Origin of the sequence: Streptomyces sp. NPDC101165, assembly GCF_044768135.1 — a bacterium.
Lineage (GTDB): Bacteria > Actinomycetota > Actinomycetes > Streptomycetales > Streptomycetaceae > Streptomyces.
Window position 1 is genome coordinate 55,456 of the sequence record NZ_JBIWPG010000012.1, and the last position, 55,828, is coordinate 111,283.

General features: G+C 70.7%; 48 protein-coding genes and 3 pseudogenes (2 of these 51 running past the window's edge). 23 read left to right on the forward strand and 28 right to left on the reverse strand.

Features of this window, described 5'->3' with window-relative positions; all coding sequences use genetic code 11:
• From ACIRVH_RS25890 to ACIRVH_RS25900, 3 genes are all read right to left on the reverse strand, one after another.
• Positions 1-326, reverse strand: the 5' portion of a protein-coding gene (locus ACIRVH_RS25890) for a hypothetical protein (protein ID WP_403957316.1). It extends 193 nt beyond the left edge of the window; the window shows 326 of its 519 coding nt (coding positions 1-326); the start codon lies at positions 324-326; its stop codon lies off the left edge, out of view.
• Between the two features lie 224 nt (positions 327-550).
• Complete coding sequence (locus ACIRVH_RS25895) at positions 551-1,735, reverse strand: hypothetical protein (protein WP_403957319.1); 1,185 nt, start codon at positions 1,733-1,735, stop codon at positions 551-553.
• A 263-nt stretch (positions 1,736-1,998) separates the two neighbouring features.
• Entirely contained in the window at positions 1,999-2,922 is a 924-nt protein-coding gene (locus ACIRVH_RS25900) for an NADP-dependent oxidoreductase (RefSeq protein WP_403957322.1), read from the reverse strand.
• Positions 2,923-3,076: 154 nt separating this feature from the next.
• Between ACIRVH_RS25900 and ACIRVH_RS25905 the strand changes: the two genes are divergently transcribed.
• The gene (locus tag ACIRVH_RS25905; RefSeq protein WP_403957984.1) at positions 3,077-4,120 is read left to right on the forward strand and encodes a GlxA family transcriptional regulator; all 1,044 of its coding nucleotides are present in this window, start codon (positions 3,077-3,079) and stop codon (positions 4,118-4,120) included.
• Positions 4,121-4,167: 47 nt separating this feature from the next.
• Here ACIRVH_RS25905 and ACIRVH_RS25910 read toward each other — a convergent pair whose 3' ends face one another.
• Together ACIRVH_RS25910 and ACIRVH_RS25915 are read right to left on the reverse strand one after the other, a co-directional pair.
• Positions 4,168-4,461: a hypothetical protein gene (locus tag ACIRVH_RS25910; protein ID WP_403957325.1), complete on the reverse strand. Its 294-nt coding sequence runs from the start codon at positions 4,459-4,461 to the stop codon at positions 4,168-4,170.
• Positions 4,462-4,559: 98 nt separating this feature from the next.
• Complete coding sequence (locus tag ACIRVH_RS25915; RefSeq protein ID WP_403957327.1) at positions 4,560-5,054, reverse strand: HPP family protein; 495 nt, start codon at positions 5,052-5,054, stop codon at positions 4,560-4,562.
• Positions 5,055-5,417: 363 nt separating this feature from the next.
• Between ACIRVH_RS25915 and ACIRVH_RS25920 the strand changes: the two genes are divergently transcribed.
• The 6 genes from ACIRVH_RS25920 to ACIRVH_RS25945 all read left to right on the forward strand — a co-directional run bounded on the left by ACIRVH_RS25920 (position 5,418) and on the right by ACIRVH_RS25945 (position 13,133).
• A complete protein-coding gene (locus tag ACIRVH_RS25920) occupies positions 5,418-7,748 on the forward strand; it encodes a heavy metal translocating P-type ATPase (protein WP_403957330.1) in 2,331 nt (776 codons plus the stop codon).
• 81 nt (positions 7,749-7,829) lie between these two features.
• Positions 7,830-8,342, forward strand: a complete 513-nt coding sequence (locus ACIRVH_RS25925) for a DUF2231 domain-containing protein (RefSeq protein WP_403957333.1) — start codon at positions 7,830-7,832, stop codon at positions 8,340-8,342.
• A 311-nt stretch (positions 8,343-8,653) separates the two neighbouring features.
• Entirely contained in the window at positions 8,654-9,112 is a 459-nt protein-coding gene (locus ACIRVH_RS25930) for a cyclic nucleotide-binding domain-containing protein (RefSeq protein ID WP_403957336.1), read from the forward strand.
• A gap of 26 nt (positions 9,113-9,138) precedes the next feature.
• Positions 9,139-9,789 (forward strand): CBS domain-containing protein, encoded by a 651-nt coding sequence (locus ACIRVH_RS25935; protein WP_403957339.1) that lies wholly within the window; start codon positions 9,139-9,141, stop codon positions 9,787-9,789.
• Positions 9,790-9,939: 150 nt separating this feature from the next.
• Positions 9,940-12,678: a pyruvate, phosphate dikinase gene (ppdK, locus tag ACIRVH_RS25940; protein ID WP_403957342.1), complete on the forward strand. Its 2,739-nt coding sequence runs from the start codon at positions 9,940-9,942 to the stop codon at positions 12,676-12,678.
• Positions 12,675-13,133 (forward strand): pyridoxamine 5'-phosphate oxidase family protein, encoded by a 459-nt coding sequence (locus ACIRVH_RS25945; protein WP_403957344.1) that lies wholly within the window; start codon positions 12,675-12,677, stop codon positions 13,131-13,133. Before ppdK ends, ACIRVH_RS25945 begins: the two co-directional genes overlap by 4 nt.
• Positions 13,134-13,164: 31 nt before the next feature.
• Here the strand turns inward: ACIRVH_RS25945 and ACIRVH_RS25950 are convergent, their stop codons facing one another.
• From ACIRVH_RS25950 to ACIRVH_RS25965, 4 genes are all read right to left on the reverse strand, one after another.
• Complete coding sequence (locus ACIRVH_RS25950) at positions 13,165-13,863, reverse strand: helix-turn-helix domain-containing protein (RefSeq protein WP_403957347.1); 699 nt, start codon at positions 13,861-13,863, stop codon at positions 13,165-13,167.
• Between the two features lie 20 nt (positions 13,864-13,883).
• The gene (locus ACIRVH_RS25955) at positions 13,884-14,954 is read right to left on the reverse strand and encodes a zinc-dependent alcohol dehydrogenase family protein (RefSeq protein ID WP_403957350.1); all 1,071 of its coding nucleotides are present in this window, start codon (positions 14,952-14,954) and stop codon (positions 13,884-13,886) included.
• A 278-nt stretch (positions 14,955-15,232) separates the two neighbouring features.
• On the reverse strand, positions 15,233-16,105 hold the full coding sequence (locus ACIRVH_RS25960) for a universal stress protein (protein WP_403957353.1): 873 nt from the start codon (positions 16,103-16,105) through the stop codon (positions 15,233-15,235).
• 69 nt (positions 16,106-16,174) lie between these two features.
• Positions 16,175-17,080: a universal stress protein gene (locus ACIRVH_RS25965; RefSeq protein WP_403957356.1), complete on the reverse strand. Its 906-nt coding sequence runs from the start codon at positions 17,078-17,080 to the stop codon at positions 16,175-16,177.
• Between the two features lie 309 nt (positions 17,081-17,389).
• On the opposite strand from ACIRVH_RS25965, the gene ACIRVH_RS25970 reads away from it, so the two are divergent.
• Positions 17,390-18,046 carry a CBS domain-containing protein gene (locus ACIRVH_RS25970; protein ID WP_403957359.1) on the forward strand — a complete coding sequence of 219 codons (657 nt, stop codon included), beginning with the start codon at positions 17,390-17,392 and terminating at the stop codon, positions 18,044-18,046.
• 384 nt (positions 18,047-18,430) lie between these two features.
• Here the strand turns inward: ACIRVH_RS25970 and ACIRVH_RS25975 are convergent, their stop codons facing one another.
• A complete protein-coding gene (locus ACIRVH_RS25975) occupies positions 18,431-18,835 on the reverse strand; it encodes an Hsp20/alpha crystallin family protein (RefSeq protein WP_403957361.1) in 405 nt (134 codons plus the stop codon).
• A 311-nt stretch (positions 18,836-19,146) separates the two neighbouring features.
• Between ACIRVH_RS25975 and ACIRVH_RS25980 the strand changes: the two genes are divergently transcribed.
• Genes ACIRVH_RS25980 through ACIRVH_RS25990 form a run of 3 tightly spaced genes read left to right on the forward strand, consistent with a single transcriptional unit; the run spans position 19,147 to position 21,391 of the window.
• Positions 19,147-19,497 carry a DUF1918 domain-containing protein gene (locus ACIRVH_RS25980; RefSeq protein ID WP_403957364.1) on the forward strand — a complete coding sequence of 117 codons (351 nt, stop codon included), beginning with the start codon at positions 19,147-19,149 and terminating at the stop codon, positions 19,495-19,497.
• Positions 19,481-20,362: a universal stress protein gene (locus tag ACIRVH_RS25985; RefSeq protein WP_403957367.1), complete on the forward strand. Its 882-nt coding sequence runs from the start codon at positions 19,481-19,483 to the stop codon at positions 20,360-20,362. The genes ACIRVH_RS25980 and ACIRVH_RS25985 overlap by 17 nt, the downstream gene beginning before the upstream one ends.
• A gap of 39 nt (positions 20,363-20,401) precedes the next feature.
• Positions 20,402-21,391 carry an Acg family FMN-binding oxidoreductase gene (locus ACIRVH_RS25990; protein WP_403957370.1) on the forward strand — a complete coding sequence of 330 codons (990 nt, stop codon included), beginning with the start codon at positions 20,402-20,404 and terminating at the stop codon, positions 21,389-21,391.
• A 304-nt stretch (positions 21,392-21,695) separates the two neighbouring features.
• Here the strand turns inward: ACIRVH_RS25990 and ACIRVH_RS25995 are convergent, their stop codons facing one another.
• Entirely contained in the window at positions 21,696-22,559 is an 864-nt protein-coding gene (locus ACIRVH_RS25995; RefSeq protein ID WP_403957373.1) for a universal stress protein, read from the reverse strand.
• A gap of 254 nt (positions 22,560-22,813) precedes the next feature.
• On the opposite strand from ACIRVH_RS25995, the gene ACIRVH_RS26000 reads away from it, so the two are divergent.
• On the forward strand, positions 22,814-24,181 hold the full coding sequence (locus tag ACIRVH_RS26000; protein WP_403957987.1) for a cellulase family glycosylhydrolase: 1,368 nt from the start codon (positions 22,814-22,816) through the stop codon (positions 24,179-24,181).
• 250 nt (positions 24,182-24,431) lie between these two features.
• The gene (locus ACIRVH_RS26005; RefSeq protein ID WP_403957375.1) at positions 24,432-25,223 is read left to right on the forward strand and encodes a DUF4239 domain-containing protein; all 792 of its coding nucleotides are present in this window, start codon (positions 24,432-24,434) and stop codon (positions 25,221-25,223) included.
• Between the two features lie 50 nt (positions 25,224-25,273).
• On the opposite strand, the gene ACIRVH_RS26010 is transcribed toward ACIRVH_RS26005, so the two are convergent.
• From ACIRVH_RS26010 to ACIRVH_RS26025, 4 genes are all read right to left on the reverse strand, one after another.
• Positions 25,274-26,437 carry a serine hydrolase domain-containing protein gene (locus ACIRVH_RS26010; protein WP_403957378.1) on the reverse strand — a complete coding sequence of 388 codons (1,164 nt, stop codon included), beginning with the start codon at positions 26,435-26,437 and terminating at the stop codon, positions 25,274-25,276.
• A 181-nt stretch (positions 26,438-26,618) separates the two neighbouring features.
• Complete coding sequence (locus tag ACIRVH_RS26015; RefSeq protein WP_403957381.1) at positions 26,619-27,785, reverse strand: ArgE/DapE family deacylase; 1,167 nt, start codon at positions 27,783-27,785, stop codon at positions 26,619-26,621.
• Between the two features lie 130 nt (positions 27,786-27,915).
• The gene (locus tag ACIRVH_RS26020) at positions 27,916-29,190 is read right to left on the reverse strand and encodes a Zn-dependent hydrolase (RefSeq protein WP_403957384.1); all 1,275 of its coding nucleotides are present in this window, start codon (positions 29,188-29,190) and stop codon (positions 27,916-27,918) included.
• Positions 29,191-29,435: 245 nt separating this feature from the next.
• Positions 29,436-30,557 (reverse strand): diaminopropionate ammonia-lyase, encoded by a 1,122-nt coding sequence (locus ACIRVH_RS26025; RefSeq protein WP_403957386.1) that lies wholly within the window; start codon positions 30,555-30,557, stop codon positions 29,436-29,438.
• A 117-nt stretch (positions 30,558-30,674) separates the two neighbouring features.
• On the opposite strand from ACIRVH_RS26025, the gene ACIRVH_RS26030 reads away from it, so the two are divergent.
• Positions 30,675-31,595 carry a LysR substrate-binding domain-containing protein gene (locus ACIRVH_RS26030; RefSeq protein WP_403957389.1) on the forward strand — a complete coding sequence of 307 codons (921 nt, stop codon included), beginning with the start codon at positions 30,675-30,677 and terminating at the stop codon, positions 31,593-31,595.
• Between the two features lie 22 nt (positions 31,596-31,617).
• Here ACIRVH_RS26030 and ACIRVH_RS26035 read toward each other — a convergent pair whose 3' ends face one another.
• Positions 31,618-32,880, reverse strand: a complete 1,263-nt coding sequence (locus ACIRVH_RS26035) for a DUF418 domain-containing protein (RefSeq protein ID WP_403957391.1) — start codon at positions 32,878-32,880, stop codon at positions 31,618-31,620.
• Positions 32,881-33,097: 217 nt separating this feature from the next.
• Between ACIRVH_RS26035 and ACIRVH_RS26040 the strand changes: the two genes are divergently transcribed.
• The 3 genes from ACIRVH_RS26040 (at position 33,098) to ACIRVH_RS26050 (ending at position 36,054) form a co-directional block, all read left to right on the forward strand.
• Complete coding sequence (locus ACIRVH_RS26040) at positions 33,098-33,766, forward strand: response regulator (protein ID WP_403957394.1); 669 nt, start codon at positions 33,098-33,100, stop codon at positions 33,764-33,766.
• Entirely contained in the window at positions 33,763-34,875 is a 1,113-nt protein-coding gene (locus ACIRVH_RS26045) for a sensor histidine kinase (protein ID WP_403957396.1), read from the forward strand. The genes ACIRVH_RS26040 and ACIRVH_RS26045 overlap by 4 nt, the downstream gene beginning before the upstream one ends.
• 489 nt (positions 34,876-35,364) lie before the next feature.
• Positions 35,365-36,054 (forward strand): histidine phosphatase family protein, encoded by a 690-nt coding sequence (locus ACIRVH_RS26050; RefSeq protein WP_403957399.1) that lies wholly within the window; start codon positions 35,365-35,367, stop codon positions 36,052-36,054.
• A gap of 434 nt (positions 36,055-36,488) precedes the next feature.
• Here the strand turns inward: ACIRVH_RS26050 and ACIRVH_RS26055 are convergent, their stop codons facing one another.
• Positions 36,489-36,794 (reverse strand): thioredoxin family protein, encoded by a 306-nt coding sequence (locus ACIRVH_RS26055; protein WP_403957401.1) that lies wholly within the window; start codon positions 36,792-36,794, stop codon positions 36,489-36,491.
• Between the two features lie 53 nt (positions 36,795-36,847).
• On the reverse strand, positions 36,848-38,074 hold the full coding sequence (locus ACIRVH_RS26060) for an RNA-guided endonuclease InsQ/TnpB family protein (RefSeq protein ID WP_403957990.1): 1,227 nt from the start codon (positions 38,072-38,074) through the stop codon (positions 36,848-36,850).
• Here ACIRVH_RS26060 and tnpA point away from each other — a divergent pair.
• A pseudogene (tnpA, locus tag ACIRVH_RS26065) lies at positions 38,073-38,477 on the forward strand (IS200/IS605 family transposase); the annotation flags it as partial. The gene ACIRVH_RS26060 and the pseudogene tnpA overlap by 2 nt on opposite strands.
• A 485-nt stretch (positions 38,478-38,962) precedes the next feature.
• Here the strand turns inward: tnpA and ACIRVH_RS26070 are convergent.
• The gene (locus ACIRVH_RS26070; RefSeq protein WP_403957404.1) at positions 38,963-40,249 is read right to left on the reverse strand and encodes an MFS transporter; all 1,287 of its coding nucleotides are present in this window, start codon (positions 40,247-40,249) and stop codon (positions 38,963-38,965) included.
• A gap of 80 nt (positions 40,250-40,329) precedes the next feature.
• Complete coding sequence (locus tag ACIRVH_RS26075) at positions 40,330-41,391, reverse strand: hypothetical protein (RefSeq protein ID WP_403957407.1); 1,062 nt, start codon at positions 41,389-41,391, stop codon at positions 40,330-40,332.
• Between the two features lie 155 nt (positions 41,392-41,546).
• Between ACIRVH_RS26075 and ACIRVH_RS26080 the strand changes: the two genes are divergently transcribed.
• Entirely contained in the window at positions 41,547-42,200 is a 654-nt protein-coding gene (locus ACIRVH_RS26080; protein WP_403957410.1) for a class I SAM-dependent methyltransferase, read from the forward strand.
• A 213-nt stretch (positions 42,201-42,413) separates the two neighbouring features.
• Here the strand turns inward: ACIRVH_RS26080 and ACIRVH_RS26085 are convergent, their stop codons facing one another.
• From ACIRVH_RS26085 to ACIRVH_RS26100, 4 genes and pseudogenes are all read right to left on the reverse strand, one after another.
• Positions 42,414-43,082, reverse strand: a complete 669-nt coding sequence (locus tag ACIRVH_RS26085) for an HAD family hydrolase (RefSeq protein WP_403957413.1) — start codon at positions 43,080-43,082, stop codon at positions 42,414-42,416.
• Between the two features lie 176 nt (positions 43,083-43,258).
• A complete protein-coding gene (locus ACIRVH_RS26090; RefSeq protein ID WP_403957416.1) occupies positions 43,259-44,281 on the reverse strand; it encodes a sulfotransferase in 1,023 nt (340 codons plus the stop codon).
• Positions 44,282-44,525: 244 nt separating this feature from the next.
• Positions 44,526-45,809, reverse strand: a complete 1,284-nt coding sequence (locus tag ACIRVH_RS26095; protein ID WP_403957418.1) for an NAD(P)/FAD-dependent oxidoreductase — start codon at positions 45,807-45,809, stop codon at positions 44,526-44,528.
• Positions 45,810-45,910: 101 nt separating this feature from the next.
• Positions 45,911-46,063: pseudogene (locus ACIRVH_RS26100) on the reverse strand (aldo/keto reductase); the annotation flags it as partial.
• Positions 46,064-46,175: 112 nt separating this feature from the next.
• Between ACIRVH_RS26100 and ACIRVH_RS26105 the strand changes: the two are divergent.
• The 3 genes and pseudogenes from ACIRVH_RS26105 to ACIRVH_RS26115 form a co-directional block, all read left to right on the forward strand.
• The gene (locus ACIRVH_RS26105) at positions 46,176-46,724 is read left to right on the forward strand and encodes a YciI family protein (RefSeq protein WP_403957421.1); all 549 of its coding nucleotides are present in this window, start codon (positions 46,176-46,178) and stop codon (positions 46,722-46,724) included.
• Positions 46,725-47,502: 778 nt separating this feature from the next.
• Positions 47,503-48,072 (forward strand): DUF6529 family protein, encoded by a 570-nt coding sequence (locus ACIRVH_RS26110; RefSeq protein WP_403957424.1) that lies wholly within the window; start codon positions 47,503-47,505, stop codon positions 48,070-48,072.
• 370 nt (positions 48,073-48,442) lie between these two features.
• Positions 48,443-48,981: pseudogene (locus tag ACIRVH_RS26115) on the forward strand (transposase); the annotation flags it as partial.
• Positions 48,982-49,028: 47 nt separating this feature from the next.
• Here the strand turns inward: ACIRVH_RS26115 and ACIRVH_RS26120 are convergent.
• The 4 genes from ACIRVH_RS26120 to ACIRVH_RS26135 all read right to left on the reverse strand — a co-directional run bounded on the left by ACIRVH_RS26120 (position 49,029) and on the right by ACIRVH_RS26135 (position 55,286).
• Entirely contained in the window at positions 49,029-49,571 is a 543-nt protein-coding gene (locus ACIRVH_RS26120) for a DUF6368 family protein (protein WP_403957426.1), read from the reverse strand.
• A 223-nt stretch (positions 49,572-49,794) separates the two neighbouring features.
• Positions 49,795-50,934, reverse strand: coding sequence for an RNA polymerase sigma factor (locus tag ACIRVH_RS26125; protein WP_403957993.1), 1,140 nt, complete (start codon positions 50,932-50,934; stop codon positions 49,795-49,797).
• A gap of 8 nt (positions 50,935-50,942) precedes the next feature.
• Positions 50,943-51,350, reverse strand: coding sequence for a YciI family protein (locus ACIRVH_RS26130; protein WP_403957428.1), 408 nt, complete (start codon positions 51,348-51,350; stop codon positions 50,943-50,945).
• Between the two features lie 168 nt (positions 51,351-51,518).
• The gene (locus ACIRVH_RS26135; RefSeq protein WP_403957431.1) at positions 51,519-55,286 is read right to left on the reverse strand and encodes a CHAT domain-containing protein; all 3,768 of its coding nucleotides are present in this window, start codon (positions 55,284-55,286) and stop codon (positions 51,519-51,521) included.
• A gap of 168 nt (positions 55,287-55,454) precedes the next feature.
• On the opposite strand from ACIRVH_RS26135, the gene ACIRVH_RS26140 reads away from it, so the two are divergent.
• A protein-coding gene (locus tag ACIRVH_RS26140; protein ID WP_403957434.1) for a hypothetical protein crosses the window boundary here: on the forward strand, positions 55,455-55,828 show its 5' portion. 229 nt of this gene lie beyond the right edge of the window; only the first 374 of its 603 coding nucleotides appear in the window; its start codon is at positions 55,455-55,457; its stop codon lies off the right edge, out of view.

The following is a 55,828-nucleotide window of genomic DNA, read 5'->3' on the forward strand; positions in this document are numbered from 1 at the left end:
TGGACTTCGGTGCCGTCGTCACCGACGGCCTGGGGGCCGAGGGCTGCCTCCGTGTCGCCTCCGGCTTCGGTGGGGGCGGCGGGGCAGCTGTCGTTGTTCCCAGCGTCGGCTGGGGCCGGCTGGGCGACGGCGCCGACTGCTGGGGCCGGGGGGTCGCCGTCGCTGTCGGCGTGGGCGTATGCGTAGGCGTGTGTGTCGGCGTCGGCGTACCTGTCGGCGTCGGCTGGGCCGACGGCGGCGGCCGGTGTGTCCCATGGTCCGGCGTCACCAACGCCCAGACGCCGATGCCGCCGAGGATGAGCACGGCGGCACCGCCCGCGATCCACGGGGCCCGACGGTGTGGGCGTCGGTGACGGTTCATGGTTCCTACTGTCCGAAAGCGGCCGCAGTACCGCCACTCGGGCTCCGCCCTTCGGCCTTCCGGGTGATGCCGGAGAACGAGCCCCGAGCCGGTGCCGGCTGGGACCGGTGCCGGCCAGGTAACCGCTGCTCAGAGCCGGATCCCCGCAGATCCGCGACTGTCCGGGCGGATTGCGGGTGAGGGCCCGGATTATGCAGGGGGCACGGCGGTACTCCGACCAGGAAGCGTGTTGATGTCGATGACGGCACGCTGGAGGTCGCCCTGCGGCCGGTGGCCCAGGTCGTCGATCGACACGATGTTCATGTTGCGGGCCAGTTCGGGCGCACGCCAATCAGTCCTCAGCTTGGTGACCAGCTGGGGGTTCAGACCATTGGCGAGGTACATGAGGTAGTTGTCCCGGACGGTCGCCGGAAAGAACGGCGAGAGCAACCGGATCAGGAACAGCTGGGGTATCTGCAGATCGGGCTGGACGATGCTCGACAGCACGAAGAACCGTCCGGCGTCCGTCCCGGGGTCGCGGGCGAGGGCCGCCTGGTTGAGGGACAGCGTCTGGTCGTAGATCTGCTGTGGCGGGCTTCCGCTGAAGAAGGCCTTGAGGATCTCCCACCAGGACGGGTCGCCTGCCGGGTAGCTGCCGCGGTCGGAGACGTTGTCCGGGTGCCAGGCCCAGGGCTGGTCGACCGCCGCCGAGGAGTCGACGAGCACGACGTTCTTCTTGGCCTTCACGAAGTCACCGTAGGTGGAGGCCGGGGACAGCTCGGTCCGCAGGGCGGCACGGGAGCCGAACAGGTCCCGCAGCCTGGTCACCGGCTCCGCGGCGTCGGTGCCGGTCGGAGCGGCAGCCGACACGCTGATGACGACGACTTCCGAAGGGTGATCGTCGATCCAGCGCTTGAGGGAGGCCGCCTCACCCGAGGCATCGTCGAAGAACAGTCCTCCCATCGGAGCGCCGTGGAAGGTCCTCCACTGCCCGCCCTCGAAACACAGCCGCAGGTCGAGGTAGCGGGCGCCCTCGTCGAGCTGGTCGGTGAGGCTGTCGCTCTGGGACCGCGAGATGCTGGCGGCCAGCCGCGTATCGAGCTTGGCCACGTTGTAGGACCAGCCGCTGGTGCACAGGGCGGGGTCGGCCGGGATGCTCCAGCTGCCGGAGTCGTGGCTGCCGGGCATCGCGATCCGGTTGAGCGGCTGGTCGTCGAGATATCCGTGCATGTCGCCCATCCATCGCGACAGGTCCACCGTCGCGGCCGAGGCCCGGCCGGCCGGGGCCGCCTGAGCAGGGCCGCTGCCGGTCACCATCGCCGCGACAGCGAGGATCAGCGCGACCAGACCGGCCGCCGAACGCCGTAAGCCCGTGCCGTCCGTTCCACGTCTCATCTTCGTACGCCCTCCTTGGGGGAAGAGGCCGAGGTCGGGCACAGAGGGTAGAGGGCGGCCGATGCAATGCCCAGACAGCCGTTGTCACAAATGGCCGTGCGAGGCGGCGTCGCGGATGTGGAAGCGGAGTGTCGTGGGAGCGCGGTCGCTTGTGTCCCGCGCCCCCACTCCCCCGTGGGACGGGTCCGGGCCAGCCCGGCTTGCCCCTGATCTGCTCACGCCTGTACGTCCTCCAAGCGGCCGCCCGACGGCTGCGGATCGGATCAGGCGACCGTCAGGACGATCTTGCCGGTCGTGCGGCCCTGCTCGCCGATCTCGTGGGCCTTGGCGGCCTCCTCCAGCGGCAGGACCGTCTCGACCACCGGCCTCAGCACACCCTGCTCCACCAGAGCGGCGATCTCGCGCAGGCCCAGGTGGTCCGGCTCGACCAGGACCCATGCCGCCCGCACCCCGTCCTGGGCGGCGGGCACGTCGTCCGGGCCGGGCAGGGTGATCAGCCGGCCGCCGGACCTGAGCACCTTCAGGGAGCGCTCGGCCGTCTCGCCGCCGAGCCCGTCCAGCACGACGTCGACGTCGCTCACGACGTCCTCGAACCGGACCGACCGGTAGTCGACCACCTCGTCCGCGCCCAGCTGTCGCACCAGGTCGTGCTTGCCGGCGCTGGCCGTGCCGATCACGTACGCGCCGCTGGCCTTGGCGATCTGCACCGCCAGGTGGCCCACCCCGCCGGCCGCGGCGTGCACCAGCACCCGCTCGCCGGGACGCACGTGGGCCGCGTCCACCAGGGCCTGCCAGGCAGTGAGCGCGGCGAGTGGCAGGGCCGCCGCCTCCACGTGCGACAGGCCCGCCGGCTTGGGGGCGAGATGCCGGGCCGGCGCCACCACGTACTCGGCGTAGCCGCCCGCCTGGCGCGGGAACAGCGGCATCCCGAAAACCTCGTCACCGACCTGGAACACCCCCACGCCGGGCCCGACGGCCTCGACCGTGCCGGACACGTCCCAGCCCACCACCGGCACGGCACCCCACTCGATCAGGGCCCCGCTGGCACGGGTCTTCCAGTCCACCGGGTTCACCCCGGCCGCGTGCACCCGCACCAGGACCTCACCCAGTCCCGGCTCGGGGCGCTCGACCTCGCGCTCGACCAGGTTCTCGGGTCCGCCCCACTGCTCCACGACCACCGCACGCATGCTGTCCGCCTCGCTCTTTCGTCTCGATCGGCTCGTCGCCGGGACGTCCCCGGCGCGACGCAGTCCACGATCCGGCAGCCCGGCCCGCCATGGTGTTGGCCGTTTGGCCACTGTGTGACAGGATCTGGCCATGAGCGATGTGCAGGGGCCGATCATGGAGGACGAGCGGAGCCGGGCGAAGGAGACTCCCCGGCGGCACCGGATCGCCGTCCTGGCCCTGCCCGGCGTCCCGCCCTTCGAGCTCGGCATCCCCTCCCGCGTCTTCGGCAGCGTGGCGGACGCCGAGGGCCGCCCGCTCTACGACGTCACCGTCTGCACCGCGGACGGCGCCCCCGTGCTCAGCGACGCCGGTTTCACCGTGCAGCCGACCGCCGGACCCGAGGCACTGGCCGCCGCGGACACCGTGATCCTCCCGCCCACCCACGCCATGCCCGAACTGGGTCGGGGTGGCCCCCTGCCCCCCGACGTCACCGCTGCCATCGCCGGCATCCGCCCCGGCACCCGACTCGTGTCCATCTGCACCGGGTCCTACGTGCTCGCAGCAGCCGGACTGCTAGACGGCCGGCCTGCCACCACCCACTGGAACCTGGCCCCCGAGTTCCGCCGCGCCTACCCCAACGTCAAAGTCGACGAGGACGTCCTCTTCGTCGACGACGGCGACGTACTCACCTCCGCCGGAGTCGCCGCCGGAGTCGACCTGTGCCTGCACATGATCCGCCGCGACCACGGTGCTGCCGCCGCCAACCGGGCGGCCCGCATGTGCGTAGTGCCACCCTGGCGAGACGGCGGACAGGCCCAGTACATCGACCGCCCCGTCCCCGAACCCACCACCGCCAGCACCACCACCGCACGTGCCTGGGCCCTCGAACACCTCGACGAACCGCTGACCCTCACCCAGCTCGCCGAGCACGCCCGGATGAGCCTGCGCACCTTCACGCGCCGGTTCCGCGACGAGGTCGGCATGACCCCGGTGCAATGGCTCACCGCACAGCGCCTGGAACTCGCCAAACAGCTGCTGGAAACCACCGACCTGCCGATCGACCTGGTCGCGCACCGGGCCGGCTTCGGCACCGCCAACTCCCTGCGCGCGCACATGAGAACGGCCTTCGGGGTCTCACCCGCCACCTATCGCCGAACCTTCAATGCCAACGACCCGGACCCGGCACCCGTGCTCGACAACACGTCGGCCTCCGGCTGACACCGCACGTCACGCAGCACGATCCACACCAGGGACGACCGTCGCAATCAGGTGGTCTCTCTGACGCGCCCTTGTTCGATGGTGACTCCGCCACCGGCTCTGACCGCCGCCACCACCGCCTGGTGCAGATTCCGGCTCTCCTGCTCCGAATGGCAGGACACAGGGCTTCCCGTCAGGGTGAACCATTCGGAGGTGCCGGTGTACTGGACGGTCACGTCGGCTTCGTTGCCGTCCCAGGTGGTGTGGACGGTCAGGTCGCCGTTCACGACCCCCGCCTCGTCGGTACATGCGCCGCCCCGGCCGCTGAAGACCCCGGGGGTGGTCCACGATGCCCAGACCATGACGTCAGCCTTCCTTCCTGGATACGCGGCTCACACGTGAGCCCAACCGCTCTGTGCCACGGCCTGGCGCAGTCCAGGGTCCGGGCCACTCGCTCCCACTACGGAATCACGATCCCGTGCTCCCTCGCTTCGCGGCGAGGTGGCAGCCCCGGCAGGGTGACCCGTGCGGGGACCTGGCCGACCGGCCCGGCGCGGCTGTGCAGACCTGCGGCAGAGGCCACGTAGTCCCTCGCCGTGAGCAGGCCGGTCAGTCGTCCGTGCGGGTCGGTGACGGGCAGCGCATCCATGTCCTCCTCCACCATCACGGCTGCCGCGTGTCGCGTCGATTCCTCCGGATGGACCGTGACCGTGCGGCGCCCGCGCACGAGGTCGCGCACCTTCCTGCGGGACAGTGTCGCCGCGGGTTCCGCACACGCGACGGCGAGCTCGGCACGGTCCAGCACCCCGGCGCAGCAGCCGTCCTGGCGAACCACCGGCAGGTGCCGCTGCCCGGACCGCTCCACCACCTCCCAGGCCAACAGGAGGGTCTCGTCCTCGCTGATCGAGTACGGCACGTCGCCCATCAGGGCGCCCACGGAAAGCCCCTCGTCCACGGCTGCCTCCTCCCGGTCAGCGCCGACCTGGCCGCGCAACGTCACGGGTGGTTTCCGCCAGCACCACGGTGACTCACCTCCTCGCAGGCGCCGGGAGTACGGGCCCGGTGCCTGCGGCTCTCGAAGTGTCTGCTCCTCACGCTCTCCCGGACCGCGGAGCACGTCATGAGCCGGTGAGGCCAACGCGAGGGGCCGATGGGCCCTCATCGAGCAACGGGCGACGACAGGGCCGTACGGGGGCGAACAACACCCGTACGGCCCTGGTGGAAGAGCCGTTCGTCCCCTGCCACGGGCCCGGCCCGCCGGGGTCCGATGGACGGGGACCGGACCGCGGGCAACGACGCCGAACGGACAGAGGTGGCCATGAACCGCTCCGCCTTCGCCAAACGGCTGCGCTCGCTGACCGCGGCCGTCGCCTCGCCACGGCTGGAGCCGACCCTCCTGGTCGTCACAGCGGCGGCCCTGACCGCAGGGGGCGCCGCCTGGCTCGCCGGTGCCGAGGCTCTCGCCGACCTCCTGTGGGGCCTGGGCACCCTGTCCGCGGTGATACCGGCGGTGGGCTGGGTGGTAGCCGCTCTCCGCCACGGCCGTGCGGGCGTCGACCTGATCGCGGTTCTCGCTCTCGGTGGCACCCTTGCGGTCCACGAGTACCTGGCCGGTGCGCTCATCGCGTTGATGCTCGCGACCGGCCGCACGCTGGAGGCGGCAGCCCAGCGGCGGGCCTCGCACGATCTGCATGCGCTGCTGGAGCGTGCGCCCCGCTCGGCGCGTCGCCGTACGGCCGACGGAGTCGCGACGGTTCCGCTGGCCGCAGTCGCCGTAGGTGACCTGCTCGTCGTGGGTCCGGGCGAGGTCGTCCCGGTGGACGGGCGGGTGGAGGGTGCCCTGGCCAACCTCGACGAGTCCGTACTCACCGGTGAGTCCCTGACCGTCGAACGGGCGGCGGGCGACACCGTCCGCAGCGGGGTGGTCAACGCCGGCGGCGCCTTCGAGGTGCGAGCCACGGCGACCGAGCAGGACAGCACGTACGCCGCAATCGTGCGACTGGCCAGGCAGGCCGGAGCCGAGTCCGCACCCCTGGTGCGGCTGGCCGACCGCTACGCGGCCTGGTTCCTGCCGCTCACCCTGGCGGTGGCGGGGCTGGCCTGGCTGCTCAGTGGTTCGGCGGTACGAGCGGTCGCGGTGCTGGTGGTCGCCACCCCCTGTCCGCTGCTGCTGGCCGCGCCGGTCGCCATCGTCTCCGGGATCTCCCGTGCCTCACGCCTGGGCGTCGTCATGCGTGACGGTGGCGCCCTGGAGAACCTGGGCCGGGCCCGCACCCTGCTGCTCGACAAGACCGGCACCCTCACCCGGGGCCGCCCGCACGTGCTCGACGTGGTCGCCGCACCGGGGTGGCAGTCGGCGGAGGTGCTGAGGCTGGCCGCGTCACTGGACCAGTACTCGCCCCATGTCCTGGCCGAGGCGATCGTCGACACCGCGCACGACCGGAAGCTGGTCCTGTCGGTCCCGTCCGACGTCGCCGAGGAGGCCGGCCGGGGTGCCGCGGGCATCGTGGACGGGCACCGGGTGTCCGTCGGCCGCATCGACGCGACCGGCGCCCGGCCGTCCTGGGCGAGGGCGGTGGACAACCGGGCGCTTCTCGACGGTGCTGCCGTGGCCTGGCTGACCGTCGACGGGTGTCCGGCGGGTGCGGTGCTCCTGCGGGATCCCCTGCGCCCTGACGCCCCGCGCACCTTGCGCCACTTGCGGGCAGCGGGCATCGAGCGGCTGCTGATGCTGACGGGCGACCGCGCGGAGCCGGCCCGTGAGGTGGGCGCCGTCCTCGGTCTGGACGACGTCCGTGCCGGGCTCGACCCGGCCGGCAAGGTCGCCGTCGTACGGACCGAGCGGGAACGCGCGATCACCGTCATGGTGGGCGACGGCGTGAACGACGCCCCCGCCCTGGCCGCCGCGGACGTCGGCGTGGCGATGGGCGCCCGCGGCTCCACCGCCTCCTCGGAGGCCGCCGACATCGTGCTGACCACCGATCGTGTCGACCGGCTCGCCGACGCCGTCTTCATCGCCGTACGGGCGCGGCGGATCGCCGTGCAGAGTGCTCTGGGCGGGATGGCGATGTCCCTGGCCGCGATGGCCGCGGCCGCGTTCGGCCTGCTGCCGCCCGCCGCCGGTGCCCTGCTCCAGGAGGCCATCGACGTCGCCGTCATCCTGAACGCCCTGCGGGCCCTGCGCGTCGGCCAGGCCATGCGACCGGCGCTGACGCCCGCTGCCGAGGCGCTCATCCACCGCTTCGCGTCGGAACACGACGACCTCCAGGACGTGCTCGAAGCGGTGCGCGGTGCCGCCGATCACCTCTCCGACGGTGCCGGGCCGCAGTCTCTGGCGGCCGTCGAGGAGGCACACCGACTGCTCACCGAACGACTGCTGCCCCACGAGTACGCGGAGGAGCACGAGCTCTACCCCGCCCTCGCCCCCGCTCTGGGCGGCCCGGAGGCAACGGTCACCATGAGCCGGGCGCACACCGAGATCGAACGCCTCTCCCGCCGCATCGCCACCCACCTGCGGCTGGCCCGCGCCGAGGGTGGTCTGTCCCCCGGCCAGCTCGACGACCTGCGCTCCTGCCTGTACGGACTGCACACGGTCCTCCGCCTGCACTTCACGCAGGAGGAGGAGAGCTACTTCTCACTGGCGCAGTGAGATCCATTGGCTCCCTGTCTGAGAGGTAACTGAGAGGTTGCTGTGCCAGCGTGACGGGCCCCATCCCTCAGGAGCGCTTAGATGAATCTGGTCAACGGTCTGCCCACCCACGTCCTGCTGGTCCATGTGGTCGTCGTGTTGATACCCCTGACCGCGCTGGCCCTGGTCGTGGCCGCGCTGTGGCCGCGCGCCGCCCGGCGGTTGGGTCCGCTGCTGCCGCTGCTGGCTCTGATCGCTCTGGTCAGTGTGCCGCTGACCACCCACGCCGGCGAGTGGCTCGAGCGGCACGTGGACGACGACGCGCTGGTACGCCGGCACACCGAGCTGGGCGACGGGCTGCTGCCCTGGGCCTTGGGCCTGTTCGCGCTGGCGGCGGTCGTCTGGTGGGCGGGGCGGCGCGTTCCCGCGGAGCCGGGGCAGAGCGGCGGCAAGGGCTGGTCCGCCCTCCCTGTACGCATCGTTGTGGGCGTGCTCTCGCTCGCCGTTGCAGCGGGGGCGGTCGTGGACGTCTACCGGATCGGCGACTCCGGCGCGAAGGCCGCCTGGCACGACGCCTACTCGAAGACGGCGACAGGAGCCAGGGACGGCTCCTGATCCTGCGCGAGCCGCTCGTCCCGGGCCCGCCCCGCCTTCGTGAGGACCGTCGAGGCCGAGGCAACAGGCAGACCACGGCACGGTCCTCGTTCCGCGAGGACCGTGCCGGGCGGGCAGGGGCGGCTCTGCAATGTCCGGACGCGCAGGCGGGACGGCACCGCCCTGCCTCCACGGCGGGTGCTTCCAGCCTGCGGGGTGACGGATAGCGGGTCCCATGGGCCGAAGGGCCCTCGTCGGACCCGAGCGGCCCGTGGCGGACGGGCACGGACGCGCCCACGCTGGAAGCACAAAGCATGAAGGGAGCCGGTGCGATGACCTCCGCCACCACCATGACCGCGGCTCTGGAGCCCGAGCACAGCGAACGGCTGATGCGCCTCGCCCGCGAGGTCTCCTTCGAGGCCGGGACCCACCTGTTCGAGGAGGGCCGGCACGCCGACCGCTTCTGGATCGTCCGTACCGGGACCGTCGCCCTCGACCTGCGTGTGCCCGGCCGTCGTCCTGCCGTCATCGAGTCGCTCGGGCACGGCGAACTGGTCGGCTGGTCCTGGCACTTCCCGCCATACGTATGGCACTTGGGCGCGGCGGCGACGAGCCCGGTGCGGGCCTGGGAGTTCGACGCCGAGGCGGTCCGGACAATGTGCGCCGCCGATCCCGAGTTCGGGCGGGCGATCGCGGTCTGGATCGGGCGCGTGGTGGCCCAGCGGCTGCACGCCTCCCGGGTCCGGCTGCTCGACCTCTACGCCCCCTACGGCAGCGGTGGCCTGATCTGACCACCCGGTCCCGCGAGGAGGACAGCATGCACAGCAGCCCGCATCGAGTGAGTGACGTGATGACGCATGCCGTCGTCGCCGTGGGCCGAGAGGCTCTGTTCAAGGAGATCGTCGAGCGCATGGATCAGTGGAAGGTCAGTGCTCTTCCCGTACTGGAGGGCGACGGCCGGGTGATCGGGGTCGTGTCCGAGGCCGACCTGCTGCCCAAGGAGGAGTTCCGGGACAGCGATCCGGATCGCTTCACCCAGCTGCGTCGGCTGTCCGACATGGCCAAGGCCGGCGGGGTCCGGGCCGAGGAGCTGATGAGCGCCCCGGCCGTCACCGTCCACGCCGACGCCACGCTCGCCGAGGCAGCCCGCATCATGGCCCTGCGCAAGGTCAAGCGGCTTCCGGTGGTGAACGCCGAGGGCCTGCTCGAAGGCGTTGTCAGCCGCGGCGACCTGCTCAAGGTGTTCCTGCGCCCGGACAAGGACCTCGCCGACGACATTCGGCGCGACGTGGTCGACATCCTCTTCCCCGCTCCGGTCGAGCCCGTGCACATCACCGTCACCGAGGGCGTCGCCACGCTGACCGGACGAGTGCAGGACGCCGGCCGGATTCCTCTCGCCGTCCGTCTCGTGCGGGGCATCGAGGGCGTGGTGGGCGTGGACTGCCGACTCACCGCGGCCGATGAGTAGCGGCCCGCGTGGCCTGGGGGCCACGCCGAGCGGGCCTGCGTGTGACGGGGCCGATCGGCCCACCCCAGGGGTCTGAGAGCACCTCCCTCAGCTGCCCTGTCCCGGCCGACCCTGGAGACGGAGGAGACCGCAGAGCCGAGGAGAGGCGTCATGGTCCGCTACGTCTACGACTTCCAGGACGGCGGCCGCGACCTGGCCGGCCTGCTCGGCGGGAAGGGCGCGAACCTGGCCGAGATGGCCCGGCTGGGTCTGCCGGTACCGCCGGGGTTCATCGTCACCACGGAGGCCTGCCGCGCCTTCCTGGCCACCGGCGAGGAGCCGGAGGGCATGTCGGCGGAGGTCTCCCGACACCTTTCGGCACTGGAGACGGCCACCGGGCGGCTGCTCGGGCAGGCGGACGACCCGCTTCTGGTGTCCGTCCGGTCCGGGGCGCGTTACTCCATGCCCGGCATGATGGAGACGGTCCTCGACATCGGCCTGAACGACGCCTCTGTGCTCGGCCTGGCCGAGGTGTCCGGCAACGAGCGCTTCGCCTGGGACTCCTACCGTCGGCTCGTCCAGATGTACGGCAGCACGGTGATGGGGGTCGACCCGGCCCTCTTCGACGAGGCCATGACCCTGCTGAAGGAGGCCCGTGAGGCCCCCGACGACCTGCGTCTCGACGCGAGCGACCTCGCCTGGCTGGTGGAGGCGTACAAGCGCCTGATCCGGGACGAGACGGGCCGCGACTTCCCACAGTCCCCCGCGCAGCAGCTGCAGCAGGCGATCCTCGCCGTGTTCCGGTCCTGGACCGGCGGGCGCGCCCGCCTGTACCGGCGGCGCGAGCACATCCCGGACGACCTGGGCACGGCGGTCACCGTACAGCGCATGGTGTTCGGCAACCTCGGCCCGGACTCCGGCAGCGGCGTCGCCTTCACCCGCGATCCGGCGACCGGTCGCCCCGGCCTGTACGGCGACTACCTGCCGAACGCGCAGGGCGAGGACGTCGTGTCGGGCGTGCGGGACGCCGTACCGCTCGCCGCGCTGGAACGGCTGGACCCACGCTCGTACCGGCAACTGCGTGATCACGCCCAGACCCTGGAGCGCCACTACCGGGACCTGTGCGACATCGAGTTCACCATCGAGCGCGGCGCCCTGTGGATGTTGCAGACCAGGGTGGGCAAGCGCACTGCTGAGGCCGCCTTCGCCATCGCCGCCGAGCTGGCCGAGGAGGGGTTGATCACCGCCGACGAGGCCCTGGTCCGGGTCGGCGGCGACGGGCTGGCCAAGCTGATGTTCCCCCGCTTCGACACCGGCGCGACCGGTGACCCGCTCGCCCATGGCGTGCCGGCCTCGCCGGGTGCCGCGGTGGGGGCGGCCGTGTTCGACTCCGCGGAGGCCGTGCGCAGGGCCGCGGCCGGAGAACAGGTTGTGCTCGTCCGTGAGGAGACCACCCCCGACGACCTGCCCGGCATGGTCGCCGCGCAGGCGGTGCTGACCGGGCGGGGCGGCAAGACCAGCCATGCGGCGGTGGTCGCCCGTGGGATGGGCAAGGTCTGTGTGTGTGGTGCGCAGGACATCACCGTCACCACCGAGGCACGCCGCTTCACCACCCAGGCCGGCGCCGTCGTGGAGGAGGGCACTGTCATCTCGGTCGACGGCTCGACGGGTGACGTGTACGAGGGTGCGGTTCCGCTGGTCGCCTCCGCGACGATGCGCTATCTGGAGACGGGCGAGCAGCAGGACAGCACAGTGGCCGCCGTGGCCCGCGCCCTGGACCATGCGGACTCGGTGCGGCGGTTGGAGGTGCGGGCCAACGCCGACACCCCCGAAGACGCGGCCCGCGCCCTGCGGTTCGGGGCGCAGGGCATCGGTCTGTGCCGCACCGAGCACATGTTCCTCGGTGAGCGGCGCAAGTTGGTCGAACAGATGATCCTGGCCCGCACGGACGCCGAGCGCGACCAGGCCCTGGCGGCTCTTCTCCCGCTCCAGCGGCAGGACTTCGTGGTCATCCTGGAGGCGATGGACGGCCTGCCGGTCACCATCCGGCTCCTGGATCCGCCGCTGCACGAGTTCCTGCCCGACCGCACCGAACTCGCCGTGCGCATCGCCGCAACCAGGGCCGCTGGCAGACAACCGGACGCGCACGACGTGGAGTTGCTCGACGCGGTGAACCGGATGCACGAGGAGAACCCGATGCTCGGCCTGCGGGGTGTGCGACTCGGCCTGGTGGTACCGGGACTGGTGACGACGCAGGTGCGGGCGATCGCCGAGGCGGTGGTCGAGCGCACCCGCGCCGGCGGATCCCCGCAGGCGGAGATCATGGTGCCGCTCGTCGGCGCCGTGGAGGAACTCCGGCTCACCCGCGAGGACGTGCGGCAGGTACTGGCCGAGGTCACCGAGGAGACCGGCATCCCCGTCCACTGCCCCGTCGGCACCATGATCGAGCTGCCCCGGGCCGCGCTCACGGCCGGCCGGATCGCCGAGGAGGCCGAGTTCTTCTCCTTCGGCACCAACGACCTCACCCAGACCACCTGGGGCTTCTCCCGCGACGATGTGGAGGCCGCGTTCTTCTCGGCCTACCTCGACAAAGGCGTGTTCACCGCCTCGCCGTTCGAGACACTCGACCGTGAGGGTGTGGGCCGGCTGGTCCAGATCGCCGTCGAGGAGGGCCGTGCCGCCCGCCCGGACCTGCAGGCCGGCGTCTGCGGAGAACACGGCGGCGACCCAGAGTCCATCCACTTCTTCCACGCAGCCGGGCTGGACTACGTCTCCTGCTCGCCGTTCCGGGTCCCGGTGGCCCGTCTGGAGGCGGGCCGGGCTGCCCTGCAGTCCCACTCCACCGGAGCCGACAGGTCGCCGGTACCGGCGGGCAGGAGTGCGACACACCCGCGAAGAAGCCGGCCATGATCCGTCATGACCGCCCGGCGCACCGGCGCATCGACCTCGATCGCGCCGAGGCACTGCGGCTGCTCGGCAGCGTGTCCATGGGCAGGATCGTCTTCACCCGGCAGGCCCTGCCCACGGCTCGTCCGGTCAACCACGTCCTCGACGGCGGCGACATCGTCATCCGCACCCACGAGGGATCGGCCCTCACCTCCCAGGCCCAACCGGCTGACGACAACGGCGTCGTCGTCGCCTATGAGGCCGACGCCATCGACCCCGACACACATCTCGGCTGGAGTGTGGTGGTCACGGGTTATGCCCGCCTGGTGACAGACCCTCACGAACTGGCGCGTATTCGGGCGCTGTTGGAGCCCTGGGCAGCCGAGCCGGGCATGGACCATGCGGTACGCATCCATCCCGACCTGATCACGGGCATCCTTCTCATCGCGTGGAGCGAGGCGGCGCCGGAGCACGGCTGATTCCACCTCCGTGCGGAAGCACGACACCTCCTCACACGGTGATCCGGCGCCCGGTGACGGAGAACGGATCGATGCGCACCCACAGGCTGCGGGAACCTCCGGCCCAGGGAGTGCTGTAGGCACGTTCCGTGAGCCGACGCTGCTCCTGCGGGTCCGTGACCGCGCGTGCGGGGCCGCGGACCAGGACGCTCCAGCCCTGGCTGAACGCATCGTCGATGCGGTCGACCTCGAAGGCCACCTGACAGCCGTCGGCCAGGGAGGGCGTGGCGCCGCGCGCGGTCCGGAAGACGATCGCACCGTCCACGACGCTGTAGTTGACGGGCACGATCACCGGACCGGAGGCCGTGGGTACCGCGAGCCGCCCCACCCCGTGCAGCGCCAGCAGGGTCCGGCACTCGCCGGGACGCAGCCGGGTGAACTCCGGTGCGGGCCCGGCCCGTCCGGTTCCGGGTGGCAGGTCCACCGCGCCGCCGGTGAGTTCGGAGACGGTGGTCTCCAGTGCCGCGGCCAGCTTCGTCAGCGCACTGGTGCCGGGCACGGCGCCAGGATGCTCCTCCACGTACCCGACGTAGGTGACCGCCATCCCGGCCCGCGCCGCCACCTGTCGCCGTGTCAGGCCGAGTTGTACCCGCCGGGCGGCGAGCCTGCGGCCCAGGTCGCCCAGCGGTGCCTCCGTGACAGCCTCCACAGGGGCGTCCGCCGTCACGCTCGCCTTCGTCCGTTCGGCCATGGTCTCTCGCCCTCTTCTCGTCAGGCCGCGGGCACGGCTACTTCTGCGTGCTGCTCCCCGCCGAGCACCACCTTGAGCGCGCCGGTCTCGCCGGCCCTGGAGAAGACCTCGTACGCCTCCTCCATCTGCCCCAGCGGGAAGGTGTGGGTGACCAGCTGCCCGGTGGGAAGGCGCCCGGCGGCGGCCATCCGCAGCAGCGTGGGGGTGGAGTAGGTGTCCACCAACCCGGTCGTGATCGTCACGTTCTTGATCCACAGGTCTTCGAGGTGCAGCGTGGCCGGCCTGCCGTGCACACCCACGTTGGCCACGTGCCCGCCGGAGCGGACCATGCGGGTGCACAGCTCGAAGCTCTCCGGGACACCGACCGCCTCGATGACCACGTCCGCGCCGAGCCCGTCGGTCAGGTCGGCGACCAGCTGGGCGGGAGCCTCGTGGACGTCCGCCACCGCGTCCGCGCCGAGCCGGTGGGCCGCCTCCAGCCGGGCCGGGGTCAGGTCCACAGCGATGATCCGCTCGGGCGAGAACAGCCGGGCCGTGGCGATCGCGGCGAGCCCGATGGGCCCTGCTCCGACGATGGCGACGGTGTCGCCGGGGCGTACGTGCCCGTTGAGGACGCCCACCTCGTAGGAGGTCGGGAAGATGTCAGCGAGCAGCACGGCGTCCTCGCTGCGCAGGGCGCCGGGCAGCGGATGGACGGACAGGTCGGCGAAGGGCACACGGACGTACTCGGCCTGGGTGCCGTCGATCAGATGGCCGAGGATCCAGCCCCCACCGCCCCGGCACTGGCCGTAGCTGCCGTCACGGCAGAAACGGCACCGGCCGCAGGAGGTGATGCAGGACATCAGCACCCGGTCTCCGGGCCGGACGGTGCGTACGTCGCTGCCGACCTCGACGATCTCACCGACGGCTTCGTGCCCGAGCACCGTTCCGGGACGCACTTCGGGCACATCACCCTTGAGGATGTGCAGGTCCGTCCCGCAGATGGTCACGACACCGACCTTCACGATCGCGTCGGTGGGTTCCTTGACGGCCGGGTCGGGGACGTCCTGCCAGGAAGCCTGACCGGGACCGTGGAAGACGAAGCCTTTCATGACGCTCCTCACCCTCGTCGGTCTGCCGCGGGACCCGGGTTCCGGCGCCTATGGCCAAGGGCACGGGCCGGGCTCCGGCGCGACGCCGGGGTTGCCCCGCACCTTCAGTTTGGGCAGCGCGCGAGGGACGCGCATGGGCCGTCCGGCCCTCGCCGTCGACCGAACGGTGCCCGTCCCGGCCGAAGGCGAGCAGCGGCAGCGCCCCGCCCTGTCGTCCTGCCACGAGGAAAAGTGCAGCGGAGCCGCTCCCACCAGGGACGAAGTGGTGCATGCCGTGGTCAGTCACGTTCTGGCACTACGGCCACCGGGCAGGCGGCGTGATGCAGCACCCCGTGGGCGACGCGGCCGAGCTGGAGGCCGAAGTGGCCGTGGCGGCGCCGGGCACCGACAACAAGCAGGTCGGCCTCGCGGGAGGCGGCCAGCAGGGCGTCGCGGGCGTGGCCCTCGACCGTACGGCGTTGTACCTGCAGGCCGGCCGGCACCTCGCGCAGCGCCTCTGCCAGCGCTTCCACGGCCTCCTGCTCTTGTCGGTGTGCCGGTTCGCCGACGATCAGCGGATGGCCCGGGGTCGCGTGCGCGGGCCGGCGCCAGGCCCGTACCGCCTCCAGCGGCACGCGGTGCAGCAGGGCCTCTTTTGCGGCGAACCGCACAGCCGCCGAGCCCGCCGGTTTCTCACCGACGCCCAGGACGATGCGGCCGTGCGCCCCCGAGCGGGCCTGGTTGTCGTGGCTGCCGCGCAACACGATCACCGGGCAGTGTGCGTGGCCCGTGACCATGACGCCGACGGAGCCCAGGAGTGCTTCCGTCATGCTGCTGCGGCCACGGCAGCCCATGACCACCGCAAGGGCTGTTCGGCTCTCCCGCACAAGCACGTACTCCGGCTCCTCGGCGAGCACGTCGGTGGTCACCTTGACACCCGGCTGCCGGTGGTGGGCCCGCCGCTCGGCGGTGTCCACGATGTCTTCCGCCAGCACCTCCCCCGACGGTTTGCCGAGGTCGTGCGCGAGAGAGGCCCCTTCATTGCGCTCCCACAGCGATGCGTAGACCAGCCTGAGCGCCGCGCCGCGCAGGGCGGCTTCGTCCGCCGCCCAGTCCACGGCCCGCAGGCTCGGCCCGGAACCATCGACGCCGACGACGATCGGAAGGTCCATCCTGTTCACCGGCCTCCTGCCTTCATGGGTTCTCGTCCCTTCATGGGTGCTCCTCCGCGATATGCCGGATCAGCCGTGCGCCACGACGGCGACGGGGGCGGTGACGTGGTGCAGGGCGGCATGGGTGACGTGGCCGATGTGCGCACCGAGGTGGCTGGTGCGGATGCGTCGGCCGACGACAGCCAATGAGGCGTCGCGCGAGGCGTTGACGAGGATCTGCGCGGCGCTGCCGCACCGGCTCGCCTCGACCACCTCGACGCCCGGGAACTTCTGCCGCCAGGGACGCAGGACCTCGGTGAGGGCCGCGGCCTGCCGGCGTTCGAGAGAGTCGTAGAGCTCGGCGTCACCGGGAAAGCGGTAGAAGGAGGTGGGCGGCTCGGGCCAGCCGTGCACGACTCGCAGGGACGCTTCCCGGCGCGCGGCGGCGTCGAAGGCGAACTCCAGCAGCGTGTCGTCCGGATCGTCGGTGTCGAGGGCGAGCACCACGGGTCGGAAGGGTGCTGCGACGGCGGGCACGCCCGCCTGGTCCGTCCTGTGCTCGTCCGCGGCCTGCTCCCCCGCCCGCACCAGGACAACCGGCCGTTCGGCGCGTGCGACGACGGACAGACTCACCGAGCCGACCACGAACCCGCCGATCGCGCCGAAGCCCCGAGAGCCGAGCACCAGCAGTTCGGCGGAGCCCGCCGCCTCGCACAGGATCTCGACCACGTTCCCCGTCAGCTGCTCGCTGTTCACCTCGAGACCGGGGTGGACCAGCCGGATGCCCTCGGCGGCCTCGCGCGGGATCCGCTCGATCCAGTGCTGGTCGCTCTCAGGTCCGAGCAACGGCGCCTGAGCCACATGCGCGGGCATCTCCGCCCAGACGTGAACGATCTTCAACGGCACGCCGCGCAGCGTCGCTTCACGTGCCGCCCACTCGGCGGCGGCCCGGCTCTCGGGCGATCCGTCGAGGCCTACGGTGACGGTTCGGGACATGGTCTCCACCTCCCGGGTGAGGGCTCGATTCCAGCGTGGTGAGACGGCCGGGCCGAGGTCAGGGGCCGGAGGTCCCTCGGCGGGGCCGACCGACCCACCGGAGCGACGGTGGCGGGTCGTGGTGCCCGCGGCCGACGCACGGACCGAGCCGGTTCGCCGGCTCGTATGCAGCTGCCGGTGATGTATCGCACAGGACCGACGGGAGGCCCAACGGCCCGTCCGGGGGCCGAGGGACCCCTTCCCCACCCGTCCTTACCGGCACACCCTGGAAGCAGCAGGACCACCCGCCGAGAACCTCAGGGGGTCACCATGTACGGCACCCCGCACATCGTCAGCGATGTCATGACCCGCACGGTCGCCTCCGTCGACCGGTGGGCCTCGTTCAAAGTGATCGTGGGGATGATGCAGGACCGGGGGGTCAGCGCCCTGCCCGTGCTCGGCGGCGACGGCCGGGTCGTCGGCGTGGTCTCGGAGGCCGACCTGCTGCCCACGGAGGAACTCCGGGACAGCCCCGAGGAGGGCTACGCCCTGCTGCGCAGGCCCGCCGACATGGCGAAGGCCGGTGCGGTCACCGCGGGGGACCTGATGTCCTCGCCCGCGATCACCGTCAGCGCGAACGCGACCCTGGCCGAGGCCGCGCGGACCATGGCTCGCGAGAAGGTCAAGCGGCTGCCCGTGGTCGACGAGGCCGGTCTGCTGGCGGGCATAGTCAGCCGCGCCGACCTGCTCAAGGTCTTCCTGCGCGACGACCACGACATCGCCGAGGAAATCCGGCACGAGATCGTGTCGTACCTCTTCCCGCTGACGTCCTCGGCCATTCAGGTCGATGTACACGACGGGGTCGCCACACTGACGGGCCAGGTCCGCGACACCTCTCTGGTCCCTGTGGCCGCGCGTCTGGTGCGCGCCGTCGAGGGAGTGGTGGACGTGGAATTCGAACTCACCCGGGGGATGAGTGTGCACTAGGCGCCGCTCGCCGACCGAGCGCACTTCGACGTCAAGTGCGCCGCGCTGAGGGGCGTACGCCATCCCGCGGCCGTGCCCGGACGGCCCCCGCCCGTTCCCCCAGGAGGAGGCGACATCACCCAACACCGTGCTCGCGCAAGGCGAGACGACCTACCGGGCCGCGGTGCGCGCAGCGGCAGAACGCGCAGGCCACCGGACAGCCGCCCAACTGCGCGCCCTACGCCAGCGCTGGATACCGGTACTGCGGCGCGAACCGGCTTTCCTGGACCCCGCGTTGGAGCCTTCTCCCACAGCGTCCGGCCACGGCGCCCGGTGAGTCCGACGCGAGAAGGGCACACCGGTGACGGGCCCACGCCGGAGCCCGCCACATGCCGCCGGCCGTCGTCAGTTGCCGTGCTTGATCTCGACGTGCTTGGCCTCCGCCTTCTCGGCGCCCAGGCCGACGCTGACGGTGAGCATCCCGTCGGTGTAGTCGGCCGTGACGTCGTCCTCGTCGGCGCCCGGTGGGAGCGTCACACTGCGGCTCATCGCGCCGTACCGGATCTCGCTGTGGTTCTTGTCCACGTCCCGTTCGGTACGTTCGGCCTGGACCGTGAGGATCCCGTCGCCGATGACGACGTCGATCTCCTCGGGGGCGATGCCCGGAAGCTCGGCGCGCATGACATAGCGGTCGTCCTCCGTGTAGTCCTCGATGCGGAGCGTGGGCATCGTCCACTTGCTGGGAATGGTCTCGAACCAGTCCGGCATCTCCGGGAACGGGAACTTCTGCCTGCGTGTCAGGGTGGCCATCGCGGTACCTCCTCGCTGTGGTCGCGGCTGCCGACACCTCCAGTCCAGCGCTCCCGGTCCCATGCCGCTGAGGCCGGAGAGCCCATACCCTTAACCCTATAGGTCCCTTTCTTCCTTTCTGTTCGCGACAAGACTGGTCGCGAAGGGAGGACCACGCCCGGCGGCGATCGGACGGGACCGCCGGATCGCGCCGGCAGGACGGCCGACAGGGACGAAGCGAGGACCAATGGCCCCTGTGTCCCGGACCGCCCCGGGTCTTCCATGAGATCGGCGGCGCCGCTCCGCGCCACCGCCGGGAGGAGGCGAGCGAGATGTCCGCTCCCGCACCGACAAGGACGAGTGACCGGGCCGTGCCCACTGCCGGCCCCGAGGCGACCGGCTCCTCGATGCGCGCCCGCGTGGGCGACGAGATCGTCGTACGCGGCACCACAGCCGGGGTCGTGGCCCGCGACGGCGAGGTCGTGGCGCTCCGCCATCCGGACGGCAGCCCGCCGTACGACGTGCGCTGGGCCGAGGACGGCCGGGTGACCCTGTACTTCCCCGGGCCCGACGCCTGCATCAGGCATCTGACGCCTGCCCCGCACCCTGCGAGCACGTCTGCGCACGCGCCGTCGGCGAGCGGCGAGCCGAAGGCTGGAGGCCGTCATGGCACGGCCCGGTGAGCGCCGCCCGATCGTGGTGGGCGTCGATCCCGATCTCAGCCGGCAGAGGGCGCTGGCCTGGGCGGCGGACGAGGCCGCCCGCCGTCGGCTGCCGTTGCGTCCGGTCCATGCCGAGGGCGTGCCGACCAGGGGCTACCGGGGGCGGGAGGTTCCGCCGTCCTGGGAGGGATGGAACGAGTCGCTGCACGAGGCCGGAAAGCAGGTGCTCGAAGAAGCCGCGAACTTCGTCGGGGCGCGACACCCTCAGGTCGAGGTGGACGCCTTGCTCGCGGAGGGCGACCCCGTGTGGGTGCTGCGTGAGCAGAGCCGTGACGCCACGGCCGTCGTGCTGGGCTCGCGGCATCTGAGCCGGGCCCAGGAGGTGTTCGGCTCCGCTTCGATCGCCGTTCCGGTCATCGCCCACGCGAGCTGCCCCGTGGTGGTCGTCCCAGAGCCGGAGCACACCCCGCAGGAGCCCGGATACTACGTCGTCGGCGTCGACGGCAGCGAACACTCGGCCGCCGCGGTCGACGTGGCTTTCGAGGAGGCGGCTCTGCACGGCGCCCAGCTGCGGGCCCTGTACGCCTGGCAGCCGGGGCCGCTGAGGATCTTCGACGAGTACGCCCCGCAGCAGGAGGCCCGCCAGTTGCTCTCCGAGACCGTGGCCGGCCGCCACGACCGCTACCCGGAGGTGGAGCTGCAGCACGAACTGGTCCTCGGGCATCCCGTGCAGGTGCTCAGCGACGCCTCCGCCCATGCACTGGGCCTGGTGGTCGGGACCCGGGGTCACGGAGGTTTCACCGGCATGCTGCTGGGCTCGGTCAGCCAGGGAGTGCTGCACCACGCCCGCTGCCCCGTCATCGCCGTTCCGTCGAGGCCGGCCTGAGGCCGAGGTCCGCGCCCCCTGCAGAGAAGGGAAGCCACCGTGACTGCACAACCTTTGGATGTGAACGTCGTCTCCGAGCTCGTTGCGGAGGCCGCGGCGGCACCCTCGCTGCACAACGCGCAGCCCTGGAGGTTCCGCTTTCTGCGGGACAGCGCCGTCCTGCGCGTGTACGCCGACCTGGAGCGAGCCCTGCCGCGCACCGATCCGGACAGGCGGGGCCTGCACCTGGGCTGCGGCGCGGCGCTCCTCAACCTGCGCGTGGCCGGCGCGGCGAAGGGGCTGGCGCCGGTCGTACGGTTGCTCCCCGCCCCGGACGATGCGGAGTTGCTCGCCGAGGTGGATCTGCGCGGCTCCGCGTCACCCGACGAGACGCTCGCCCGGCTGTACCCGGCGATCTCCCGCCGTCATTCCAGCCGTTTCCCCTTCCGCGACGAGCACATCCCGGCCGCCGTGGTGGAGCGGCTGTGCGACGCGGCTCAGGCCGAGGGCGCCCAGCTGGCGTTCCCCGGTGACTGGCACGTGCGGTCGATTCTGGAGCTGGTGCAGGACGCTGAAGGCCGGCAGGCCCTGGACCCGGGCATCCGCGGTGAAACAGCGCAGTGGACGCGTACGGAGCCGTCGGACACCGTAGAGGCACCCGACGGCATCCCCGCGGAGGCGTTCGGCCCCCGTCAGCACGGCACCACAGCCCCCGTGCGTGACTTCGCCGTCGGCCGTCCGATGCCAGGGCGTGGCTGGGCGTCCTTCGAGAAGAACCCGAACATCGCTCTGCTGGGCACGGCCCATGACGGACCCGCCGACTGGCTGCTCGCGGGCCAGGCACTGGAGCGTGTCCTGCTCCAGGCCACCATGGAAGGGCTGGTCGGCTCGATGACCTCCCAGCCCCTGGAATGGCCGGAACTCCGGTGGGTGGTCCGCGACCCCATCTCGGCCATGGCCCACGTGCAGATGGTGCTCCGGCTCGGCTACGGCCCCGAAGGCCCCGCGAGCCCACGGCGACCGGTGGCCGACCTGCTCGACATCGCCTGAGGCAGGCCCGGTCGGCCGAGGCAGGCCCGGTCGGCCGAGGCAGGCCCGGTCGGCCGAGGCAGGTCCGGTCGTCGAGGGCGGAGTGCTGCGCGGCATCGTCACCGCCCACGACCTCGCCGTACGCGACCTGGGCGGTGGCTCGGGCCGGGAGGCACCGGTGGACACGATGATGTCGACAGGGTCTTCCCGCGGCTGGCCCACCTGTTCGGGCCGGTCGCCGGGAGCCTGCGTGAGCAGCCGCCGGGGCCGCTTTCGCCCCGGCCAACCCCCGCTCGCCTCTCTCCCCCAGGGATCCTCGCCACCGTCACGGCTTCCGCGGCACGACCGCGACCGGGCACTGGGCGTGGTGCAGAAGTGCGTGGCTGACGCTGCCGAGCTGGAGCCCGACATGGCCCGTCCTGGACCGGGACCCGACGACCACGAGGTCGGCGGCCGCCGACCGGTTCACGAGGACGTGGCCGGCCGCCCCCTCGAGCGTCGTACGGTGCACACGTACCTGCGGATGCTCGGCGACCGCTTCCGCGAGCAGCCCGTCCAGCAGTGCGGATGCCTCCTCCTCAGGAGAGTTCGCCACTTCCCCGGCGTGGCGGCTCAGGTGGGAGGGGCTGCGCCAGGCCCGGACCACGTCCAGGACGCAACCGCGCACCTCGGCCTCACGGAAGGCGAACCGCACGGCATCGGCGGCCGTGTCGGCGCCCCCCAGCCCCAGCAGAATCCGGTCATGCGTGCCGGCGATTCCCGCCTGGTCGCCCCGGACGACGATCACCGGGCAACGGGCCCGGCCCGCCACGGCCAACCCGATCGAACCAAGCAGCAGTCCTCTGAGCTCACCGCGACCGCGCGACCCCGTCACCAGCGCGGACGCACCATCGCCCGCGCGCACGAGGGCGACTGCGGCGTCGTCCGGGATGACGTCGGTGGTGACCTTCACATCGGGGTTGCGCCGCCCGGCGCGCTCCGCTCCGGAAGCCACGATGTGCTCCGCGAGCACCTGCTCGGAGGGGCGCTCCAGGCCTGTGGACGGCACGGCACCCTCGTATCGCTCCCAGCGAGAGGCGTAGACCAGCCTGAGGGGAACACCATGGCGGGCCGCCTCGTCCACCGCCCAGTCGAGGGCAAGCAGACTCGCGTCCGATCCGTCGATGCCTGTTACCAGAGGAAGTCTCATCGTCCCCACCGCCTTTCATGGGGCTTGCAACGCATGGGACCCACTTCACCGTCGCACCCGCTGCCACCGGGGCACGAGGGCCCTTCGGCCCCCTTCCGGGGGCCATGCGCCCATCGCTCGTCCGCGCATACCAAGTCGCTGTCCCGCATGGGCATACGAAGGCAAGAAACGGCTTGTACGACCACTTGAAACAGCACACGCCTCCTGATGGGATGCGCGGCACCTCGAACCCGACGGCCCGGAGGTCTCCCGTGGTGCTGCGAACGACCCTGACGGCGAGCGCAGTTGTCGCCGCACTGCTCGCCCCCACCAGCGCCCACCCCCGGCAGACCACGGACGGCATACCTCCACTCACCGACCGGCACGGACGTGTGCTCAGCCTGCGCGGCTGGAACGTCGAGGACAAGACGAACCGGGGCGACAGAGCCCTGTCGGCCATCACCGAAAACCACTTCCGCGACATGCGGGCCAAGGGCTTCGCCTTCGCGCGACTGCTGATCTTCTGGGACGACCTGGAACCGCGGCGCGGCCACTACAGCGAAACGTACCTGCGGAAGATCGGACGCATCCTGGACTGGGCCGGACGACATGACATGAAGGTCGTGATCGACGCCCACCAGGACGTCTTCGGACCCGCTTTCGGCCACCGCGGCATCCCCGAGTGGGCGACCAGGACCGATGGACTTCCCTTCACCGCCCACCCGGACGACTGGTTCGCCGAGTACTTCGAGCCCGCCGTTCAGCGCGCCTTCACCCACCTCTACCAGGACCAGGACCTCCAACGCGCCCAGGCTCGGGCGTGGCGGGTCCTCGCGGACCGCTTCGCGCACCACCCGGCGCTCCTCGGCTACGACCTCATCAACGAACCCATGGGCGAGCTGCGTCAGGGCGAAGACGTGCCGACGGCCGCCCGCCGGATCGAGCACGATCAGCTCACCCCCATGTACAACCGCCTGGCAGACTCGGTGCGTTCGGCCGACAAGGACTCCTGGGTCTTCGTGGAACCCACCCCGATCGTGGGCGAGGGCATACCGACCGGCCTCGGACGCATCGACGATCCCAAGGTGGTGTACGCGCCGCACTTCTACAACGCCGCCATGGAGGCGGGCGCCGACTACGATCCCGGCGCCGGCTGGATCGAGGCCTACGAGCAGGCCGTCACCGAGTACCCCAAGCAGTACAAGGTCCCGATCGTGGTCGGGGAATGGGGTCCGCTCAACAGCTCCCTGCCGAACATGAAGCGCTTCTACCACGACGCGATGGACTCGCTCCGCCGCTACAGCTCCGGCTGGGCGGGCTATGTCTGGTGCTACGGCGGCGGGTACTGCGCCGTCGACGACTCCGGCACCTTCCGCACCAACAAGGAGCTGACCGCCGAACCGTACGCGGAGGCGGTGGCAGGCACGATCCGCTCCGCCTCGTACAGCTCCACCGATGCGACCTACCGGCTGACCTACACCGCGGCACGCCACGGCTCTCGGCTGACAGAAATATCTCTGCCTCCGGGCCCTTGGCGCATCACCACCGACGGCAATGCGGTCACGCTACGCAGGACCACTGGCAAGGCATGGATCCTGGCCGCCCCGGGCGGGGAAGTGACGATCACCGTCGAACACGACTGACGGGGCTGTTCAGAGTGTCCACTGAACAACACGGCGTGCAGTTGCCCGGGTCTGGATACCCGGTGCGTTGACAGGACGATCTCCCCTACGCTCGATCGTGTGGACTCCAAGGGACGTTGGACACGCACCGCGAAACGGACCGTGGGCTTCGTACAGCGCAGAGGTGGGGTTCTCGGGCCCTGTTCGCGCCCGTGGGTCAGAGCGCACAGGAGCGCCGACGGGGAGCCTCATGTCCCTACACTCCGCGCACATGTTGCTCTGGCTGCTCAATCATTTCAGCACCTTCACCCTGGCCGTGATCACCGTCGGCGGGACCGTAGTTCTGGCCGTGGCCGGCAGCGTGCTGCTCCGCCGCAGACACCCGTCGCTGGCCAAGGGCGAGCACAACGACATGGTCGGGGTGACGCTGGGGATGTTCGGCGCGATCTACGGGATCATCCTGGCCTTCGTCATCGTCACCCTCTGGACGCAGTTGGAGAGCACAGAGACCGTCGTCGCCACCGAGGCCACCGATGTCTCGCTCATCGCCCGCGATGCCGCCGCCTTCCCGCCCCCGGTCCGCACCCGCCTCGACGCCGCGCTCGGCGACTACGTTCACGCGGTCGTGGAGCAGCAGTGGCCTCGGATGCGCGCGGGGCACCCGAGTTACGCGGCCACCGCCGGCAAGCTCCAGTCCGTGTACGACGTGCTCCAGACGTACGAACCGAAAGCCACTCGCGAAGAGGTCTTCTACGAGCAGGCCGTGGACCACGTCAACGACGTCGCCTCCCAGCGCCGGGCCCGGCTGACCATGGCTCAGCAGCAACTGCCCCCGCTGCTGCAGGTCCTGGCCTTCGGCGGCGCCGTCGTCCTGATCCCGCTCACCTTCTTGTACGGCATGCGCAAGCTGCGGATCCAGATCCTCTTCGTCGCCTCCGTCGCCGCTCTCATCGGGTTCAGTCTGCTCCTGGTCTTCGTCCTCGACCGCCCCTTCGCCGGTGAACTCAGCGTGAGCCCGGCGCCGTTCCGACAGGGAGCGCTCGCGCCGTTCTGGACCAAGTGAGTAGCGCCTTCGGCTGATGCGCGGGCGCGGCGATGTGGCGGCCGGCGGACCTAGTGCCCGCCGGCCGCCCGTATCGCAGCCTCGACCAGTCGATAGTTCTCCAGGCCCGCACCGAACCCTGAGGGCATGCCGAAGCGGCGGCGCGTGTACGCGTAGGCCACGCCGCTGTCCGGGTCGGCGAGAGCGAGTGAGCCTGTCGCCCCGCTGTGGCCGAACGCGTCGGGGCCCAGGACGCGATAGCGGTTGCTCAGCTCCTCGAAGCCCAGACCGAAGACGTCCTCGTTCCCGGTGACCAGATCGGTTCCGCGATAGCGGACCCGGGCGAACTCGGTGACGGTCTCCGGCTTCAGCAGCGGCACCCGGCCGTCCACCTCGCTGATCGCCGCGGCGTACATCCCCGCCACACCACGTGCGGTGCCGACCCCGCCGGACGAGGTGGGCCCGAGCGCCCGCACGGCCCGACTGTTCGCGAAGGCCATCAGGTCGGTCGGCGGGGTTGCGTTCTGGTTGAACGCGATGCCCCTGACGCTGCCGGGGGCCGCGGCGTTGGCCGCGAGTTGCTCGGCCTGTTCCGGCGTCGGCAGCAGCGGCAGCACCTCGGCATGGCGCGATTCGAGCGCCTCCGGCAGGCCCAGGTGGAAGTCGAGCCCGTACGGCGCCCGGATCCGCTTCTCGTAGATCTCCTGAATCGAGCGACCGGTCACCCGCCGCACCACCTCGCCGGTCAGGGCGCCGATCACGAAACCGTGGTAGCCGTACGCCGTTCCGGGCTCCCAGAACGGCCGTTGACCGGCGAGTCGCGCGGCCATCAGCCGATCGTCGGCCAACTCGGCGGCCGTGAAACCGCCGTCGACGCCGACGACGCCGGAACGGTGTGCGAGCAGCTCCCGCAAGGTGAGCCGTTCCTTGCCCTCCGCCCCGAACTCCGGCCAGTAGGCGGCCACTTCGCGGTCCAGGTAGAGGACGCCTTCCTGGACCAGGAGCGCGACCACGAGGTGGGCGGCACCCTTGGTGATGGAGTAGAGACCGGTCAGCGTGTCCGCCGTCGTACCGGGGCCGGCCCACAGGTCGGCCACCCGGTGGCCGTCGACGTGAACCACGAGCTGCGCCTCGGGCGCGTCACGCATCTCGCCGAGCACCGCGGCGAACTCCTCCCGTACGGCCTCGAACCCCGCCGCCACGGTCCCGTGCACCCTGCCGTCGTCGTGCGCCATGATCTGCCCCCGTCGTTGATCATCTACCGTCGGCAGACCACAACAGCCGTACGTGGGAGGTCATTCCCGCGGTGCCAGGAGCTTGACGCCAGGACCTACGGCGCTCTCGATCTCCTGCTCGGCGTCGACGTCGGCGTCGGCGTCGGGGAGGTACAACTCCTGCGAGGTCCGGCCGAGAGCCTCAGGAGCAGAAGTCGGCGATGGTGGCGGTGAGGATGTCAGTGAGGCGGTCCAACGAGGCCAGGTCGACGTATTCGGTGGCCGCGTGGGCGCCCGCGCCGTCGACACCGAAGAGCAGGCAGGGGATGCCCGCCCGGTCCAGGAGAGCGCAGTCGGTCCAGTAGGGCTCGGCACGCACCGCGGGGCGGTGGCCCAGGACTTGCTCGGCGTGGTGGGTGAGGGTGCGCACGATCGGGGCGCCGGGGTCGGCCTCGAAGGGTTCGCGGTGCAGGCCACGGGTCAGCCGGTAGCGGAAGTCGGGGACCGTGGCGGCCAGACGGTCGAGCACGGCGGACAGCTCCGCCTGGACGGTTTGGGCGCTCTCGCCGGGGACGGTGCGGCGCTCCAGGGTGATACGGCAGTGTGCCGGGTAGGTGGAGGGCTCCTCGCCGCCGTGGATGACGGAGGCGTGCACGGTGCCGGTACCCAGGAGGGGGTGTGCCGGGCCCTCGGCGAGGCGCCGGCCCAGTTCCTCCAGGGCCACCAGGAAGTGCCCGGCCTTGGCGATGGCGTCGATGCCGAGCTCGGGTCGCGAGCCGTGGGCCGCGCGGCCTTCGATCTCCACCTCGAACCAGGCGAAGCCCTTGTGGGCGAGGGTGACTTCGAGATGGCTCGGCTCGGTGACGATCGCCGCGTCGGCCGAGAAGGACTCCAGCACCTCCTCGGTGCCCGAGCTGCCGCGTTCCTCGTCGGCGACACAGGCGAGGAACACGTCGCCGCGCAGGGAGCCGTGGGCGGCGGCGCGGGCGGCGGCGACCATCATGGCCGCGATGCCGCCCTTCATGTCGAAGGTGCCCCGACCGTGCATTCTGCCCTCGCGGACCCGCGGGTCGAGCGGGTCGCCGTCGTAGTCGGCCAGGCCGACCGTGTCGAGGTGGCCGTTGAGCATGAGGGAGCGGCCGCCGCCGCTGCCGCGGGCGACCGCGACGAGCGAGGGGCGGCCCGGGCGCTTCTCCAGGCGGTGGACCTCGAAGCCACGGGCGGCCAGCCACTCGCTGCAGAAGTCGGCGATCGCGGTCTCACCGGCCCCGCCGGGAACGAGGTCCGGGTTGACCGAGCCGATGGAGACCAGCCGGGCCAGCAGGCGACCCGGGTCCGAGTCGAGGAGTTCGTGAGCCGCTGGAGTCACGGGGGTCTCGGGGAGCATGAAGGCCTTCCGGAGTTGTGCCGACGCCCTGGGAGGCAGGGCGGGATGGTGAGCACCACACGGGGGTGGCAGTGGTTGCCGAACGATCGCTGCTGTGGGCCGCCATAGGCGGTCAGTCCTGGTCGGCCAGGCGCAGGAGGGTGGTCGCCAGGACGTCGACGCCGTGGGCGCACGCCTCGGGGGTGGAGTACTCACGGGGGTTGTGGCTGATGCCGTCGTACTCTCCGCGTACGAAGATCATGGCGGTGGGGCAGAGCGCCGCGATCTCCTGGGCGTCGTGGCCGGCGCCGGAGAGCAGGGAGATGTGCTCCAGGCCGTGGTCGTCGGCGGCCTGCGCGATGACCTTCTGCACGCCTTCGTCGAAGGGGACGTAGGCGGTCCTGGCCATCCGCCGGGTGGTCAGCGAGAGGCCCGGCCGGCTGTTCTCGAGCTCACGCAGGAAGGTGGCCAGAGCCTGCTCGGCGCGGGCCATCCGGGCGTCGTCGGGGTTGCGCAGGTCGACGGTCAGCTCGGCGCGGGCCGGGACGATGTTGGTCAGGTCGGGGTGGACGACCAAGTGGCCGACGGTGGCCCGCAGGTCGCCGTAGGAGCCGGAGTCGACCAGGGACCGCAGATGCACGATGATCTGGGCCGCGGCGAGACCGGCGTCGACACGCAGGTGGGTGGGGGTGGTGCCGGCGTGGGCGGCGCGGCCGTGGACGGTGATCTCCTGCCAGGAGATGCCCTGCACGCCGGTGACGACGCCGATCTCGACATCGTTCTGGGCGAGGACGGGGCCCTGTTCGATGTGGCATTCGACGTAGGCGTGCGGCGGGGCGAGGCGTACGTCGGTGCGTCCGTCGAAGCCGGTGCGGGCGAGTTCGCCACCGAGGGTGCGGCCGTCGCGGTCGGTCAGGGCGTGGGCGTACTCCAGGGTGAGGCGGCCGGCGGCGACCGCACTGCCGAGCATGTCGGTGCCGAAGCGGACACCCTCCTCCTCGGTGAAGACGCCGACCTCGATCGGGCGGCGGGTGGTGATGCCGCGTTCGTTCAGGGTGCGGACGACTTCGATGCCGCCCAGGACGCCGAGGCAGCCGTCGAAAGCGCCGGCGGTGGCGACGCTGTCGATGTGCGAGCCCGTCAGGACCGGGGCCGCGGTGGGGTCGGTGCCCTCGCGGCGGCCGTAGATGTTGCCCATCCGGTCGACACGGACGGCCAGTCCGGCCTGTTCCATCCAGGCGATGACCTGGCGGCGGCCGGCCGCGTCCGCATCGGTGAGAGCGAGACGGTTGACGCCGCGCAGTCCGGTGCGTTCGTCGTCGTACGCGCCGATCCCGGCGAGGTCCATCAGGGACTGCCACAGCCGGTCTGCGTCGACGGTGATGCTGTGGGGGGCGGGATTCGTCATGACCTGTCTCCCAGAGGATGTCGGATTCAGTGGGGTGGGGTGGCGGGACGGCGGCGTGTGCGGGCAGGCACGGGTCAGCCGGAAACGGTGGCGACCGCGAGGCCGAGGACGCCGGGCGCGGCCTCGAGGTGGTCAGCACGCTGCCGCCCCCTCCGGATCGAACCGATCGAACCGATCGAAGCGGTCGGCGGTGGGGTGGTGAACCGGTGGTGGGTCGGCGCAGGGGTCTTTCGGGTGTTGCGGGTTCAGTGACCGGTGGTGGAGTGCGGGTTGGCAGCGGTGCCCTCGGTGCTCAGCAGCACGACCACTGCGGACGGCCCGAGCCCCAGTGCCGTACGGCGTTCCTCGGCGTCCACGCCGGTGAGCGCCGCACGCAGACCGGCGAGCGACGCGGCCCCGCAGGGACCCGAGGAGATGCCCAGAGCGGCGAGATCACCGGCCGCGCGGGCGCTGTCGGCATCGGTGACGGCGACGGCGGCGTCCAGCCCACCGCACAGGTAGGGCCAGGCGATGCTGGACGGAGTGCCGCAGTTCAGCCCGGCCATGGTGGTGTCCCCTGTCGTCACGCTGACGGGTGTGCCGAGGGTGAGGCTCTCCAGGACACAGGCCGCGGCCTCCGGTTCCACCGACAGCAGCGCCGAAGCGCGCTCGGACGGGCGGCTGCGGTAGTGCGTGACCACGGCCTGGGCCAAGGACCCCACGCCCACCGGTATGGAGACGAGGTCGGGGCCCGCGCTGACCCCTTCGGCGGCCAGCTGCTCGTCCATCTCGGCGCAGAGGGTGGAGTAGCCCTCGACGATCCACCCGGGGATCTGTTCATAGCCCGGCCAGGCGGTGTCCTGGACCAGGACCGCGTCCGGCGCGGCAGCCTCCTCGGCCGCCACGCGTACGGCCTCGTCGTACGGCCCCGGGACCTCGGTGACCTTCGCCTGCTCGGCGACGATGGCCGCCACGGCCTGCGGATGCACACCCTGCGGTACGAAGACGTGGGCGTGCTGCCCGAGGCGGTGTGCCATGCGGGCCACGGCGCGGCCGTGATTGCCGTCGGTGGCGGTCACCAGGGTGACCGGGTCCGGTTCCCTGCCGCTCGCGGCCCGCTCGGCAAGGGCGCGGTGGATCGCCCAGGACGCGCCCAGCGCCTTGAACGCGGGCAGCCCCAGTCGGGACGACTCGTCCTTGACGAAGACTCGGCCGACTTTCAACTCCGCCGCCAGCGCATGGATTTCGGTCAAAGGGGTGGGCGCGTAGTCGGGCAGCGAGAAGTGGAAGCCGCGCACCTCGGCGGGCGCGGGTACACACCGCCAGGCTCGGGCATCGGGCCGAACGGACCACGGCAACGTACGGGAGGGCGGATCGTTCTCAAACACACGACCAGGGTCCGATGCTCTCCTACGATCGGTCCAGCGAATGTTTTCGACCTATACTCGTCGGAGAAACCGACTGTTCAGCCGTCGGGCCCGCGACGGCGAGGAGAGCGGCTGCTCATGTTCGATCTGCACCGGCTGCGCCTGCTGCGCGAACTCAAGCACCGCGGCACCCTGGCAGCCGTCGCCCAGGCACTCTCCTACGCTCCCTCTTCCGTCTCCCAGCAGCTCTCGCAGCTGGAAGCCGAGGTCGGTGTGCCGCTGCTGGAACCGGTCGGGCGGCGGGTACGACTGACCGAGCAGGCCGAGATCCTCGTCGCCCACACCGAAGCGATCCTCCAGCGCCTGGAGCGGGCGGAGGCGGACATCGCCGCGTCCCTGACCGATCTGAACGGCACCCTGCGCATCGCCTCGTTCCAGACCGCGGCACTCACCCTGGTCCCGACCGCCCTCGGCCTGCTGCGCGAACTCCACCCCCACCTACGGGTCCACGTCACCCACATGGAACCGGAAAAGGCCCTGCCCGCCCTGCAGGCCCGCGACTTCGACCTGATCGTCGCCGAGGAGTACCCCGGCAACCCCAACCCGCGGCCGGCCGAACTCCAGCAGGAAGACCTGCTCGACGACACCCTGCACCTCGCACTGCCGATGCCGGCCGACGGCACGGAGACCGACGACCCGATGGCGGCGCTGCTCTCACTCGCGGATCACCCGTGGGTGATGGAACCCGAAGGCACGGCCGCGCGGCACTGGGCCATGTCCCTGTGCCGCAACGCCGGCTTCGAACCCGACGTACGGTTCGACACCACCGACCTCCTGCTCCACGTCCGCCTCGTCGAGCAACACCACGCCGCCGCCTTCCTCCCCGATCTGGTCTGGAGCGGCCGACCCCCGACCGTCCCGCTCCGGCACCTGCCACGCGGCCGGCGCACACGCCGCGTCTTCACCGTCGTACGCCGCGGCCGAACCCAGCATCCCGCCATCCAGGCATGCCGTGACGCCCTCCGCCGCGCTTCCGCGCTCCATTCCCAGCAGGCGTGAAGCAGCACAGGCCCCATTCGCTTCACTTGACGGTTTGTGCCAACCGCGTGGCGCCATGGAGCAGCTGTTCCAGGGGACCACGCCGAAACAGTCGGGTCCACACGGCCGCCAGGAGCATCGCGGCTCCCATGAAGCCGAGCAGAACGGGCACGGCGGACAGGGTGTCAGCGTCGACCGCCGGCACGTACCAGACGTCGCTGAAGAACCACAGCGCGACGATGTGCAGGACGTACATGGTCAGCGCTGTCATGCCGACCGCGGCAACGGGTGTGGCCAGGCGTGTGAGGCGCGGCATCCGTTCGGCCACGGTCAGGCACGCGGCGACCACGGCGAGGGCGACTCCGGTGTTGCCGACGATGGAGAACGTCGTCTGACTGTGCGGTACGGCCACCAGGAGCCAGGCGAGCGGGGTGTGCCCCTCGGGCTCGCCGACGGTGTCGGACCACCAGGCGGACGATGCCGAGCCGCCGTCCGTGGCGGAGGCAATGGCGGACAGAGCACCCGGGACCAGGCGCAGGGCGAGCCAGGAACCGCCGTAACCCAGCAGGGCCAGTGCCCCGCCGACGAGTGCGAGCCGGGATCTGACGCCCGGGCGAGTGAGGTCCAGCCGGGCTGCTGCCATGCCCGCGATCAGGAAAGGGATCCAGGTGAGCACCGGATACGCACCGGTGAACAAGAGTTCGATGATGCCGTCCGTGCCGGTGACCTGGGCCAACGGGTCATGGGCGGTGATGGTGTCCGCCCAGTTCCCATCCGCGATGGACGTTCTGATCACGTACAGGACCTGGGGCAGGATCAGCGCACTCGCGGCAGCGAGGAGGGCGAGCGTCCCTGCCCGCAGTCGGTGCAGCGGGAGGACGGTCAGGAAGAGCAGCCCGTAGAAACTGAGGATCACGTCGACGTCGGTGTCCAGGGCGGTCAGCGCGTAGCCGAGCACCAGCAGGACGACGGAGCGGATGACGATCCTGGCCACTGCCTGACGTCCTGCGCGCCCGGTCCGGGGGTGCGGGCGGCCGGTGATGATGACGAGCGAGAAGCCGGCGAGCAGCGCAAAGAGGGCGGAGGAGCGGCCACGCGCTGTCTCCAGCAGGAATCCCACCGGTCCGCCGACCGTCACATCGGGCCCGACGTGGACGGAGTACATGCCGAAGACCGCGAGTCCGCGAGCCAGGTCGATACCGATCAGCCGCCCCGTCGAGGGCCGGTCGGCGAGCACACGGAACCGGTCGAGCCCCAGCGGCGGTGACACGCCCGCCGGCTCGGCCGAGAGTGCTTTCGGCGCCATGCCTGAGGGATTCCCACCGAGCCGCCCGAGCCACCCCGGCAGCCTTCCGAAAGCACCCCGTTGCCCGACCGAAACCACCCCGGCCGGTCGGCCCGGGCGCCCCCGGCCGACCGGCTGGGATCATGCCGCCAACCGGCGGGTCTTCCGTGTCGGTCGCTGACCTGGGCTCCTGCCGGGGGTACGCATCAAGCGGGGGCATGCGACGAGCGGAGCGCACGTGATCCGGGTACTGGTGGTCGATGACGAAGCCTTGATCCGTACGGGTTTCACGCACATTCTCAACACCACGAACGACATCGAGGTCGTCGCGGCGGTACCCGGTGGCGAGGCCGTGCGCACGGTGCGGGAGCTGCAGCCCGACGTCGTTCTGCTGGACATCCGGATGCCGGACGTGGACGGGCTCACCATTCTGGCCGAGCTGGGCCGCATGCCGCAGGCTCCGGTGGTCGCCATGCTCACCACGTTCGACGCCGACGAGTACGTGACGACGGCGCTGCGCTCGGGCGCCGCCGGATTCCTGCTCAAGGACACCGACCCCGAGGAGCTTCCCCGCCTTGTGCGCACGCTGGCGGAGGGCGGGACCGTCCTGTCGTCCCAGGTCACCCGGCGGGTCGTGGACGGCTATCTCGATCACGGCATGCGCGAGCCCGCCGCCGTCCGCCTCGCCGGCCGGCTGACCGAGCGCGAGCGTGCCGTGCTCGTCCTCATGGCCGAAGGGCTCGCCAACACAGACATCGGCGAAAAGCTGCATCTGAGCACCGGCACTGTGAAAGGCCATGTCACCAACGTGCTGGGCAAACTGGAGGTCAGCAGCCGCGTCCAGGCGGCTCTGATCGCCGAGCGCGCGGGCCTGCTCACCGCAGAGCGGGACGAGGGCGCTCGGTGAGCCCCGGACGGCCGCCGGTTCTGCTGCTCGACATCGCCCTCGTCGGGTTCGCGCTGGCGGACGCATGGGTCAACGTCGGCGTCGGGGATCCACCGGCGACTGCCTTCGCACTGCTCGGCGCTCTCGCCCTCGCCATGCGTCGCCGCCTGCCCTTGACGACCTTCGTCCTCACGCTCCCCACCGCCCTGGTCACCGACGCGGTGGTCGCCCCCATGGCCGCGCTGTACACGCTGTCCTCGCTCAGCCGCCACCGTCTCCTGCTGGCCGGCTGTGCGCTGACGTACGCGTTCATCGACTTCCTGCCCTGGCCGTGGTCGTCCCTGGACGCCGCGGAGCTGTCCCAGACGAACAACCTGTTCCACCTCAGCTACACGCTGGCCACCGCTGCGGCTCCCGTCTTCCTGGGCCAACTCGTCCAGGCCCGACGCGAACTCTCGCTGCGGCTCGCCGACATCTCCGAGGCCCGTGAGCAGGAACGGCTGCTGACCGCCCAGAGCGTTCTGGCGAAGGAACGCGCCCAGCTCGCCAGGGAGATGCACGACGTGGTCTCCCACCAGGTCAGCCTCATCGCCGTACAGGCCGGAGCGCTCCAGGTGGGCAGCCAGGACGCCGAAACGAGAGAGGCCGCTGCCACGATCCGCCGTCTCAGCGTGCAGACCCTGGACGAGCTGCGGCACATGGTCAGTGTCCTGAGGGCCTCCGGCAGCCGTCCCACGGAGCTCACCCCTCAGCCCTCCCTCGCCGACCTGCAGCGCCTGGTCGACGCCAGTGGCATCGAAGCGAAGCTGGTGACCGACCTGCCCCGGGAACTGCCGCCCCCGGTGCAGCGCGCCGTCTACCGCACCGTCCAGGAAGCGCTGACCAACGTCCGCAAACACGCCCCCGGCGCGACGGCAACCGTCCGCATCCGCCACCAGGACGGCGCCCTCCACACCACCGTCACCAACACCGCCCCCACCCGACGTGCGTACGCCCTGCCGAGCGCCCACCACGGCCTGGTCGGCCTGGCCCAACGAGCCGAGCTCCTCGGCGGCACCGTCACGTCCGGCCCCACGGCCCAAGGGGGCTATGAGCTCTGCCTCGAACTGCCCGTCGAGCGGAACGGGTGAACGCCCCGGCCGGCAGGAATATCCCTGGCGGGGGGATGTGACGGACCACGTTGAGTAACGTGCCACGGGTGACCGATGCCGTCTTCGGCCGGGTGGCGGGGCCGCGCCGGCCGGTCGGCGGGGTGCTTCCGGACACCTGACGGATGGTGCGGCGGACGGCTTTCGCCGACGCTGGAGCACATGAGGCTCGACATGGCGTCGGCAGTGTCATCCGCTGCCGGGCCGGTCACTCCGCCTCGTGCTCGCCTTCGGCAGGGCGGCTGAACGGTGTCGATCCGGCACACGGTCCGGCGGCCCTGGTCATGTCGGAGGCCCCTGTCGGTCCCGAGTCACCGGTGGGTGCTCCTTGGGGCTGGGTGATGGAGGTGGCTCGGGGCCGCTCCGCTGTCCTGTTCGCTCTGCCGACGGGGTGTGGTCCAACCGATCAAGCAACCGTCGCCTGGTCTCACACCATCCGGAGTCATACCGGGCCAGAAGGAGGTCGGTCATATGACGATCCGCCTGACGTTTCTGTGCGCCCCCGGCGGTGACGCCACCCGGGATCCACTCCTCGGCGACACTCCCCTGAGTGAGCGCAGCCTGCGCATGGCAACCGCAGCGGGAGCAGCTCTCCCTCCGCACGAGCTGGCCGTCCGGGCGCCTTCGACCCGTTGCTCGCAGATCGCTGACACCCTCGGCCTGGTCACGGTGTCCGAGCCTGCGTTGCGCGATCTCGACCTCGGCAGGTGGTGCGGTCGCACCGTCGACGACATCGCCGCGACCGAGCCCGACGGATTCACCTCCTGGCTCACGGACCCGGATGCCGCGCCGCACGAAGGCGAGTCCGTACGCCGGCTCTGCCGCCGGACAGCGGACTGGCTGAGCACCGTGGCGCCCGACACCGGCCACACCGTGGCCATCACCGAAGCAGCCGTGATCCGGGCCGCGCTCATCCATGCGCTGGCCGCACCGGCGAGGTCCTTCTGGCATCTCGCTGTGCCACCCCTGTCCGCGGTCTCCCTCACCCGGCAAGGTGGCTGCTGGGACATCCGGATCGCCTCCGTCACTCCCCGGGACGGCCAGCGATGGCTCCTCTCGCGATCCAGCAGCGCAGGTACGTCCGCGGCGGCCCACCCGGGCGGCTGGAAGCGAACAAACTCCTCCCGGGAAACGATCTTCGCAGCTGCAAGAAGGCCCTGACCAGCGCATTCCCTCGACTCCCCTGGGCAAGAGCCGTTCGACCGCATTGAGCGCCGCCGCACGAGAGGCCTATGGCCGGTGGGGCGGCGCTCACACGCGAGGCGGGGCCATAGGTTCAGGAGTTCAGGTCGTCACGGGCACAGGGCGCGAGGCGGGCGTGGGTCTTGCCGCCGTCGGCGGGGAGGACGGAGCCGATCCGCGAGCACAGCATGTCGATCACCAGGAGCAGGTCGCTCGATCATCATGAGCAGGTCGCTGAGAAGGCGTCGCTGGGGACAGGGAGGAGTTCGCTTCGGGGGTCACGGTCACTGGTCGCTGCGCACTGGTCGCATCTCGCCGGTCGCCGGTCGCCAGTCGCCAGTCGCCGGTCGCCGGGGTGAGACGTCCCCGGCCCGCGCGGCCGGCCGCGCCGATCGGCGGGCAGTCGCAGTCGTCTACGCCAGCCGCTCGCCGAGTGCGCGGCGCAGGTCAGCGAGGCTCGGAGCCCCTTCGATGCGACCGTCCGGCCCGCGGTAGAGGCGGCAGGACAGAGACGCGGGAGCGCCCGGCACGGCGAAGGGGTCCACCCCGTCGATCAGCACGGTCGGTGATCCGGTCATCCCCAGACGCGTGGCCTGCTCAGAATCTTCGACCTCGATCCGTTCCACCTCCGCGTCGCGGCCGTCGAGCGCCTGGCTGAGCCGTTCGGCGACCACCGGCGCGTGGGGGCAGTCCGGCACGGTCAGTACGGTGATCCGCATGGATGTCCTCCCGGCTCACGGCCTTCTGGACCGACTTTGAAATCCTCGCCCGCCTAAAGGTGGGCGATTCCCGCCTGCCGCGCCGTTGTCGGGTGCGGTTTCGGGTGGGTTCCTGCTTCATCGCGCTGCGCGGGCACGGGTACCCGTCTTACCTGCGCTCTACAGGCTGACACGGCCAGTCCGGCCGCCTTGGCGACATTGACCGCCGCATTGATGTCTCTGTCCAGGACACTCCCGCATGCCTGGCACGTCCATTCTCGGATATGCAGGGGCTTGGGACCGTCCTTGACACCACAGGCCGAGCAGACCTGGGAGGTGGGCTCGAACCGTCCGATGCGCACGAAGGCGCGCCCGTACCGGGCGGCCTTGTATTCCAGCATGGCCACGAACTGTGACCATCCCGCATCGTGCACGGACTTGGCCAGGCGTGTGCGGGCGAGTGCCTTGACTGCCAGGTCTTCCACCGCGACGGCTTGGTTTTCGCGGATCAGCTTGGTGGAGAGCTGGTGGTGGAACTCGCGACGCGCATCGGCCACCCGTGCGTGAGCGCGGGCAACCTTGAGCCGAGCCTTGATCCTGTTGGCGCTGCCCTTCTCCTTACGGGACAGGGAACGCTGAGCCTTCTTGAGCTGCCTCTCAGCCCGGCGCAGGAAGCGAGGGCTGTCGATCTTCGTGCCGTCGGACAGGACCGCGAAGTGCCCCAGCCCGAGATCTATGCCGACTTCGGGCGTAGTGGCGGGCAGTGCCTCTTCTGGGTCCGTCTCCACCACGAACGAGGCGAAGTACCGACCGGCGCTGTCCTTGATCACCGTCACGGTGGTGGGGGTGGACGGCAGGGTGCGCGACCACCTCACGCTCACGTCGCCGACCTTGGGCAGCCGCAGCTTCCCGCCGGGGGTGATCTTCCACCCGGCGTTCGCGGTGAACCGGATCGCCTGCCGGGTGTCCCGCTTCGACTTGAAGCGGGGCGGACCCATCGTGGGGCGCTTGCCCTTGAGGGAGTCGAAGAAGTTCCGGTACGCCGTGTCCAGGTCGCGCACGGACTGCTGGAGGATCACCGACGACACCTCGGCCAGCCACACCCGACCAGGTGTCTTCTTCGACGCGGTGAGCCGCTTGGACAGCTCGCTGGAGGTGACGAACGGCAACCCGGCGGCGCGGGCGTCCTCACGAACACGCAACGCGTCGTTGAAGACCACCCGCGCACACCCGAACGCCCTTGCCAGCGCAGCACCCTGACCGGCACTCGGGTACAGACGGAACCCGTACCTGAGCTGCATGACGATCACCATACATACGTGGTTCACGTCACCACGCCAGAACCCGAACCCCGATGTGCGCACCGGCCGTCATGGTGTCCACATCCTGCATGTCCACTTAGTTTTTGTCACGAAGTACCGACACAAGGCCATGACCGACGTGATGCTGACGCGCTGCGAAGAGATCATGCGGGAGGTATGCACCAACTTCGCGGCCGACCTGAAGCAGTTCTACGGCGAGGACGATCACGTACACCTGTTTATGCACCACCCGCCGAAGATCCAGCTCTCCAACCTGGTCAACTCCCTCAAGGGCGTCTCCACCCGGCCACTGCTCAAGGAGCACAGCGCGCACCTACACCGATATCTGTGGGGCGGACACTTCTGGTCCGGCTCGAACATCGCCGGGAGCTGCGGCGGGGCACGGAGAACCAGAAGCACCCCGCGGGCGGAGCTGAACAGTGCCGACCCATGCTCACATGCGGGTCAGAGCAGTTCCGAGATTGCCTTCACCCCCGGCGTAAACACCGGAGCACTGGCCAAGATCGAAGATAGACATTCCAGCACGCTGGAGTGTCCAGGCGTAGCCTCGGCGGTACGCGCATCGGGGATTCGGCGGACGCCGGCGGGCTGACGGGCTGACGGGCTGACGGGCTGACGGGCTGACGGGCTGACGGGCTGACGGCGAGGACGATCCGCTTCTACGAGGAGACCGAACTACCGCCCACGTAACCGAGCACCCGTCTCGTAACCGGTGGGTTCGTCGACGTTGGTCTGATCGTGCAGGTGCTCTCCGCTCTCTCCGCGCAACGGGTCGTACTCGTCGAAGTGTTCACCGTGCTGCGCCCGCCCCAGTTCCACCGTTTAGTACAGGCACTTCGGAAATCTCCCCGGCCGCGGCACTCACCATCAACGCACAACGCTGGGCGCGGGAACATCGCGCATGTGGCGGAGCGGGGAGAAGAACACGAACCAGCCGGCCGCCCACGCACCGATCAAGGCCAGCCAGAGTGCGGGCCGCACCCCCATCAGCGTGCCGAGCAGCCCGCCGAGGATGCCGCCGAGCGGCAGTGTGCCCCACACGACCCAGCGCACGGCCGCGTTCATCCGGCCCATCAGCTCCGGCGGTGTCACCGATTGCCGGTAGCTGAGCTGGGCGACGTTGTACACCATCGCGGAGAAACCCGAGATGCCCCAGCCCAGCGGGAACAGCAGCACTCCCCAGCCTCGCCAGGCAGCCGCCGCGACGACCTGCGGCGCGCTGAACACCAGCATCGACACCCAGATGATCCGCGCCGAGCCGATCTTCTTGGCGAGCCGACCGGCGAACACTCCCCCGGCGATGCCGCCGATGGCCGAGCCCGCCATGATCAGCCCGCTCAGCGCGGGCGGCACGTGCAGCACCCGGATGAGGAAGACCATCGCCAGCGCCGACGTCGTGCCGGAGAACAGGTTCGCGGTGCCCGTGCACGCCACGACCCTCCGCAATATCTTGTGCCCGACGACGAATCTCAGTCCCTCGGCGATCTGGCTCCGCAACGTCTCGCCCTCGCGCCGCACGGGCGGCGGCTCCTCTCGCGTCCTGATCGCGGATATCGAGAAGACCGAGACCGCGTAGGAGATCGCGTCGGCGGTCATCGCCCCCGCGGCGCCGAACGCCGCGGCCAGTCCCCCGCCCAGGCTGGGGCCGCCGAGCTCCGCGAACGCCTGGGTGGTCCCCAGCTTGCCGTTGGCGTCCATCTGGAGATCGGCGCGGATCAGCGACGGCACATAACTCTGGTACGAGACGTCGAAGAACACCGTGCACACGCCGGCTGCGACAGCGACGACGTAGAGCTGCGCCATCGTCACGGTGCCGAGGGCGGCCGCCAGCGGCACCGATCCGATGATCAGCAGGCGGAGGATGTTGCAGACGATCATGATGGAACGTTTGGAGCCGCGGTCCACGAGCACGCCCGCGGGCAGCGCGATCAGCGCGAACGCTACCGTGGTGGCGGCGGTCAGCAGCCCGACCTGGAACGTGCTCGCCTTGAGCGAGACGACCGCGAGCAGCGGCAAAGCGACCTCGGTGACCGCCGACCCCATCTCACTGACCGTCTGGCCGCTCCACAGCAGCATGAAATCCCGCTGACGCCACAGACTCGAACCGTCGAACTCCGGCTCGGCATCCTGCAGTCCCTTCGTCACTTCTGTCACAGCGTCAACTTAGAGGTGGCCTCGTGACGACGGCCAGGGGTCTGGGAGCGAGTCGCGGACCTGCGGTTACGGGAAAATCTTTAGAACGGTCGAGCGTACGGGTGCTGCCTCACCTGGTCGTAGACCCCGCGGAGCCACGGCTGATGCACGGCTGACAGCCGTGCCAGGGTATGGAGGAACACAGTCGAGTCAGGCCGAAACCGTCTCCGAGGATGCAACGGCAGCGGATCGTCACGGAGAACACCGTCGGGCAGCCTGCCTGTCACGGAAACCAGCAACTGTTCGTGATCGTGGGCCAGATGCATCCACACCTCGGCATCGACCGGCACGATCTCTGCGGTGCCGGACGGCTGCCAGGCCTTCCCTGTCTGCGGATGTCGCGGTACCAGAGCGATGTCCGGCCCGGGGACACGGGCAGGCAGGCCAGGTCCGGCCAGTGCCACTGTCCTCGTCGGCGGCCCAGGCGGGAGCAGCGCGTCGAGCACGCGGCCGAAGATGTCCGTGACGAGGCCGTCCGGGAGGACCACGGGTGTGCCCTGCGAGGCCGCCAGCAGGTGGGCCAGCGCTGCCCCGGCCGCCGCCTCCCAGCGAGGGCACCACTCTCCGAGGGGTCCGATCGGCGGCGTACCCTGCCGCTCCTGCCGCAGCGCCTCCCAGTCGGCCGTCCGGCGATCGGGGCTCTCGGCTGCGATGCAGCGCACGGCCTGCGGTTCGAGCCACACGGCCTGCCACCAGGAACATTCATCGATGCGGGTGGCCACCGCCCGGCCGCACTGCGCGCACGCCAGATTCGGGCCGTCGCCCCAGTCCAGCCCACAGCAGTAGCCGACGCATCGCTCAGGGATCAGAACAGTGCCGCGCATGTCACCCGGCGCGACGACGACGGCTCCCGGTGCTCCGAAGGACAGGCCGTCAACCGGGGCGAACACGCCTCGGGCTTCGGCCTCATCCGGCCCGATCTCACTCCACGGGCGCCATGGCGGACCGGTGGGGTCAGGGTTGACAGCGTAGGTGCCGGCTTCCATGAGTACGGGGAGCTGCTCCCCGTTACCCCACTTCTGGTAGGCGTGGACGGGAAGCGCGACCTGCGACACCGGGGCAGTCAGCGTGGCGCCACACCCTCCACACGCAAACTCCGCCATGCAACCCCTCTTTCGCAGAACACGCGGATCATCCCGGCCCGGTGCTCACCGGCCAACGGCTTTTCTCCACGGTGAACGACAAACGCGTCGATGGGGCGCCCCACCGGCGTGGCAGCATGATCTGCTTCGGCCGAACACGCAGGAAGGCATGTGTCATGTCCGACCTCGACACCCAGGTTCCCTACTGGGATGCCGCAGCGGCCACGAAGACGTTCACTCACCCTCTGCATCTGCCCTGGCTCGACGGGATCAGCAGAAACGCCGCGATCCTCGACTACGGATGTGGCTACGGACGCATCATGAAGGAGCTCGAACAGGGCGGCTTCGGCAACCTCACGGGCGTCGACGCCTCACCGGAAATGATCAATCGGGCACGCCGCCTGCACCCGACCCTGCGTTTTGCCACCCTGGATGCACCACCGGCCTCGCCCTACCCGGACGCAGGCTTCGACGCAGTTCTGCTCTTCGCCGTGCTGACCTGTGTCCCCGGCGATGAAGCCCAACACCGGTTGATCGCCGAGTTGAACCGCGTCCTCAAGCCCGGCGGGATCCTCTACGTCAGCGACCTTCTGCTGCAGGACGACGAACGCAACCGCAACCGCTACAGCCGCCATGCTGATCGCTCCGCCGGCTATGGCGTGTTCGAGACCGGCGACGGTGCGGTCTGCCGCCACCATCCCCGCGAGTGGTTCTCCACCTTGCTCGCCGGGTTCCAACCCATCGACACCCGGACCATCACGGTGCCCACCATGAACGGTCACGAGTCGACCGGGATCCAGATCCTTGCCCGCAAGCCCGCGTCGGTATGAGGTAGTTCGGCAGGCTCCCAGGCGCCCCAGAACAGCCACAGGGGCAAGAGGTAGCCGAACGAGAGGCCCAAGCCGAACAGAAACTGCTGGTGCGCCGCCTCGCAGGCGAGGACACCGAGTCCAAGGTCCTGGTGCCACGCCTTGTGGTGCGGGAGACCACCGGCGGCCCCGTGGGCTCACCTGTGTCGTGATCGGCGAAGGTCTGCCGCATCCTCAGGCTGCGGCCTTCCCGTGAGGGCCGGTCGCGAAGGCCAGGATGTGCGGGAATGCCTCGCGCAGACTGCCGAAGTGACGGTGCACACCCTCGACCGCGACAGCGGCGTTCACGCCCCACACCGTCATCCCGGCGTCCAACCCGGACCGCACTCCGGACGGGGCGTCCTCGATGACCAGACAGTCTCCGGGCTCGGCGCCGAGCCGCGCTGCGGCCTGCAGATACGGGACGGGAGAGGGCTTGCCCTCCTCGACAGCGGCCGCGTCCACGATCAGGCCCGGCATCGGCAAGCCCGTCCGCAGGAAACGGCCGCGCACGCGGTGCTCGTAGTTCGAGGTCACCAGGGCCCAGGACCCCGGTGGCAGGCCGTGCAGCAGCTCCGACGCACCGTCGAAGGCCGTGTAAACGCCGGACCGGACGTCCTCGTCCTCCAGCTCGTGCAGTGTGGCCAGGCACTCGTGCGGATCCTGGTCCGCAGCGACCTGAGCGAATGTCTCCAACGGCCGTGTCCGCAGGGCCACCTGGTAGACCTCGTCCGCATCCAGCCCGTACCGCTCCGCCCAGGTTCCCCAGACCCGGCGCTGGTTGCTCACCGCGTCGATCAACGTGCCGTCGACATCGAACAGGACATACTTCGTGCAGCCGGGCTGCGCAGGTTCACTGATCACCCGTTGATCATGCCAGGTGCCGAACAGGCAGCAGCGGGGCTGAACGTGTCCAGGATGGTGGGCTGCGGTAGGCGCAGCAGGGGTGGGGTGCGGCGCGGCAGCGGCTGACGGTTCACCCGTGCACCACCGACGGTGTCGACTGGAACGGCCGCTGCCCCGGATTGTCGCCGGATCGGTCACCCCGCCAGAACGCGAATGCCCGGAGCGCAACTCTCCCTGAGTTCGCCGAGTTCATCGGCCGGCAGTTTGCGGGCGGAGCCGCGTCGGCTGTGGTCGAGCAGTGCGGATGCGGTCAGTAGCCACTGCGGGAGGGGGTCGACGCCGACGAACTCGGCCAGGCGGGTCAACTCTGCGGCGGGGTTGTCGAGGAGGTCCTCGTAGGCAAGTGTGGTGCGCTGGTCGGCGGGAAGGTGGCTGAGGAACTCCGTTCCCTCCGTGACGAGTTCGGACCACAGGGTGCCGAACGTCCGCAGGGAGATGTCCCGGTCGCGTACGAGGGCGGGGTCGAAGCGCTCGCCGAGCAGGGGCGACAGGTCCGCGGGCAGCGAGCGCACGTGCTCGTCTCTCAGGTCTGCGAGACTTTCGACGCCTGCTCGTGTCTTGATCTCGCGGAGCAGGGAGAGTGTGCGGAATGCGGGATGACGGCTCATGGACAGGGCACAGTCCGGCCCGTCTCTGAACATGTGCACGAACCTCGCCTCCGGGAACGTGGCCCGTAGTCCGGCTGCCCAGCCCGTCGAGTAACCGGAGCGCTCCACGACGGCGGTCCGTCCGAACCGTTCGCAGAGCAGGCCGAACAGAGCTCGATGGTGCTCAGCGGCGGTGCCCTCGGGCCAGTGGACCACCGCTGCGTTGAGCTCGTCGAGGAGCCCGTCCGGATCGTCGGTGAGATGAGGCAACACCATCAGGGAGATCGCAGGAATACCGGTGGTCTCTGTCGCGTACTTCCCGGGGCGGCGTGTGTAGAGGAATTCCGGGAGCGGCAGCCCGCTACGGATCATCCGCTCGAAGTGCGGGGCGGGCTGGAAGAGCGACTGCCAGAACTCTTCACCGTTCACCCTCCCTTCGGGGAAGGCGGCATCGCCCACAGAGGCCATGAACTCGTTGAGGCTCAGTACGTCAGGGTGGCTGTTGAGGATGCGTGACAGCGCGGTCGAGCCGCTGCGCCCCGTACCGATGACGAAGGTCAAGGAATGCATAGTCAGCCTCCGCGGCTTCGCGACACTCAGGACCAAGCCCCAGCTACCGCACGACTATCCCATGAGACGAGGGGCAGGCCGTGAACGGTCCTGTGCGCGGCGCTGCGCGACGCCGATGAGCTGAAGCGGCCGTTTCGGGGGCCCTGGGGCCCTTGCCGAGGGCGCGTCGCTGCAGCGCGGGGTGGCCACGTATCGGATGGGGCGCGGAAGCTGCCGAGAGCGAGTGGAGTGGGAGGGGAGCCGATCATGACTCCGTGTAGGACAGGTGCGCCGTTGGCGCAGCCGCCCCGCGATGCTTGATGTTGATGGCCGAAGCCTTCGCCAGTGCCACGGGGTTCAAGAAGCGCAGCGGACCGATCAGGCGGGAACCGAACAGATGCATGTGCCGCGCCATCGACTCATCGCGCGCTGCCGCGGAAAACATCAGCCGTTCCAGGGGATTGAACGGACGGCCCTTGGCAAAGTCGGCGGCCAAGTACTGGTGACCGCGCAGCCGGCGCCGGTGTGTGCGTGCGTACACCACGAGGGACCTGTCCAGGTCGCCCCGACCGGTTGCGGCCGAGGCGACCGCCTCTGCCAACCATTGCGCGGACTGCAGAGCCCACCCGCACCCCACTCCCCACAGGGGATCGCCGGTCAGGGCGGCGTCGCCGATCAACGCGACGCCTGGCGTGGTGGGCTCGCGGCTGAGAAGCGGGTAGTTGACCGTGCCGGTGATCTTCGTGATGCGTTCGGCGGAGTCGATGGGCGGCGCCTCGGGCAGGGCGCGGACGAATTCGAAGAAGCTGCCCTCCAGGTCTTCCCGGAAGGCCGGCAGCCGCTTCTTGTCCGGGAGCATCGCGATGACCGTCACCCCGTCGTCGTTCGGAAGCGCGTACGCCATATCGGGTTCGAGGAACCAGGCGTGCCCCTTCCCTCCGTCCAGCGGGAGATTGCGGAAGTGCGCGAGATAGCCGAACCGCGCGTTCTCGTGCAGCCGAGCAGGCACCCCTGCGAACTTCGCCACGGCCGAGTCCTTGCCATCGGCGCCGACCACCAGCCGGGCCCGGATCTCACGCTCGCCCTGTGGTGTCGACGCACGCACTCCCAAGGTGCGCCCGGCTTCCCGGATCAGCCCGGTCACTTGGTGACCGAGGAGCAGATCGACGCCAGAGGTCTTTGCCGCATGGGACCTGATCAACGGGTCGAGGGTGCTCCGCCGAATGTTGTACGCGTACGGCAGCTCGGGGCCCTCCGGCGCGGCCCTCGGCTCGATCCATCCCCAGCGGGTGTACCAGCGGGGCTCGTTGCGGACGGCTCCGGCCTGCTCGAGAGCGGGGACGAGGCCGAGTTCGTCCAGCACCGGGTAGGCGCAGGCCTGGAGGGAGTGGGTGCAGAGCACCTTGTACGCTTCCGGGTCCGAGCGCCGTTCCAGCAGTGCGACGCGGACACCGCGTCGAGCGAGCAAGATCGCTGCGGCGCTGCCGGCGAGGCTGGCTCCGCTGATGACGACGTCGTAATCGTATCCCGCGCTCTCAGGATTGCTCATGCGCTGATCGCCCCCTTCGAGGTGTGGTGCCGTTCGTGGGAGTGGTGCAGTGCCACTGCTGTCAGGCACATGATCAGTTGTCAAGAGTTTTCAACCGCTCGATCTGACTGCAGTGCCGCGATCGGATGAACGGCGTGAGCACGGTGGATCATCTCCGGGGGCGCCACGGACAGCCCGAGGTCAATGTAGTCGGTGCCGAGACGCTTGAGGGTGCCTTCGAGCGCGGCTCTGAGATTCTCCGGGCTGCCGTCGATCACTGGCATCGCCATCGGCAGCTGCGTGCGCCGGTCGGTCGTGGCTCCGATGCGATGGCCGTCGCCAAAGCCAGTTGAGATGCTGCCCTGGGATGGGGAAGGGTCTGTGGTCATGGAATTCTTCTGCTACCACCGTGACCGGGCCGGTTCCGTGGCGTTGCGCGACGAGTTGCTGGAAGAGCACTGGTCCTACATGGACCGGTACGCGACGGAGATGATCGCTCGCGGCCCCACCTTCGCCGACGACGGCGACACGCCCTCCGGCAGCGTGCACATCGTCGACCTGCCCGATCCCGCCGCTGCCCGCGCGTTCGCCTTCGAGGAGCCCAACTACCAGGCCGGCGTGTACCGGGACGTGCTCCTGCGGCGGTGGCGCAACATGCTGGGGCGCACCATGTGGGATTACCCCGGCGACCGGACCGGTGCCAATCGGTACCTGGTGCTCGGTCTCGGCTCGGGGCAGACCGTCGACCTCGTCGTGCCGCCCGACCGGGACGAGCTGATCGCGTTCGGGCCACTGCTGTCGGACGATGCCACCACTTGGCTGGGTACCGCGGCTCTGGTCCGGTCCCCGGACCCGGACACGGCGCGGGCCGTCTTGACCGCGGACCGGTACGCGGACGTAGAGGTCCACGACTGGGAGTTCGGCGGGCGACGGTGACGAAGCAGCACGGCTGCCGTTGCTACTGAGGGAATGGCCCACCGCGGCCTACTGAATCAGTGCCGCATCCGGTGGTTGAGCCTGCGTTTTCGCATGTACTGACCTGAACGGGGATGGAAGGGGCCTGTCTCTGACGAGCCAACGTCAGGCAAACGGGGACCTCACCAATGGAGCAGCGACTGCCCAGGCAGACCAATTGGAGTGGACAGGCTCCGAGCACCCGGGGCCAACTGGGAGAAGAGATCCGCTGGGGTCGTTTCCCGCGGCTGCACGGATGCGCTGTCCGACACCATGGAGCGCTCATGAGAGGAACGGCCGCGGCGATAGTGTCGGCGGTTTCCGTCGTGCCGCTTGCTGCTGCAAGCGGCCGTCCCAGCCGGATGACCTCGTGCGCCTGCGCCAGGGGCATCCACGTATGCATCGGCTCGGCCGCACCCGGCAGCCCGGCCGCCGCCACTGGCGTGGCCACGGTGCACTTCAGCAAGCTCCGCCCCATCCTGGATGACGCCAAGCGGCGGATGCTCCCCCTCCCAGAGGCCGCCAAGCCGACTACACCGGCCAGCGGCGGAGCATGCGCGTGTACCTGGCCGCCGCCGCTCACCTCCGGCACGCCCAAGGCCACCCCGGTCGCCAGGAGCAGCCTGATCAGCACCTCGAAGCGCTCCAACGGCATCACTCAAGTCACCTGCACCGGGCATCCGCACCACTGCTTCGCGGCCACAGTGGCAGGTCGTAAGCGCATCCGGCAGCAAGGTCGAACCCGATTGATTGGGGACTGATGACCGGGCACACGGGCGCGCAGAAGCGGCGCCCACGAACGGTGACGGTCATTTTGGCTGCTTTGCTGCCGGTCGCGGTCACGGTGGGTGTGTGCGTGTTCGGCCGCACGCACACACCCGACTACACCAAGGGCCTGTTCGGGCAGCACGGAGTCGGCGTCATCGATCTCAAGGCGCGCCTGGGCTGCGCTCTGATGGCACTCGCGATCGTCCAACTGCTGCTAGGGCTGTGGATGTATCGGCGCCTACCGGGAGCGGGCGCCGCGCCGCACCAGGTGCAGCCCACACACCGGCTCATCGGCCTTCTTGCCTTTCTGCTATCGCTGCCCATCGCCTACCAGTGCATCACCGCCTACGGAGTTGCGTTCACGAGCAGCCGAGTGGCGGTGCACTCCATCGCGGGCTGCGTCCTGTACGGCGTGTTCGTCGCCAAGGTGCTGGTGGTACGCAGCCACCGACTGCCCGGCTGGGCACTTCCGGCCGCCGGCGGCGCCTTGGTCACCGCCATCGCACTGCTGTGGTACACGGCCGCCTTGTGGTTCTTCGCCGGCTCCGCCCCCGGCTTCTGACCGTGTTGTCACCGGGGCCCGCCATGGCCTGCACGGCAGTCCTGTTGCAGATCGGACATCGCGTTGCTCCGTGCCATCGCCTCTCTCGGCCGCGTTGGCCGCCTGCACGACCGGGGTGGCGGCCATACGGATCTGGCTCATTTTCCGTGAGGCGTGCACCGTGAGTGGCGGCTGGATGGCCGGTGTCTTCGGGGGTGCTGTTACTGATCGTTTCAGAATGAGGTGGCTTGGCCGAGGAACCCGGGGTGCTCTGTGCGGACGCGGTACCAAGGCCCGTCCCAGCTGCCGGGCTGTGTGGCGTGGGCCATCGGGCGAGTGTGCCGGGCTGATTGCCGCACCTCAACTGGGTTCCTCTGACACGCTTCCGGCCATGAACGGCGATCTTGTGCCAGATGACCTGTGGGAACGCGTGGCTCCCTTGCTACCCCGGCATTCCGAACGGCGGCACCGGCACACAGGACGGCACCGGATACTCGATCGCACCGCGCTGGCAGGCATCCTCCATGTGCTGCCCACCGGAGTGGCCCGGCGTGACGTGCCACCTCAAGTGGCGGGTTGCTCAGGCGTCACGGCCCGGCGACGCATCCGGGACTGGACCGAAGCCGGAATCCGTCCGCGTCTATACGCCGCTCTGCTCACCGAGCCCCGGTCCGCCGGATCGCTGGAGATGGACAACTCATTCTGATCGTCGACCAGTGCGGCGCTCCGCTCGCCGTGTCGCCGACTGGCGGGAATCGACACGATGTCACCCAACTGATCCCCCTAATCGATGCCATTCCCCGCATCCGCGGCCGACGCGGACGATCCCGCCACCGGCCCAAGTGGCTGTTCGCCGACCGCGGATACGACTTCGACAAGCATCGGCGACTCCTCCGTAGCCGCGGAATCACACCGAAGATCGCCCGTCGAGACACTCAAAGCGTGTACTTCTGGCCTAGAAACTGGCTGGCCTACGTCTACTTCAGGAGCCGGAAACCGGGTTGTCGAGCCCACGCTCTGAGGAATTCTGCCGAGCCGTACGCAGCAGGCCACGGATCTGTCATCGTCGCGACGATGCCCGGAAGGCCGGCCACAATCGGCACTTGATCCTCACGAAGTTCGGCGTTGGCGACACCGCCGATCACGTCCATGACGGCAGCGGTGAGCAGGGCTGTGACGACGTGGTCAACGGGCCTGTTGCAGAACGCTATGACGTCGACGGCGTGGGTCGGGGTGAAGCCGATGAGGGGTTCCTGGTCGACTTCGTCGGCGTGCTCGGCCTCGAAGATGGCCTCGTCGCCGATGCCGGGTCCCATGAGAGAGACCATGACAGGCCGACGTCCGTCGGCGCCCGCCGTGTCCGCTATGCCGAGGCTGTCCGCGTGAATATTCAGGTCATACTCGCCGACCCGTTTCTCTTCAAAGTGAGATGAGGAGCGGACAAGGAGTTCCCGGAGCTGCTGGATTGATCCGGGTGGGACAGGCTCCGCCAACTCAATCACCAACACCGGTCCACTCATGACGCGAGCCTAGTCAGCCAGGGCTCCCCTCCCCAACCGGTTACTCAGCGTGCCCGTGCCACGCCACTCGCACCCTTGCAGGTCACCGGCACATTGAGCGCTGCCGGTCGGCAGCGCGTCGTGCAGCTGGTTCCGACCTGCCTGCTCACTGTGGCGCGACCGGTCTGGCCAGGGGGCAGGCCGCGCCGAGTGCTGCGGGCATTCCGGGCGCGGCCTGGCTGTGTCACCGGCGGGAGTTGAGCCGGGCGGCCTGGCGTGTCAGGTGGTCGCGCTCGGCGAGGTTGGGGGCCTTCTGGGCCGCCTCGGCGTACAGGCGTGCCGCCGTCGCCAGGTCGCCGTCGCGCTCGTGGAGGTGGGCCGCCACCGCCGTGTAGCGGGGCAGTGAAGCGTCCAGTGCGGTGAGCGCGGCCAGCCCGGCGCGCGGTCCGTCGGCCTCGCCGACGGCGACTGCGCGGTTGAGCCGGACGACCGGGCTGTCGGTCAGGCGGGTGAGTTCGTCGTACCACTCGACGATCTGCACCCAGTCGGTCTCCTCGGCGGTGGGTGCGTCGGCGTGGAGGGCGGCGATGGCGGCCTGGGCCTGGTACTCGTCCAGCCGGTCGCGGGTGAGGGCGGCCTGCAGGATCTCGATGCCTTCGGCGATCAGCTTGGTGTCCCACCGGCCGCGGTCCTGCTCGGCCAGCGGTACCAGGCTGCCGTCCGGCCCGGTCCGGGCGGCGCGCCGGGCGTGGTGGAGCAGCATGAGGGCGAGCAGCCCGGCCACCTCGGGGTGGTCGATCGCGGCCGCGAGCTGCCGGGTGAGGCGGATGGCCTCGGCGGCGAGGTCGACGTCGCCGGAGTAGCCCTCGTTGAAGACCAGGTAGAGGACGCGCAGCACGGTGGCGACGTCGCCGGGCTGGTCGAAGCGGACGCCGGAGACGGTGCGTTTGGCCCGGCTGATGCGCTGCGCCATGGTCGCCTCGGGCACCAGGTAGGCCTGGGCGATCTGCCGGGTGGTGAGCCCGCCGACGGCGCGCAGCGTCAGCGCGACCGCGGACGCCGGAGTCAGCGAAGGGTGTGCGCACAGGAAGTAGAGCTGAAGCGTGTCGTCCACCGCGGGCGCGGGCCCGGGCGCCGGCTCCTCGTCGACCAGGTCCTCGCGCCGGCGGCGGGCCACGTCCGACCGGGTCGCGTCGAGGAACTTGCGCCAGGCAACGGTGACCAGCCAGCCCTTCGGGTCCCGCGGAGGGTCGTCCGGCCAGACGCGGAGCGCCTCGACCAGCGCGTCCTGTACGGCGTCCTCGGCCGCCGCGAAGTCGGCTCCGCGGCGGACGAGGATGCCGAGCACGCTCGGCGTGAGGCTCCTGAGCAGGGCCTCGTTCATCGGCGAGGTCACTCCGTGATGGTGGGCGGCGCGGCCAGGAACGGGCGCACCTCGAGCCACTCGTGGATCGGCTTCCCGCCCGCCCCGGGGGCGGCCGACAGTTCCCCGGCCAGCGCGACGGCGCGCTCGTAGCTGTCGACGTCGATCACCATCCAGCCGGCGATGAGGTCCTTGGTCTCGGCGAACGGGCCGTCGGTGACCGGCGGGCGCCCCTCACCGTCGTACCGGACCCATGCGCCCTCGGGGGCGAGTGCCTGACCGTCGACGAACTCGCCGGTCTTCTCGAGCCGGGCCGCGAAGTCCTGCATGTACTGCACGTGCGCCGTGATCTCGTCCGGCGTCCACTGGTCCATGGGCACGTCGTTGACCGCGGCCGGGGCGCCTCGGTAGTGCTTGAGCAGCAGGTACTTGGCCATCGTGTTTCTCCTCGGTGCTCGTGCGACCCATTGTGGTCGCGTTCACCACGGGGACGGAGCAAAGCACGGGTTCTCGACATCTCCGTCCGGATTTTTTTGGGACCTCGTGGATGAGCACGGATCTTGAGGTCCGTGAAGGTTCACGAGAAGCAGCAGCGCGGGCGGGGCTCAGCGTGCCGCGGGGTTGCCCTGGTGGGTGAAGGCGGCCCACAGGTGGATCTCCTGCAGGTCCGCGCGGGCGGCCTCGCGGTGCAGCGGGTCGCCCAGGCCGGGCGGGGGGCGGCGGTCCGGGTCGAGCATCCACAGCTGGGCGGCGCGCAGCGCGTCGGCGGGAGCGAGGTCCTGGCTGGTGAGGAGGTGGTGGAAGGCGGCCATCATCAGGGCGGTCGCGCTGTCGTTGACGGCCCAGCGGGAGCCGACCACGTCGGCCGCGCCCCGGGCGACCAGAGCGGTGGAGAGGGTCAGTGCCTCGTCGTGGTCGCCCGTGCTCAGGTCGGTCTCGCAGGCGCTGAGCACGACCAGCGGGCCGTCCGGGCCGGGCGCCGCGGCCGCGGCGTGGTCCAGGATCCGGGCGACGGTCAGCTCGCCGTCGGCCAGCGACAGCGCTGATCGCGTAGGACTCGGTCCTGCCACGCCGTGGCAGGACACATGCACGACCGCCGCCGGCTGACCGCCGCCCGGCAGTACGGCCAGCAGGTCCTCGCAGCTCCCCGGCGCATCCGGCACGCCCTCGCCCGCCACGAACTCGCCGTAGCGCCGGGCGTCCGGGTAGCAGGCCGAACGCAGCGCCTCCGTCTCGATCTCGGCCCACACCAGACTGAGCCCCGGGTCGGTGACCAGCACCCGGCGCCCGGTGGAGGGCAGCCGGTCGCGGGCGGTGGCCCGCAGGAACTGCGCCCCGGACGGGGCGTAGCTGAACACCGCGTCCTGGCAGGCGTACCGGTGACCCCCCAGCGGGATGTGCTTGCGCGCCGCATGCCAGGGGACGACGCCGAGGGGGCCACAGGGGATCAGCACGACCCGGGGTGGCCGGCCGAGGGGTTCCAGGGAGTCGAGGACCGGCCCTACGGCAGCGGGCCAGGCCCAGTCGCACAGCTCGCTCAGCGCCGCCTGCCATTCCGTCTCGGCGGCCTCCCGCGACGCACCCGACGCGTCCGGGTCGGCCGCCTTGCGGGATCGGTCGGCGGCGGCGGCGAGGTAACGCTCCAGCTGGTGGCTGCCTGGGGAGAGCAGCAGCGGCAGGTCGAGCACCGCGGGCTCGGCGGCGCCGGGGCGCATGATCAGCGCATGCCCCGGGATGTGGGGGCGGAAGCCCTCGCCGGGGACCAGGTAGACCAGCGCATCGGCCCCCGAGGCGGCCAGCGCGGCGGTCAGTGCGGCGACGTCCGGAGTGCCGAGCAACTCCCGCGCGCCGGTGCCGTTTCCCGCCCCCAGTGCGGCGAGCGCCTTGCGCCGCAGGCTGCTCGGCAGCTCAGCGCCGGGGGCCGGAGCCGCCACCGCGGCCGCTCTCCTCGGCCGGCGCGGCTCCCCTTCAGCCGGACGCCCCTCGTCGGCCTCCCCCTCACCCGGACGCCCCTCGCCCGCGTCCCCCTCAACCCGATCATCGTCGGGCGGACCCGGCTGGAGTGGATGCCGCGGTGCCTGCGCCCGCCACCGCTCGGCCAGGTCGGAGTGACCCCGGTCCACCAGCAGCCGGGGCACGCCGTGTGCGGCCGCGGCCGTCTGGAGCACGAGGGCCCGACCCAGCTCCAGCGCCTCCACGGCCTCGGCGGGGCGGCGGTCCTCGGCGCACCGCAGGGCCAGCCACAGCACGTGGCCGGTCGCCGCCCGGGCCACCGACAGGGCGTGCTCGGCGCCGAGTTGAAGGAGGACATCGGCCGCCATCAGCTCCAGTGCCTCGCGACGGATGTCCAGGCTCGCCTTCCGGTCCTCACTCGCGCGCGGGCCACCGGTCACCGCGCTCATCCAGTGAGCCCTGGACAGCTCCGTCAGAACCTCGACGTTCAACGGCATACCTTGGCCTTCGGCGGCCAGGAGGCGGACCCGACTCAGCTCGGCGATGCACGGGTCGAGCAGGCTGAGGTCACTGCGGTGGGTCGTCGCGTGGAGCATGACCTGGCCGAGGGCGAGCCGCAGCTGGGCTTCGTCCCAGGGGGACGTCCGCGAATCCTCGATCACCCGGTGGACCTCCGCGATGGCGCGGTCGACGACCTCCCTGCGGGGGTCGACCCTGGCCAGATCGGTCATCAGCTGGGCCCGTGTAGTGGGGAAGTACGGTGCGAACAGCGGCGGGATCGTGGCCGGATCGGTCTCCACCGCCTCCCGCAGGTACCGGGCGGCGGCGCGGAGGTCGGTCTGGTCTCCGGTGCGGGCGGCACGTTCGCCGTGGGCGAGGCCCAGCGTGCCGGTGATGACGAAGCGTGTGCCCGCGTCGGGCGCGGGGGATGCGTACCGGTCGCTCAGCGTCCGGATCAGGTCCTCTGTCGTACGGGCCAGCGCTGCCTGGTCCCGGCTGCGGCGGGCCAGTTGGAAGCCGGCGAGGAGGCTGAACAGCGCCTGGGCCTCGTCGCGTTCATCGGTGGCTGACAGCCCTTGGGCCATCGACAGGGCGGCGACGCCGTCCTGGAGGCTGCCTCCGAGCCTGGCGGCGGTGGCGACGCGATGGGTGAGGAGGACGGTCAGGTACCGCCGGGCGGCCGCGGCGTTCGCCCCGTCCGCCGGAAGGGCGTCGATCCACTCCTGGAGCCATGCCACGCTCCGCTCCACGCGCGCTATCTCGCCGTTCGACACCCACAGGTTGTCGATCGAGGTGGAAAGGATCAGTTCCAGGCTCAGCACTCGCCGCCACGCCGAACGCGCCGCGGGGTCGGGGTCCGGCCGCAACGCGGCCGCGTCGACCTCGCCGAAGTCCAGTGTTTCGGGCTTCCGGAGGTTTCCTGCCACCAGCAGGGCCGCGTGGAACTTGGCGACGCGGATCCGCTCGGGTGCGTTCGCGGGCAAGGCGAGCAACACCTCCCTGGCGGCCTGCGCGGCGCTGCGGACGCGTTCGACGAGCGAGCCGGAATCCTGCCCGTCCGATCTGAGTGCGGCAAGCATCTCGCGCAGCGGAGCGAACTCGGGCTGGTCCAGGCCCAGATCCGCCAGTTCCCGGCCTGCGTCCGTCATGGCGACCCGGGGATTGTTCACGGTGACGCACAGCCATTCCAGGAGGCGTGCGAAACGCACCGCGTCGCGGCGCGCCCACTCCACCACCGCCTGGACGGCGTCGGCCTGCTCCTGCTCAACAGTCCCGCCTCTGGGCAACGCACCGGCCGGCCCGGGCGCTTCCTCGCCATCGTCGCCCTCCTGGGGCGGAGACGGCGAACTCCCCTCGGGCGGGCCGGGGAGCAAGGACAGCATTGTCGCGACGCTCTCCATGGCGGCCACCATGCTCTCCCGCGTCGTCAGGTCCCCGGCGACGATGCGGGCCAGAAGGTTCAGGGCCTCGGTCAACTGCTCCCGCAGGGATTCGGCCAGGGCGGGCGATCCCGAGCCGTCGCGCACCTCCGGGGGAATGCCCGGCGGGATGAGCAGCTGGGCCAGGTTGCCCCGGGCCATCATGGCGAGCCGGTCGTTCAGCGGCCTGGCCCGGTCGGTCCACCGGAGATGGCTCAGGGCGGCCGCCCGCTCCCGCGGATCGGCGTGCGGCCGGCCCTTGAGCCGCGCCTTCATCAGCAGCCCGAGCCAGGGCACAACGGCCGCCCGGGCCGGGTCCTCCGCCGGTAACAGCCTCTCGACGGTGGCCAGATGCTCGGTCACGACCCGCAACTCGGCCGGCTGCGGACTCTTCCGCGCGTGGGGCCACACCTCGTGCGCCTGACGAACGGCGACGGCGGCCCAGGCCCGAAGCCCCGCGACGTCTCCCTCGCCGTGGTCCCGCTGCTTCTGCTCGGCCATGCGTCCCCCCGGTGACCGATGATCCCAGCCCACTCCCCCGCGACGGTCCGCGGCCGGGCAAGGGTGGTCGCTGATCGAGGATCAGGTTAGTGCCCGGTGGCCCGGCTGGTGTCGGGAAACGGTCACGCGCCGTACGGAAGGTCGGTCGGGTCTGGCAGGGTGTCCCGCATGAGCTCCCAGCCCGCGCGTCCCGAACAGGTCCGCCACCACGATCACGGCATGTGGCTGGTCCGGTTCACCAGCCGGGTGCTCGTGGTCTGCCCGAGGTGCGGTGGTCGCGCACTCGTCGTGCCCCTGCCCGGTCTCGCATCGCCGAAGTACTTCAGTGAACTGCTCTACCTGCCCCGCCGTCTGAGCTGCGCCGGCTGCGGCGCGGTGGCGGAATGGACTGCCGAGCAGCGGGGTAACGGCCTGGTCGGCGCTGTGGTCGGCGGCACCGAGGACCCCTTCTTCCGGCGGCCGCTCTGGCTTCAGACCCACTGTGCGGGACGGATCCTGTGGGCCTACGACGAGGAGCATGTGGACGCCCTGGCCGCCTATGT

Excerpts from the sequence above, each read along its gene's own strand:
- ACIRVH_RS25895 (WP_403957319.1), bottom strand. The coding sequence starts at position 1,735 with ATGAGACGTGGAACGGACGGCACGGGCTTACGGCGTTCGGCGGCCGGT.
- ACIRVH_RS25900 (WP_403957322.1), bottom strand. The coding sequence starts at position 2,922 with ATGCGTGCGGTGGTCGTGGAGCAGTGGGGCGGACCCGAGAACCTGGTC.
- ACIRVH_RS25905 (WP_403957984.1), top strand. The coding sequence starts at position 3,077 with ATGGAGGACGAGCGGAGCCGGGCGAAGGAGACTCCCCGGCGGCACCGG.
- ACIRVH_RS25910 (WP_403957325.1), bottom strand. The coding sequence starts at position 4,461 with ATGGTCTGGGCATCGTGGACCACCCCCGGGGTCTTCAGCGGCCGGGGC.
- ACIRVH_RS25920 (WP_403957330.1), top strand. The coding sequence starts at position 5,418 with ATGAACCGCTCCGCCTTCGCCAAACGGCTGCGCTCGCTGACCGCGGCC.
- ACIRVH_RS25925 (WP_403957333.1), top strand. The coding sequence starts at position 7,830 with ATGAATCTGGTCAACGGTCTGCCCACCCACGTCCTGCTGGTCCATGTG.
- ACIRVH_RS25930 (WP_403957336.1), top strand. The coding sequence starts at position 8,654 with ATGACCTCCGCCACCACCATGACCGCGGCTCTGGAGCCCGAGCACAGC.
- ACIRVH_RS25935 (WP_403957339.1), top strand. The coding sequence starts at position 9,139 with ATGCACAGCAGCCCGCATCGAGTGAGTGACGTGATGACGCATGCCGTC.
- ppdK (WP_403957342.1), top strand. The coding sequence starts at position 9,940 with ATGGTCCGCTACGTCTACGACTTCCAGGACGGCGGCCGCGACCTGGCC.
- ACIRVH_RS25945 (WP_403957344.1), top strand. The coding sequence starts at position 12,675 with ATGATCCGTCATGACCGCCCGGCGCACCGGCGCATCGACCTCGATCGC.
- ACIRVH_RS25950 (WP_403957347.1), bottom strand. The coding sequence starts at position 13,863 with ATGGCCGAACGGACGAAGGCGAGCGTGACGGCGGACGCCCCTGTGGAG.
- ACIRVH_RS25955 (WP_403957350.1), bottom strand. The coding sequence starts at position 14,954 with ATGAAAGGCTTCGTCTTCCACGGTCCCGGTCAGGCTTCCTGGCAGGAC.
- ACIRVH_RS25960 (WP_403957353.1), bottom strand. The coding sequence starts at position 16,105 with ATGGACCTTCCGATCGTCGTCGGCGTCGATGGTTCCGGGCCGAGCCTG.
- ACIRVH_RS25965 (WP_403957356.1), bottom strand. The coding sequence starts at position 17,080 with ATGTCCCGAACCGTCACCGTAGGCCTCGACGGATCGCCCGAGAGCCGG.
- ACIRVH_RS25970 (WP_403957359.1), top strand. The coding sequence starts at position 17,390 with ATGTACGGCACCCCGCACATCGTCAGCGATGTCATGACCCGCACGGTC.
- ACIRVH_RS25975 (WP_403957361.1), bottom strand. The coding sequence starts at position 18,835 with ATGGCCACCCTGACACGCAGGCAGAAGTTCCCGTTCCCGGAGATGCCG.
- ACIRVH_RS25980 (WP_403957364.1), top strand. The coding sequence starts at position 19,147 with ATGTCCGCTCCCGCACCGACAAGGACGAGTGACCGGGCCGTGCCCACT.
- ACIRVH_RS25985 (WP_403957367.1), top strand. The coding sequence starts at position 19,481 with ATGGCACGGCCCGGTGAGCGCCGCCCGATCGTGGTGGGCGTCGATCCC.
- ACIRVH_RS25995 (WP_403957373.1), bottom strand. The coding sequence starts at position 22,559 with ATGAGACTTCCTCTGGTAACAGGCATCGACGGATCGGACGCGAGTCTG.
- ACIRVH_RS26005 (WP_403957375.1), top strand. The coding sequence starts at position 24,432 with ATGTTGCTCTGGCTGCTCAATCATTTCAGCACCTTCACCCTGGCCGTG.
- ACIRVH_RS26010 (WP_403957378.1), bottom strand. The coding sequence starts at position 26,437 with ATGGCGCACGACGACGGCAGGGTGCACGGGACCGTGGCGGCGGGGTTC.
- ACIRVH_RS26020 (WP_403957384.1), bottom strand. The coding sequence starts at position 29,190 with ATGACGAATCCCGCCCCCCACAGCATCACCGTCGACGCAGACCGGCTG.
- ACIRVH_RS26030 (WP_403957389.1), top strand. The coding sequence starts at position 30,675 with ATGTTCGATCTGCACCGGCTGCGCCTGCTGCGCGAACTCAAGCACCGC.
- ACIRVH_RS26035 (WP_403957391.1), bottom strand. The coding sequence starts at position 32,880 with ATGGCGCCGAAAGCACTCTCGGCCGAGCCGGCGGGCGTGTCACCGCCG.
- ACIRVH_RS26050 (WP_403957399.1), top strand. The coding sequence starts at position 35,365 with ATGACGATCCGCCTGACGTTTCTGTGCGCCCCCGGCGGTGACGCCACC.
- ACIRVH_RS26055 (WP_403957401.1), bottom strand. The coding sequence starts at position 36,794 with ATGCGGATCACCGTACTGACCGTGCCGGACTGCCCCCACGCGCCGGTG.
- ACIRVH_RS26060 (WP_403957990.1), bottom strand. The coding sequence starts at position 38,074 with ATGCAGCTCAGGTACGGGTTCCGTCTGTACCCGAGTGCCGGTCAGGGT.
- ACIRVH_RS26075 (WP_403957407.1), bottom strand. The coding sequence starts at position 41,391 with ATGGCGGAGTTTGCGTGTGGAGGGTGTGGCGCCACGCTGACTGCCCCG.
- ACIRVH_RS26080 (WP_403957410.1), top strand. The coding sequence starts at position 41,547 with ATGTCCGACCTCGACACCCAGGTTCCCTACTGGGATGCCGCAGCGGCC.
- ACIRVH_RS26090 (WP_403957416.1), bottom strand. The coding sequence starts at position 44,281 with ATGCATTCCTTGACCTTCGTCATCGGTACGGGGCGCAGCGGCTCGACC.
- ACIRVH_RS26095 (WP_403957418.1), bottom strand. The coding sequence starts at position 45,809 with ATGAGCAATCCTGAGAGCGCGGGATACGATTACGACGTCGTCATCAGC.
- ACIRVH_RS26105 (WP_403957421.1), top strand. The coding sequence starts at position 46,176 with ATGGAATTCTTCTGCTACCACCGTGACCGGGCCGGTTCCGTGGCGTTG.
- ACIRVH_RS26110 (WP_403957424.1), top strand. The coding sequence starts at position 47,503 with ATGACCGGGCACACGGGCGCGCAGAAGCGGCGCCCACGAACGGTGACG.
- ACIRVH_RS26120 (WP_403957426.1), bottom strand. The coding sequence starts at position 49,571 with ATGAGTGGACCGGTGTTGGTGATTGAGTTGGCGGAGCCTGTCCCACCC.
- ACIRVH_RS26125 (WP_403957993.1), bottom strand. The coding sequence starts at position 50,934 with ATGAACGAGGCCCTGCTCAGGAGCCTCACGCCGAGCGTGCTCGGCATC.
- ACIRVH_RS26130 (WP_403957428.1), bottom strand. The coding sequence starts at position 51,350 with ATGGCCAAGTACCTGCTGCTCAAGCACTACCGAGGCGCCCCGGCCGCG.
- ACIRVH_RS26135 (WP_403957431.1), bottom strand. The coding sequence starts at position 55,286 with ATGGCCGAGCAGAAGCAGCGGGACCACGGCGAGGGAGACGTCGCGGGG.